Source organism: Burkholderia sp. Bp9015 (genome assembly GCF_003853505.1).
Taxonomy (GTDB): domain Bacteria; phylum Pseudomonadota; class Gammaproteobacteria; order Burkholderiales; family Burkholderiaceae; genus Burkholderia.
The window spans coordinates 1-54,068 of record NZ_QTPZ01000048.1; the positions used below are offsets into that span (position 1 = coordinate 1).

The 54,068-nt window shown below is 69.4% G+C and carries 44 protein-coding genes and 1 pseudogene; 19 read left to right on the forward strand and 26 right to left on the reverse strand.

The annotated features are described in order from the left end of the window. The coding region (locus DIE12_RS33840) for a TetR/AcrR family transcriptional regulator (protein ID WP_148092728.1) at positions 1-271 on the reverse strand (271 nt) is incomplete at its 3' end. A 362-nt stretch (positions 272-633) separates the two neighbouring features. On the opposite strand from DIE12_RS33840, the gene DIE12_RS33845 reads away from it, so the two are divergent. The 3 genes from DIE12_RS33845 to DIE12_RS33855 are packed head-to-tail and all read left to right on the forward strand — an operon-like array spanning position 634 to position 3,830. Further along, positions 634-1,365 (forward strand): YoaK family protein, encoded by a 732-nt coding sequence (locus DIE12_RS33845; RefSeq protein ID WP_044847097.1) that lies wholly within the window; start codon positions 634-636, stop codon positions 1,363-1,365. A 48-nt stretch (positions 1,366-1,413) separates the two neighbouring features. Continuing rightward, positions 1,414-2,355, forward strand: a complete 942-nt coding sequence (locus tag DIE12_RS33850; protein WP_124521135.1) for a glyoxalase — start codon at positions 1,414-1,416, stop codon at positions 2,353-2,355. 14 nt (positions 2,356-2,369) lie between these two features. Next, positions 2,370-3,830 (forward strand): alginate export family protein, encoded by a 1,461-nt coding sequence (locus DIE12_RS33855; protein ID WP_260427858.1) that lies wholly within the window; start codon positions 2,370-2,372, stop codon positions 3,828-3,830. A gap of 28 nt (positions 3,831-3,858) precedes the next feature. Here DIE12_RS33855 and DIE12_RS33860 read toward each other — a convergent pair whose 3' ends face one another. Then, positions 3,859-4,764, reverse strand: a complete 906-nt coding sequence (locus tag DIE12_RS33860; RefSeq protein WP_124521131.1) for a LysR family transcriptional regulator — start codon at positions 4,762-4,764, stop codon at positions 3,859-3,861. 104 nt (positions 4,765-4,868) lie between these two features. Between DIE12_RS33860 and DIE12_RS33865 the strand changes: the two genes are divergently transcribed. Together DIE12_RS33865 and DIE12_RS33870 are read left to right on the forward strand one after the other, a co-directional pair. Then, positions 4,869-5,510 carry a DsbA family oxidoreductase gene (locus DIE12_RS33865; RefSeq protein ID WP_124521129.1) on the forward strand — a complete coding sequence of 214 codons (642 nt, stop codon included), beginning with the start codon at positions 4,869-4,871 and terminating at the stop codon, positions 5,508-5,510. Between the two features lie 204 nt (positions 5,511-5,714). Further along, entirely contained in the window at positions 5,715-6,656 is a 942-nt protein-coding gene (locus DIE12_RS33870) for an MBL fold metallo-hydrolase (protein WP_124522893.1), read from the forward strand. Between the two features lie 22 nt (positions 6,657-6,678). Here DIE12_RS33870 and DIE12_RS33875 read toward each other — a convergent pair whose 3' ends face one another. Continuing rightward, positions 6,679-7,587, reverse strand: a complete 909-nt coding sequence (locus DIE12_RS33875) for an AraC family transcriptional regulator (protein ID WP_124522880.1) — start codon at positions 7,585-7,587, stop codon at positions 6,679-6,681. Between the two features lie 396 nt (positions 7,588-7,983). Between DIE12_RS33875 and DIE12_RS33880 the strand changes: the two genes are divergently transcribed. From DIE12_RS33880 to DIE12_RS33890, 3 genes are all read left to right on the forward strand, one after another. After that, positions 7,984-10,875: a winged helix-turn-helix domain-containing protein gene (locus DIE12_RS33880; RefSeq protein WP_124521127.1), complete on the forward strand. Its 2,892-nt coding sequence runs from the start codon at positions 7,984-7,986 to the stop codon at positions 10,873-10,875. A gap of 165 nt (positions 10,876-11,040) precedes the next feature. Further along, positions 11,041-12,933, forward strand: coding sequence for an amidohydrolase (locus DIE12_RS33885; RefSeq protein WP_124521125.1), 1,893 nt, complete (start codon positions 11,041-11,043; stop codon positions 12,931-12,933). Positions 12,934-13,012: 79 nt separating this feature from the next. Beyond that, positions 13,013-13,684, forward strand: a complete 672-nt coding sequence (locus tag DIE12_RS33890; RefSeq protein WP_124521123.1) for a phosphohydrolase — start codon at positions 13,013-13,015, stop codon at positions 13,682-13,684. 161 nt (positions 13,685-13,845) lie between these two features. Here the strand turns inward: DIE12_RS33890 and DIE12_RS33895 are convergent, their stop codons facing one another. From DIE12_RS33895 to DIE12_RS33965, 15 genes are all read right to left on the reverse strand, one after another. Then, the gene (locus tag DIE12_RS33895) at positions 13,846-14,958 is read right to left on the reverse strand and encodes an alkene reductase (RefSeq protein WP_124488028.1); all 1,113 of its coding nucleotides are present in this window, start codon (positions 14,956-14,958) and stop codon (positions 13,846-13,848) included. A 161-nt stretch (positions 14,959-15,119) separates the two neighbouring features. Next, positions 15,120-16,337: an MFS transporter gene (locus tag DIE12_RS33900; protein WP_044847102.1), complete on the reverse strand. Its 1,218-nt coding sequence runs from the start codon at positions 16,335-16,337 to the stop codon at positions 15,120-15,122. A 98-nt stretch (positions 16,338-16,435) separates the two neighbouring features. Beyond that, positions 16,436-16,777: a hypothetical protein gene (locus tag DIE12_RS33905; RefSeq protein WP_124522878.1), complete on the reverse strand. Its 342-nt coding sequence runs from the start codon at positions 16,775-16,777 to the stop codon at positions 16,436-16,438. Between the two features lie 141 nt (positions 16,778-16,918). Continuing rightward, on the reverse strand, positions 16,919-17,836 hold the full coding sequence (locus DIE12_RS33910) for a LysR family transcriptional regulator (protein WP_044847103.1): 918 nt from the start codon (positions 17,834-17,836) through the stop codon (positions 16,919-16,921). Between the two features lie 71 nt (positions 17,837-17,907). Further along, positions 17,908-20,169 (reverse strand): molybdopterin cofactor-binding domain-containing protein, encoded by a 2,262-nt coding sequence (locus DIE12_RS33915; RefSeq protein WP_124521118.1) that lies wholly within the window; start codon positions 20,167-20,169, stop codon positions 17,908-17,910. Continuing rightward, positions 20,169-20,669, reverse strand: coding sequence for a (2Fe-2S)-binding protein (locus DIE12_RS33920; RefSeq protein ID WP_124522876.1), 501 nt, complete (start codon positions 20,667-20,669; stop codon positions 20,169-20,171). The genes DIE12_RS33915 and DIE12_RS33920 overlap by 1 nt, the downstream gene beginning before the upstream one ends. Then, positions 20,666-21,949 carry a cytochrome c gene (locus DIE12_RS33925; protein WP_124521116.1) on the reverse strand — a complete coding sequence of 428 codons (1,284 nt, stop codon included), beginning with the start codon at positions 21,947-21,949 and terminating at the stop codon, positions 20,666-20,668. Before DIE12_RS33925 ends, DIE12_RS33920 begins: the two co-directional genes overlap by 4 nt. A 424-nt stretch (positions 21,950-22,373) precedes the next feature. Then, positions 22,374-23,072: a hydrolase gene (locus tag DIE12_RS33930; RefSeq protein ID WP_124521114.1), complete on the reverse strand. Its 699-nt coding sequence runs from the start codon at positions 23,070-23,072 to the stop codon at positions 22,374-22,376. A 206-nt stretch (positions 23,073-23,278) separates the two neighbouring features. Further along, entirely contained in the window at positions 23,279-24,403 is a 1,125-nt protein-coding gene (locus tag DIE12_RS33935; protein WP_124521112.1) for an FAD-dependent monooxygenase, read from the reverse strand. A gap of 161 nt (positions 24,404-24,564) precedes the next feature. Then, a complete protein-coding gene (locus DIE12_RS33940; protein WP_124521110.1) occupies positions 24,565-25,710 on the reverse strand; it encodes an amidohydrolase family protein in 1,146 nt (381 codons plus the stop codon). A 29-nt stretch (positions 25,711-25,739) separates the two neighbouring features. After that, positions 25,740-27,386, reverse strand: a complete 1,647-nt coding sequence (actP, locus tag DIE12_RS33945; RefSeq protein ID WP_124521108.1) for a cation/acetate symporter ActP — start codon at positions 27,384-27,386, stop codon at positions 25,740-25,742. Then, positions 27,383-27,742, reverse strand: coding sequence for a DUF485 domain-containing protein (locus DIE12_RS33950; protein ID WP_124521106.1), 360 nt, complete (start codon positions 27,740-27,742; stop codon positions 27,383-27,385). Before DIE12_RS33950 ends, actP begins: the two co-directional genes overlap by 4 nt. Before the next feature lie 94 nt (positions 27,743-27,836). After that, on the reverse strand, positions 27,837-29,063 hold the full coding sequence (locus tag DIE12_RS33955) for an FAD binding domain-containing protein (RefSeq protein WP_124521104.1): 1,227 nt from the start codon (positions 29,061-29,063) through the stop codon (positions 27,837-27,839). Position 29,064: 1 nt separating this feature from the next. Further along, positions 29,065-29,547: a VOC family protein gene (locus tag DIE12_RS33960; protein WP_124521102.1), complete on the reverse strand. Its 483-nt coding sequence runs from the start codon at positions 29,545-29,547 to the stop codon at positions 29,065-29,067. 134 nt (positions 29,548-29,681) lie between these two features. Further along, a complete protein-coding gene (locus tag DIE12_RS33965) occupies positions 29,682-29,954 on the reverse strand; it encodes a ubiquitin carboxyl-terminal hydrolase 14 (RefSeq protein ID WP_124521100.1) in 273 nt (90 codons plus the stop codon). A gap of 206 nt (positions 29,955-30,160) precedes the next feature. On the opposite strand from DIE12_RS33965, the gene DIE12_RS33970 reads away from it, so the two are divergent. Continuing rightward, a complete protein-coding gene (locus DIE12_RS33970) occupies positions 30,161-31,432 on the forward strand; it encodes an NAD(P)/FAD-dependent oxidoreductase (RefSeq protein WP_124522872.1) in 1,272 nt (423 codons plus the stop codon). Positions 31,433-31,472: 40 nt separating this feature from the next. Here DIE12_RS33970 and DIE12_RS33975 read toward each other — a convergent pair whose 3' ends face one another. After that, positions 31,473-36,557 (reverse strand): ATP-binding sensor histidine kinase, encoded by a 5,085-nt coding sequence (locus DIE12_RS33975; protein ID WP_185641011.1) that lies wholly within the window; start codon positions 36,555-36,557, stop codon positions 31,473-31,475. 356 nt (positions 36,558-36,913) lie between these two features. Here DIE12_RS33975 and DIE12_RS33980 point away from each other — a divergent pair, with 356 nt between their 5' ends. The 3 genes from DIE12_RS33980 to DIE12_RS33990 all read left to right on the forward strand — a co-directional run bounded on the left by DIE12_RS33980 (position 36,914) and on the right by DIE12_RS33990 (position 39,631). After that, a complete protein-coding gene (locus tag DIE12_RS33980) occupies positions 36,914-38,383 on the forward strand; it encodes a winged helix-turn-helix domain-containing protein (protein WP_185641010.1) in 1,470 nt (489 codons plus the stop codon). A gap of 101 nt (positions 38,384-38,484) precedes the next feature. Beyond that, on the forward strand, positions 38,485-38,856 hold the full coding sequence (locus DIE12_RS33985) for a response regulator transcription factor (RefSeq protein ID WP_124521092.1): 372 nt from the start codon (positions 38,485-38,487) through the stop codon (positions 38,854-38,856). A 118-nt stretch (positions 38,857-38,974) separates the two neighbouring features. Further along, entirely contained in the window at positions 38,975-39,631 is a 657-nt protein-coding gene (locus DIE12_RS33990; protein WP_260427857.1) for a response regulator transcription factor, read from the forward strand. Between the two features lie 107 nt (positions 39,632-39,738). Here DIE12_RS33990 and DIE12_RS33995 read toward each other — a convergent pair whose 3' ends face one another. The 3 genes from DIE12_RS33995 to DIE12_RS34005 form a co-directional block, all read right to left on the reverse strand. After that, complete coding sequence (locus tag DIE12_RS33995; protein WP_124521088.1) at positions 39,739-40,710, reverse strand: LysR family transcriptional regulator; 972 nt, start codon at positions 40,708-40,710, stop codon at positions 39,739-39,741. Between the two features lie 138 nt (positions 40,711-40,848). After that, on the reverse strand, positions 40,849-42,294 hold the full coding sequence (locus tag DIE12_RS34000) for an efflux transporter outer membrane subunit (protein ID WP_124521086.1): 1,446 nt from the start codon (positions 42,292-42,294) through the stop codon (positions 40,849-40,851). Continuing rightward, positions 42,291-43,319 carry an HlyD family secretion protein gene (locus tag DIE12_RS34005; protein ID WP_124488012.1) on the reverse strand — a complete coding sequence of 343 codons (1,029 nt, stop codon included), beginning with the start codon at positions 43,317-43,319 and terminating at the stop codon, positions 42,291-42,293. The genes DIE12_RS34000 and DIE12_RS34005 overlap by 4 nt, the downstream gene beginning before the upstream one ends. Before the next feature lie 83 nt (positions 43,320-43,402). Between DIE12_RS34005 and DIE12_RS34010 the strand changes: the two genes are divergently transcribed. Beyond that, positions 43,403-44,989 carry an MFS transporter gene (locus DIE12_RS34010; protein ID WP_124521084.1) on the forward strand — a complete coding sequence of 529 codons (1,587 nt, stop codon included), beginning with the start codon at positions 43,403-43,405 and terminating at the stop codon, positions 44,987-44,989. Positions 44,990-45,119: 130 nt separating this feature from the next. Here the strand turns inward: DIE12_RS34010 and DIE12_RS34015 are convergent, their stop codons facing one another. After that, entirely contained in the window at positions 45,120-45,941 is an 822-nt protein-coding gene (locus tag DIE12_RS34015) for an alpha/beta fold hydrolase (protein ID WP_185640873.1), read from the reverse strand. A gap of 549 nt (positions 45,942-46,490) precedes the next feature. On the opposite strand from DIE12_RS34015, the gene DIE12_RS34020 reads away from it, so the two are divergent. Further along, positions 46,491-46,916 carry a DUF3331 domain-containing protein gene (locus DIE12_RS34020; RefSeq protein ID WP_124521082.1) on the forward strand — a complete coding sequence of 142 codons (426 nt, stop codon included), beginning with the start codon at positions 46,491-46,493 and terminating at the stop codon, positions 46,914-46,916. A gap of 67 nt (positions 46,917-46,983) precedes the next feature. Further along, positions 46,984-47,805, forward strand: a complete 822-nt coding sequence (locus DIE12_RS34025; RefSeq protein WP_124521080.1) for an alpha/beta fold hydrolase — start codon at positions 46,984-46,986, stop codon at positions 47,803-47,805. 49 nt (positions 47,806-47,854) lie between these two features. On the opposite strand, the gene DIE12_RS34030 is transcribed toward DIE12_RS34025, so the two are convergent. Beyond that, complete coding sequence (locus DIE12_RS34030) at positions 47,855-48,100, reverse strand: hypothetical protein (RefSeq protein ID WP_124521078.1); 246 nt, start codon at positions 48,098-48,100, stop codon at positions 47,855-47,857. A 56-nt stretch (positions 48,101-48,156) separates the two neighbouring features. Here DIE12_RS34030 and DIE12_RS34035 point away from each other — a divergent pair, with 56 nt between their 5' ends. From DIE12_RS34035 to DIE12_RS34045, 3 genes are all read left to right on the forward strand, one after another. Next, complete coding sequence (locus DIE12_RS34035; RefSeq protein WP_124521076.1) at positions 48,157-48,579, forward strand: hypothetical protein; 423 nt, start codon at positions 48,157-48,159, stop codon at positions 48,577-48,579. Between the two features lie 192 nt (positions 48,580-48,771). Then, positions 48,772-50,577 carry a winged helix-turn-helix domain-containing protein gene (locus tag DIE12_RS34040; protein WP_124521276.1) on the forward strand — a complete coding sequence of 602 codons (1,806 nt, stop codon included), beginning with the start codon at positions 48,772-48,774 and terminating at the stop codon, positions 50,575-50,577. Positions 50,578-50,749: 172 nt separating this feature from the next. Next, the gene (locus DIE12_RS34045; protein ID WP_124522867.1) at positions 50,750-52,213 is read left to right on the forward strand and encodes a mechanosensitive ion channel family protein; all 1,464 of its coding nucleotides are present in this window, start codon (positions 50,750-50,752) and stop codon (positions 52,211-52,213) included. 48 nt (positions 52,214-52,261) lie between these two features. Here DIE12_RS34045 and DIE12_RS34050 read toward each other — a convergent pair whose 3' ends face one another. Together DIE12_RS34050 and DIE12_RS34055 are read right to left on the reverse strand one after the other, a co-directional pair. Beyond that, positions 52,262-53,170, reverse strand: a complete 909-nt coding sequence (locus DIE12_RS34050; protein WP_124521072.1) for a LysR family transcriptional regulator — start codon at positions 53,168-53,170, stop codon at positions 52,262-52,264. 222 nt (positions 53,171-53,392) lie between these two features. Next, positions 53,393-53,674, reverse strand: coding sequence for a XapX domain-containing protein (locus DIE12_RS34055; protein ID WP_044847129.1), 282 nt, complete (start codon positions 53,672-53,674; stop codon positions 53,393-53,395). Between the two features lie 197 nt (positions 53,675-53,871). On the opposite strand from DIE12_RS34055, the pseudogene DIE12_RS38830 reads away from it, so the two are divergent. Next, positions 53,872-54,068, forward strand: a pseudogene (locus DIE12_RS38830) (hypothetical protein); the annotation flags it as partial.

Consider the following 54,068-nt stretch of genomic DNA (forward strand, 5'->3'; position numbering starts at 1 on the left):
AGTTCCACGTGTAGATCTCGTCGTACACGCGATCGATCAGCGCTTCCTTGCTCGGGAAGTACCGGTACAAGAGCGGCTGGGTGACGCCGATTTGCCGCGCGAGTTCGCGCGTGCTGCCGGAAAAGCCGTGCGTCGCGAAGTGCTCGATCGCCTTCTCGACGATCTGCCGCTCGCGCGCTTCCGGCGCGAGCCGGCGGCCCGGCGTGACGGCGTTGCCGTCGGCGTCCGTCCCACGCTCGCGGGCCGGCGTGCTGCGTTTTCTTTCGGTCATGCATCGGCTCCTGATGGCGCGCTTAAGCTATCGATCGAAAAATAACACGATCGGACCGTGCGGGCCGATCGCTGCGCCGCGGTCGCTGCGATGCGGGAGCGTTTGCCTAAGCGTACCGCGTCGCGTCGACCCCGCAGTCCGGCCGGGCGCCCGGGCGGCATATTCAGGAAAATTCAGGGCCGCCGCCATGACATTAAGACGTTCCTTAACTAGTCTTGCTTCCGAACCGCCGTTGGGACCGGACGCCAGTCGGCGCCCCCGGGCCGTTCGGCGTAACCGGAGCGGAACATGCGTTATCTGAACTCGCCGGACGCAGGCAGCACGTGCGCCGGCGCAACCGTCGCCATCCAGGAACCCGGGCCATGCCGACGCAGCCGGTAACCGCGGCCGCGGCGCCCGACCACGTGCGCGGCGAGGACGTGTTTCTCGCGTCGATCGCCGGCTACGTCGACACGCTCGGCTTCGTCGCGCTGTTCGGCCTGTTCACCGCGCACGTCACCGGCAACTTCATCCTGATCGGCTCGGGGCTGGCCGGCGTCGGGCAAGGGCTCGTGATCAAGTGGCTCGCATTCCCGGCCTTCATCGCCGGCATCGTCGGCGCGCGCGTGCTCGACCACCGGATGCGTTCGCTCGGCCACGGCCCGCGCGCGCGTTCGCTGTATGCACTGCAGGCCGTGCTGCTGGCCGGGTTCATGCTGGCCGGCGTGATGGCGTCGCCGATCGCGGACGCCGACGCACCGCGCACGATCCTGTGCGGCCTGCTCGGCGCCGCGGCGATGGGCGTCCAGAACGCGCACGGCCGGCTGACGGCGCGCTCGGTCGTCGCCAACACGGTGATGACGGGCAACGTCACGCAGGCGGTGATCGATGCGTTCGACTGGCTCGTGCCGCTTGCCGCGCCGGCCGAACGCGAAGCCGCGCGCGTGCGGCTGCGGCGCACGCTGCCGCCGGTCGCGGGCTTCGCGCTCGGGGCCGGCGCGGGGGCTGCAGCCTATGTGTCCGCCGCGTTCTGGGCGCTGGCATTGCCGCTCGCGGCCTTGTGCTTCCTGGCCTATCGATCCGGCCGGCCCGACGACGGGCCGGCGTCACGCTGAATCCGCGCGCGGCGTATGGCCGCGCTTGTCATTTTCAAGGAGATTTCGATGATTGCACTGAAGTTGCGACAGGTATTGCGGATGATGGCCGCATCGACGGCCATGTTCGGCGCATTGCTGGCGAGCGTGCCGGCCCATGCGGACGAGACACGCCTGCTCGATACCTCGTCAGGGAAGGTGCCGGCCGTCGCGGTCGGCCCGCAATACGACACGACGCACGTGTGCGTCGCGCCGGAAGACTTCGACCGCTTCACCGACAGCTTCGTCGCGACGTTCGGCGGCAAGAAGTCGCAGCAGGGCGTGTTCCAGGTCACGCCGACGCCGAGCCAGACGATGTCGCAGCTCGTGCTGACGCCGTTCGGCACGATTTCGGTGTTCGGCTTCAAGACGCCGATCCCGTATCCGTTCTGCGAGGAGCGCACCGGCTACCTCGTCACCGACATGGACGTCGCGATGAAATCGGCACGCGCGCACGGCGCGGACGTGGTCGTCGACACGTTCCCCGATCCGATCGGCCGCGACGCGATCATCCGCTGGCCGGGCGGCGTGAACATGCAGTTGTACTGGCACACCCAGGCGCCGCACTACGACCCGCTGCAGACGGTGCCGGAAAACCGCGTGTACGTGTCGCCGGAAAGCGCGAGCAAGCTGGTGCACGACTTCGTCGCGTTCTCGCGCGGCAAGGTCGTGTCCGACGTGCGCAAGGCGCCGGGCATCGAGATCGGCCGGCCGAACGACACGTATCGCCGCATCCGCATCGAGTCGGGCTTCGGCAGGATGACCGTGCTGGCGACCGACGGCCGTCTGCCTTACCCGTTCGGGCGTGAGATGACCGGCTACGAAGTGCCGGACCTCGCCGCCACGCTGGAGAAGGCCAAGGCCGCCGGCGTGACCGTGCTGGTGCCGCCCTTCACGTCGGACGGGCGCGATGCGGCGCTCGTGCAGTTCCCGGGCGGCTACGTCGCCGAGATCCACGCGCGGTCGAAGTAATGGCGCATCGGGCGATGAGGCGAGCGTGGCGGGGCGTGCTGCCGGCCGCCGTGCTGGCGGGCGGCGTCGCGACATACGCCGGGACGGCGGCCGCCGCCGAGGACACCGTGGCGCCGGCGCCGACCTCGGCCTCGGCCTCGGCCGCCGGCACGACATGCACCGCGAAGCGGCCCGCGGTGCTGTTCAACCGCTGGCAGGAAGACTGGTCGGTGCTCGCGAATCCGTGCGTGCCGCGCAAGCCGCTCGACGGGCTGAAGTACATCCCGCTCGGCGGCGACCCGTCGACCTACCTGTCGCTCGGCGCGAACCTGCGCGAGCGTTTCGAGCTGAACAACGCGCCGCTGTTCGGGCTCGGCGCCGCGCACGACGACAACTACGTGATCCAGCGCGCGACGGTGCACGCGGACCTGCGCTATGCCGGGCATTTCCAGGCGTTCGTGCAGTTCGTCGATGCGCGGCCGTTTGGCAAGGACACGGTCGGTACGGTGGACAAGGATCAGCTCGACATCGAGCAGGCGTTCGTCGCGTATGTCGACCAATTGGGCGGCGGCACGTTCAAGGCGCGGATCGGCCGGCAGGAAATGGCGTACGACCTGCAGCGGTTCGTGTCGGTGCGGGACGGCCCGAACGTTCGTCAGGCATTCGACGCGCTGTGGGCGGATTACGAAATCGGCAACTGGCGGCTGATCGGCTACGTGACGCGTCCGGTGCAATATCGCAACGACGCGGTGTTCGACGACGTGTCGAATCGGCACCTGCGCTTCGACGGCGTGCGGGTCGAGCACAACGCCGTGGGCCCAGGCGAACTGTCGGCCTACTGGTCACGCTATACGCGCGACAACGCGCGCTATCTCGCCGGCGCCGGCACCGAGCGGCGCGACGTGTTCGACATGCGCTACGCGGGCAAGTCTTCCGGGTTCGACTGGGACGCCGAAGCGATGCTGCAGACCGGCCACATCGGCCAGGACACGATCGGCGCATGGGCCTTTGGCGCGCTCGGCGGCTACACGTTCGCGAAAGCGCCGGGCACGCCGCGCATCGGCATCCAGGTCGACGGCGCGTCGGGCGACAAGCATCCCGGCGACGGGCGCATGGGCACGTTCAATCCGCTGTTCCCGAACGGCTATTACTTCACGCTCGCCGGCTACACCGGCTACAGCAACCTGATTCACGTGAAGCCGTCGCTGACGTTCAAGCCGGCCAGCAACGTGACGGTGCTGACCGCGGTCGGTTTCCAGTGGCGCCAGACGACCGCCGATGCGATCTACGGGCAGGGGATGCAGGCGGTGCCCGGCACGGCCGGCAAGGGCGGCGCGCGCACGGGCATGTATGCGCAGGCGCGCGTCGACTGGCTCGTCAATGCGAACGTGGCGCTGGCGGTCGAGGCCGTGCATTTCCAGGTCGCCGATTCGATTCGCGCGCTCGGCGCGCGCAATGCCGACTACGTCGGCATGGAGGCGAAGTTCGGCTGGTAACGCGGCAAGCCGCGCCGCGTCGCGCGGCTCACGGCTGCGCGCGTGCGAGCGCCTCGACGAAATCGATGAACGCGGTGACGCGCTTCGAGCCGCGCTGATTCGGCAGGTACAGCGCGGTCACGACCGAGCGCGCCGCATCGGGCGTGACGTCGTACGTTTCGAACAGCCTGCGCAGGCGGCCCGACTGGACATCGGCATCGACGAGCCAGTCGGGCAGCAGCGCGATGCCGGCGCCGTCGAGCACGGCCTCGCGCAACACTTCACTGTGATTCGATTTCAGGCGCCCGGCGACCAGCACCCGCGTCGTGCCGTGCGCATCGGCGAACGACCACGCCTGCTGGTCGCCGCCGAAGTGAAAGCGCACGCACGCGTGATCGACCAGTTCGCCCGGCGTTGCCGGCGTGCCGTGCGCGTCGAGATAGTCGTGGCTCGCGACGACGTAGCGCTGGAACGTCGCGAGCTGCCGTGCGACGACCTCCGCGGAAGGCGCCGCTTCGCCGAGCCGGATCGCGACGTCGATCCGGCCGGCGACGAGATCGACGCGTTCGTCGGTGAGCTGCAGGTCGAGGTCGAGTTTCGGATGGCGCGCGAGGAAGGCCGCGACATGCGGCGCGATGCGTCGCACGCCGTACGCGACCGGCACCGACACGCGCAGCGGTCCGGACGGCTCGTCGCCGCGATCGGAGACAAGCGCGTCCGCTTCCGCGAGCTCCTCGAGCAGCCGCTTCGCGCGCGCGTAGTACATGGAGCCGGCATCGGACAGCGTGACCTGGCGCGTCGTGCGGTTCAGCAGCGCGGTGCCGAGCGATGCCTCGAGCGCATCCACCGCGCGCACGACCGACGAGGCCGCGAGATCGAGACGGCGTCCCGCGCTCGAGAAGCCGCCGGCTTCCGCCACTTCCACGAACGCGCGCAGCGCGGAGAATTTGTCCATGTCGTCGCCTTTGTGCATGCCGCAACGATCCGTTGCGCGCCGTTCGCATTCTATCGCCGGCCGGCAAGCGCTATCGTTGAAACTGCAATCAACAGGAGAGCGCAATGAATTCCGTCGAAGTCACGGTCACCTACGACCTCATCTGCCCGTGGTGCTGGATCGCCGAGCGCAGGCTCGCGGAGGCGATCGACGCAGCGGGGCTGACCGGTGACGTGAAGGTCAGGTTCGTGCCATTCGAATTGAACCCGGCGATGCCGGCCGCAGGCATCGATCGCAAGGCATACCGCAGCGCGAAATTCGGCAGCTGGGCGCGCTCGCAGGCACTCGACGCGCAGGTGGCCGAGGCCGGCCGCGCGGCGGGCCTGGTGTTCGATCACGCGCGGATCGCGCGTACGCCGAACACCCGGCTCGCGCACCGGCTCGTCTGGTTCGCGCAGCAGCGCGGCAGTGCGGCCGCGCTCGTCGATGCATTGTTCGCCGCTTACTTCCGCGACGGCCGCGACATCGGCGATGCGGACGTGCTCGTGGAGATCGCGGTGGGCGCCGGCTTGCCGGGCGACGCGGTGCGGGCGTTCCTCGCGTCCGGCGAGGGGCTCGACGCGGTGATCGCGCTCGAGGCCGACGCGGTGCGCGCAGGCATCGCGTCGGTGCCGTCGACGCGCATCGGATCCACCGTCATCAGCGGCGCGCAACCGGCCGCCGTGTTTCTCGAGGCGTTGCTCGCCGCGCATCACGCGGCCGCCTGACTTGCCGCCGCCGGGGCCGTCGCGCCCCGGTTTTCAGAACGTTTCATGTCCGGCTCAGGATTATTGCGCGGGCGGCCGGTACGCTCGACGTCGTGCGGATGTCGCTTGCCGGACCGGCAGGCGCCGCGCGACGTCGATACGCAACCGGGGAAATCGGACATGAACAGGCTCAACCGGCGCATGCATGCGCTGCGCGCGGGCGCCATGCTGCTCGTCGCATGGTGCGTCGGCCTTCTCGCATCGGCCGCGTTCGCCGCCGAGCCGGGCGGCGGCACTCAGCCGCCGGGCTTCTACCGGCAGAAGCTCGGCGACCTGACGATCGTCGCGCTGTCCGACGGCACGCATCCGTTTCCGGTCGATACGGTTTTTCGCGATGTGTCGAAGGACGAGATCCGGCGCGATCTCGATCGGGCCTTTCTCGAGCCGCCGGTGCAAGGGTCGATCAATGCGTTCCTGGTCGACACGGGATCGCGGCGGATTCTCGTCGATACGGGCGCCGGCGTGCTGTACGGCGACTGCTGCGGAAAGCTGCTCGGCAACCTGCGCGCGGCAGGCTACGCGCCCGCGCAGATCGACGAGGTGCTGCTCACGCACCTGCACAAGGATCATGTCGGCGGCATCGTGACGGACGGGCGGATGACCTTTCCGAACGCGGTCGTCCGGGTGAACGAGATCGAGGCGGATTACTGGCTCGACCCGGACCACAAGGCGCAGGCGCCGGCGTTCCTGGCGTCGTTTTTCGACGCGGCGGCCGCGTCGGTCGCGCCGTATGTCGCGGCCGGCCGTTTCAGGACGTTTCGTGGCGAAGCGACGCTCGCGCCCGGCGTCCGCGCGGTGCCGATGCCCGGCCATACGCCGGGCCATACGGCCTATCTGATCGAGAGCGGCGATGCGGGACTGCTCGCATGGGGCGACATCGTGCACGTCGCGGCGATCCAGTTGCAGGATCCGGATGCGACCGTCCAGTACGACAGCGATGCCGATGCGGCGCGCCGCACGCGGCGCGACGTGCTCCGGCGCGTGGCCGGCCGGCGCTATCTGGTCGGCGCCGCGCACATCGCGTTTCCCGGGCTCGGGCACTTGCGCAGGGACGGGGAGCGGTACGACTGGGTGCCGGTCAACTACGACGCGACGCCGCTGCGCTGACCGGATGACGTGCGCGACGGTGTCAGCGCGTCATGCCGCGCCGCCATGCGCCTGGCGGATGGCCGACGATGCGCGCGAAGATGCGGTTCAGGTGGCTCTGGTCGGCGAAACCGCAGACGGCCGCGATTTCCGCGAGCGTCATGTCGGTCGTCTCGATCAGCTGGCGGGCCCGGATCACGCGCTGCTCGAGCAGCCACTGATGCGGCGTGCGCCCCGTCGTGCGCGAGAACGCGCGGATGAAATAGCCGCGCGACAGATCGCATTCGCTCGCGACTTCCTCGATCGATACGCCGAGGTTCGCCTTTTCCATCAGCAGTTCCTTCGCGAGCGCCGTCTTGGCCGGCGACAGCAGGCCCTTGCGCTGCAGGTCGCGCGCCTGCGCATTGCCGTAGCGGCTGGCGAGATGCGCGCCGATCGCGACCCCCATCTGCTCGACGAACAGCGTGTTGAGCGCGCCCGGCACGTCGAGGCTGTCGGCGACCGCGTGCGCGAGATGGCCGAGCACCGGGTCCTGCACGTCGGGCGCGCAGGTCAGGCCGGCGATCGCCGTGCCGTCGTGTTCGCGGCCGAGGCGGTCGAGATAGCTGTGCGACAGCTCGATCAGCACGAAATCGAACTTGCCGTACAGGTCGGCGCGGAAATTCCGGGAAAAGTCGCGAATGTAGATCGAGTCGTGCTGGAACCGCCGCTCGGATTTGCCGGCGCCGCCATAGATCGTGCGCCGGTGGCCGTCGTTCAGCGACACGCCGATCAGGAAGCCGCGATCGCTGGCGGCCATCTCGATGCGCTCGAAGTGTTCATCGCGCATGCATTTGCGGTGGAGCGTCAGGCCGCCGACCGACCGGTCGATATCCTTGGACAACAGGCTCGACACGCATCCGAGCGTATCTTTCGGCACCGCCGCGGGCACTGCGGCGAAAGGATCTGACATGACGGAACGTCCTTCAATGGGGTACGGCATACGAGCAGTTTTACGTGCAAGTTTATACGGCACACACATCCGGCTCAGCATAACTTGAATAAATGTCCGCTTGCTGACGAAAAAATCGCCGTCCGGCCGAGCGCCGGCGCCGACGCTCGACCTGCTGGCGGAAGCGACAGGTCGAACGATATCGCCCCATTTATATCCGCGCGGCCCGCGTATCCGCCGCGGGCCGAGGCGGCGGGCGCCAGTGCATTTTCGTTCAAGATTTTTATTGATATGGCGTTTAGACTCGGGCCACTTTTTGAGACTTTGCGCCCGCCTGCCGTGCAGCCGGGCGCGGACTCCCGCCCCGGTGAACCGCGTGTTCACATGGCGGTCATCGTGGGGAACCTGGAGGCGGCCATGATCCAGATCGGGAATTTGTCGGTGGATTTCGAGCAGCGCGACATACGCGACCACGGTGCGTCGTTGCGTATCGGCGCGCGTGCGCTCGACATACTGGAAGTATTGCATCGCGCGAACGGCTCCCTCGTATCGAAGGACGACATCATGGACGCGGTGTGGCCGGGCCTGATCGTCGAGGAGAACCGGCTGCAGGTGCACGTCGCGACGTTGCGCAAGGCGCTCGGCCCGAACCGCGACCTGATCAAGACGGTGCCGGGCCGCGGCTACCTGCTGATCGCGCATCCGCCGGTCGCGCACGTGGTGGCGCCGCGCGCGTCCGAAGTTGCGCCCGAGGCGGCCGCGGCACCCCATCCGGTGCCGCTCGTCGGGCGTCAGACCGAGATCGGGCAGATCGTCGACATGCTCGAGCGGGCATCGGTCGTCACGCTGGTGGGCGCGGGCGGCATCGGCAAGACGAGCCTGGCCGAGCGCGTCGCGCATGAACTGCGCAGCCGCGCCGGCGAGCGCGTGCTGTTCGTGGAACTGGCGCGCGCGGCGACGCGCGACGACGTGCTGCGCGCGATCGGCGCGGAACTCGGGCTCGACGCGGATGGCGTGCCGGCCGTCGAACGGATCGGCGAGGCCTTCGCCGCGTCGCGCGGCCTGCTCGTGCTCGACAACGCGGAGCACGTCGTCGACCTGGCGGCCGACCTCGTCGAAACGCTGACGTCGCACGCCGCGCCGCTGCGCGTGCTCGTGACGAGCCGCGAGCCGCTGCATATCTCGGTCGAGGCCGTGTTTCGCGTGAGTCCGCTGGCGGTGCCGGACGCCGATGCGGGCGTCGACGAGATCGCGCGCCATTCGGCCGTCGAGCTGTTCCTCGCGCGGATTCGCGCGGCCACGCCCGATTGCGCGGTCGATGCGGCCGGCATGCGGCTGATCGGCGACATCTGCCGGCGCCTCGACGGGCTGCCGCTCGCGATCGAGCTGGCCGCCGCGCGGGTCGCGACGCTCGGGCTCGAGGTCGTCGCGGCGCGTCTCGACGACCGGCTGAACCTGCTGACGGGCGGGCTGCGCTCGGCGTTGCCGCGCCACCAGACGCTGCGCGCCACGTTCGACTGGAGCTACGTGCTGCTGGATGCGGCCGCGCGGTCGCTGTTTCGCCGGATGGCCTGCTTCGTCGGCCCGTTTACGTTCGATGCCGCGCGTGATGTCGCGATGGACCCGGGCATGCCGTCCGCCGAAATGATCGCGCTGCTCGGCGAGCTGGTCGCGAAGTCGCTGGTGACCGTCGAGTTCAACGGCGCGCAGGCGCGCTACCGGCTGACCGAATCGACCCGCGCGTACGCGCTCGAAAAACTGCACAACGAAGGCGAGTTCGACACGGTCGCCGCACGTCATGCGCGCTACGAACGCGAGCAGGCGGATGCCGCGATGGCGGCCCAGGCCCAGGCCGCGCATGCGGCCAACCTGGGTGCCGGCGCGGGCATCGCGCCGCTGCGCGAACTCGCGGTGGCCGGGCCGCCGGCCGCGGAAATCGACGCGCTGGCGCATGCGTTGCTCGAACCGGCGCGCATGCGCGAAAGTTCGATCCCGGCGAGGCGCGCGCTCGACACGCTCGATGCCGGCGCCTACGGCGCCGTCGACGCGGCACGCGAGATGCGCCTGCGCGCGGCCTACGCGGCGGCGCTGCTGCATACCGACGGCGATACGCACACGGCCGCCGCGACGTGGGACAGGACGCTCGGTCTCGCCGGCCGGATCGGCGACGAGGCGTTCGACGCGCGCGCGCTGGTCGGGCTGTGGAACACGATGCTGACGCGCTCCGACATTCATGAATCGCTGCGCTACGCGACGCGCTTCGAGCGGGCCGCGGAGCGGCGCGGCGACCGGCCGCAGCGGCTGCTGGCGGACGCGATGGTCGCGACCTCGCTGCATTACTTCGGCGAGCATGCGCAGGCGCGCGAGCGGCTGGAGGCGGCGACGGCCGAGCTGGCCGTCGCCGGCGAGCCGCCCTGTGCGCAGGCGGCGCTGGGCATCGACGTCGCGACGCTCGGCCGGACGATGCTGACGCGGCTCGTCTGGCTGCAGGGCGATGCGGAATATGCGATGCGGCTGGCCGCGCAGGCGGTCGAATCCGCGCGCCGCAGCGGCTCGGCGCCGGCATTGTGCGTCGTGCTCGGCGCCGCGGCCGTGCCGATGGCGTTGTCCTACGGCGATCATGACGCGATTTCCGATTATCTGGAGACGCTGCGCTCGACCGCCGATGCGCACGGCTTCGACATCTGGCGCAGCCATGCCGAGTGTCTCGCCGGGCAGTTCGACATGCAGGCCGGCCATCCCGGCGCCGGGCTCGCGCGGCTCGAGCCCGCGCTGCGGCGCATCGAAGCGAGCGGCTTCCGGCGCCTGCTCGCGCCGCTGGTCGTCGCCTACGCGGAAGGGTTGACGCGCACGGGCCGCGCGGCCGACGCGTGCACGAAGCTCGACGCGACGCTCGCGCGCTGCCGCGCGCACGGCGAGCATCTGTTCGTGCCGGAACTGCTGCGCGCGAGGGGGCTGGCGATGCTCGAACAGGCCCGCACCGCCGACCCGGATCTCGCGATCGCGTGCGAAGCCGACGGGCACCGTCATCTGCTGATGGCGATTCATGCGGCGAACGGCCAGGGTGCCGCGATGTGGGCGCTGCGCGCCACGCTGGACCTGGCCGATCACCTGATCGAGCGCGGGCGCACCGCGCAGGCGTCGTCGCTGGTGGCCGACCTGTCGGGGCATGTCGACCCGCAATCGCGGGCGTTCGACGTGCGCCGCCTGGCGCGCCTGCAGAACTTCGTTCGCCCGGAGACGGCTGCGCCGACGGGCCTGACGCGCAGGCGACGCGAGGCGGCGGATGCGATGCAGTCGGCGGCGTAACGGCGTGCCGGGCCCGCGCCGGGCGCCGTCGCGTCCGCGCGCCGCGGCGCGGCGGCCTGATCGTGCAATGTTCAAGGGGGAAGGGATGGTCGGTGTATCGTCAAACCGGGTGCATGCCGCGTGCGGCCGCATGCCGGCGTTCGGCGCGAGCAGGGGGGGCTGACGGTGCTCGACACGACGGCATTCGCCGAAGCGGCGGACCTCATCGTCTACAACGGCAAGATCGCGACGCAGGACGCGCGGCAGTCGTTCGTGACCGCGCTCGCGGTGAAGGACGGCCGGATCCTCGCGAGCGGCAGCGGCCGCGACGTGCTGCGCCATGCGCGCGACGGCACGCCGCGCATCGACCTGAACGGCCGCACCGTGATCCCGGGGCTGAACGATTCGCACCTGCACATGATCCGCGGCGGCCTGAACTTCAACCTCGAGCTGCGCTGGGACGGCGTGCCGACGCTGGCCGACGCGCTCGGCATGCTGCGTCGCCAGGTGCTGCGCACGCCCGCGCCGCACTGGGTGCGCGTGGTCGGCGGCTGGACCGAATTCCAGTTCGCGGAAAAGCGCGGGCCGACGGTGGCCGAGCTCAACGCGATCGCGCCCGACACGCCGGTCTTCATCCTGCACCTGGGCGACAGCGCGCTGCTGAACGCGGCCGCGCTGCGCGCGATCGGCTACGGCCGCGACACGTCCGATCCGCCCGGCGGCGAGATCCAGCGCGATCGCCTCGGCCGGCCGACCGGCATGCTGATCGCGCGCCCCGACATGGGCATCCTGCATGCGGTGCTCGAGCGCGCGCCGAAGCTCGGCCACGACGACCAGATCAATTCGACGCGGCATTTCATGCGCGAACTGAACCGTTTCGGCGTGACGAGCACGATCGACGCGGGTGGCGATTTCCAGGCCTATCCGGACGACTACGCGGCGGTCATGGCGCTCGCGAAGCGCGGCGAACTGACGGTGCGCATCGCGTACAGCCTGTTCGTGCAGCAGGCGGGGCGCGAGCTCGACGACTACGCGCGGTGGGTGACGCTGGCCAAGCCCGGCGACGGCGACGCGTTCCTGCGGATGAACGGCGCCGGCGAACTGCTGGTGTATTCCGCGGCCGATTTCGGCAATTTTCTCGAACCACGCCCCGACCTGCCCGACGCGCTCGAGGCGGAACTGGCCGCCGTGGTCCGGCTGCTGGTGCGGCACCGCTGGCCGTTCCGGCTGCACGCGACCTACGACGAATCGATCGGCCGCTTCCTGAACGTGCTGGAAGCCGTGAACCGCGAGCTGCCGTTCGACGGGCTGCGCTGGTTCTTCGATCATTGCGAGACGATCTCGGATGCGAACATCGCGCGCATCGCCGCGCTCGGCGGCGGCGTGACGGTCCAGCACCGGATGGCGTTCCAGGGGGAGTACTTCATCGCGCGCTACGGCGCGGAAGCGGCCGCGCGCACGCCGCCGATCCGCGCGATGCTGGCGGCCGGACTGCCGGTCGGCGCGGGTACCGATGCGACGCGCATCGCGAGCTACAACCCGTTCCTGTCGCTGTACTGGATGGTGTCCGGGCGCACCGTCGGCGGCACGGCGCTTTATCCCGAATGGAACCGGCTCGGCCGGATGGAAGCGCTGCGCCGCTATACGGTCGGCAGCGCGTGGTTTTCGAACGAAGACGATCGCAAGGGCGCGCTGGTGCCCGGCCAGTACGCGGATTTCGCCGTGCTGACGGACGACTACTTCACGATCGACGAGGCGCAGATCAAGACGCTCTCCTCGGTGCTGACCGTCGTCGGCGGCAAGGTCGTGCATGCGGACGACGAGTTCGCGCCGCTGGCGCCGCCGCCGTTGCCGGTCAGCCCCGCGTGGTCGCCGGTGGTCGAATTCGGCGGTTTCGGCCGGCGTCGTCCCGCGGCGGCGTCGCTGCGCGCGGCGGGCGGCGGCAGCGCGGATGCCGCCCGCGCGGACGCCGGTGCCGTGCGCGGCCCCGCGGTGCGTTTCGCGCGGCGCCTGCAGGTGGCTGCGCGGGAAGTCGTCGAGCAGTGCGAAGCATTCGGTTATCCCGGCGTCGCCTCGTAGGCGGCAGGTCGGCGGGCCGGTGCTTGCGGCCCGATGAACAGACAATTTTCCGCCCCGGCGCGGGGCAGAAGGAGACGAGATGAGTGGAGCGCCGACGTGCGCACCCGCCGATGACGAAGTCGCCGGCGTTCGCATTCCGCGGACGCCGATGGCGATCGAAGCGGCCGAAGCGGCGTGTGCATCGTTGCCGCCGGTGCTGACCGGTCACGCATGCCGGGTGTTCGTCCTGGCGTCGCTTGCCGCGCGCCGTGCCGGCGAGACGCTCGATGCCGATGCGCTGTACGTGGCCGCGATGTACGCGAACATGGGACTGAGCCCCGCCTATTGCCGCTCGAGCGCGCGCTACGAGGTCGACAGCGCCGATGCCGCGCACGCGTTCCTGCTGCGGCATCACACGTCGCAGCGCCAGTGCGACGACGTGTGGCGCGCGATCGCGCTGCATACGACGCCCGGTGTGGCCGCGCGCGTCTCGCCGCTGGCGTGCGCGCTGGCCGAGGCTGTGGCGGCGGACCTGATGGCGAGCGGCTTCGACGCGTATTCGGTGGACGAGCGTCGGGCGCTGCTCGCCGCGTATCCGCGCGAAGACGGGTTCGGCGACGCGTTCCTCGATGCGGTCGCACGTGGCGTCGCGCACCGGCCGGCGTCGACGTTCGGCACGTGGAGCGCCGATGTGCTCGAGCGTGCCGACCCGGATTTTCAGCGGCCGAATTTCTGCGGGCGCGTGCTGGGTGCGCGCTGGAAGGACGTTTGACGGCTTCGTTCCGGAGCCGGCGGCGCGAGCTTGCCGCGGCGGCAGCTTGGCCGCTGTTGCGGTGCCTGGGCGTTCAGGTGCTCAGGCGCTCGGACGTCCATGCGTCAAAGCGCCCAAACGCCCAAACGTTCAAACGTTCAAACGTTCAAACGTTCAAACGTTCAAACGTTCGCGCCCGCCGCGTCATGACGCGCATAGTCGACGTATCCCGCGCGGTCGCCGCCATACCAGCCGACCGGCTTCGGCGCGGCGAGCGGCGCCTTCGCCGCGATGCGCTCGACGAGGTCGGGGTTTGCGATGTAGGCGCGTGCGAACGCGACGAGATCGGCGTCGCCCGCATCGATCAGCGCATTCGCGGCTTCCGGCGCGATGCCGCCGTTGACGATCAGCGTGCCGCGGTACGCGTTGCGCGTGTTCGCGACGATGCGCGGCAGGTCGGGTTCGCCGCTCCAGCCGTTGGTGTCCGCCGCGTGTACATAGGCGACGCCGGCTTCGTCGAGCATGCGGCCGACGTACGCATACGTCGCATCCGGATCCGCGTCGCGCACGTTGTTGTACTTCGCGTACGGCGAGATGCGCACGCCCACCCGATCGAGCGGCAGCACGCCGCCGACCGCGTCGACGATTTCCTCGAGAAAGCGCGCGCGGTTCGGGAGCGAGCCGCCGTAGCGGTCGTCGCGGCGGTTCAGCGTCGACGACAGGAACTGGTGCGGCAGGTAGCCGTTGGCCGCGTGAATCTCGACGCCGTCGAAGCCGGCCGCCTTCGCGCGCAGCGCCGCCTGGCGGAATTCCTCGACCGTCGCGGCGACCTCGTCGGTCGTCATCGCGCGCGACGGCGTCGCGTGAATCTTCGTGTAGTAGCCGTTCTGCAACTGCGCCCACACCTGCAGCTGTTCGAGATCGTCGTTGACGCCGGACGGCGACAGCGGCGCTTCGCCGCCGAGCAGCGTCAGCGAGCTGACCCGGCCGCCGTGCCAGAGCTGCGCGAAGATGCGCCCGCCGTTCGCATGAACTGCGTCGGTGACCTGTTTCCAGCCGGCCGCCTGCTCGTCGGTGACGAGCCCGGGCGTCAGTTCGAACGCCGCGGAGGCCGGGCTGACGTTGGTCGCTTCGGTGACGATCAGGCCGGCGGATGCGCGCTGGGCGTAGTACTCGGCCATGAGCGCGGTCGGCTGGCCGCGCGAAGGCGCGCGAGAACGCGTCATCGGCCCCATCACGATACGGTTGGGAAGCGGCAGGCCGCGCAGATCGTAGTGGCTGAGCAGGGAAGACATGAAGGATTCCTCTTCAGTGGAGCAGGGCGCCGCCGCATGTCGTCCGGTTGCGGCCGGTGCGGCGGCTGGCGCTGCGGAAAATCGGAGATGACGTGCCGGCAGCATTCCGGTGCGCGAAGCGCCCGCTCGGGATTCGCGCGTGAACCGGTGCCGGCGCCGGTTCACGCCTGGGCGTGGCGTTGCGCGTGCGGGCGCCCGATCACGAGGTAGTGGGCGAGCGCGACGATCGGGAACGCGCCGGCGACGGCCGCGACGAGCGGCCAGCCGCCATGCTCGTACAGCGGGCTCGCGAGCGCGGAGCCGACGGCGCCGCCGACGAAGATGCTGGTCATGTACAGCGCGTTCAGGCGGTTGCGGCTCGCCGCATGCAGCGCGTAGATCTCGCGCTGGCCGAGCACCATGTTCATCTGCACCGCGAAGTCGAGCACGATGCCCGTGACGACGAGGCCGTACAGCCCGGCGCCATGGACCAGCGCGACTGCGTACGACAGCGCACCCGCGACCAGCGCGATCAGCGTTGCCCGCACCGTGTGCCCGGCATCCGCGAGGCGGCCGGCGACGGGCGCCGACGTCGCGCCGATCGCACCGACCAGCGCGAACAGGCCGATGGCCGATTGCGACAGGCCGTAGTGACGCGTGAGCTCGACCGGCACGGCGGTCCAGAACAGGCTGAACGACGCGAACATCAGGCCCTGGTAGAACGCGCGATGGCGCAGCACCGGCATCGTGCGGACCAGATGCAGCAGCGAGCCGATCAGTTCGAAATAGGTCGCGCGGTGATCGGGCTGGCGCGACGGGATCGTCAGCGCGAGCACGGCCGTCACGAGCGTCATCAGCACGGCGGCGGCCGCGAACACGAAGCGCCAGCCGAACGCGTCGGCCACCACGCTCGACAGCGGGCGCGCGAGCAGGATGCCGAGCAGCAGCCCGCTCATGATCGTGCCGACCACGCGGCCGCGCGAATGATCGGGCGCGAGGTGCGCGGCGAGCGGCACCAGGATCTGCACGGCGACCGAGCTGAAGCCGATCAGCAGCGAGATCGCGAGGAACGGCCCGGGCGTATGCACCATCGCCGCCGCCGCGAGGCTCGCGATCGACACGACGGCGGTCGTGATCATCAGCTTGCGGTTCTCGAGCAGGTCGCCGAGCGGCACGATGAAGAACAGGCCGAGCGCGTAGCCGATCTGCGTCAGCGACACGATGAGGCTCGCGGTTTCGCCCGACATGTGCAGGCTGGGTGCGATGAGTTCGGTGATCGGCTGCGCGTAGTACAGGTTCGCGACGATCGCGCCGCAACTGAACGCGAACAGCAGGATGAGGCCCTGCGTGAGCTTGGCCGCGTGCCCCTGGGGCGCGAGCGGGGTGGATTCTGCTGACATGGTCGACTCCTTCGAAAGAGATGTCGGGTGCCCGGTCGTCGGGCGGATGATGCGGTGTGGGTCGCGGCGAAACGGAAGCCGCCGCATTGCCGTCAAGATTATTGATCGATCGATAACAAGGGAATACGGCCGCCGCGCAATCGAGCATTGCGCGGCGCGCAAAGGGGGCGGATCGCGGGCGCGCAGGTGGACGCCGGTGGCGGCGAGCCTGGCCGACGCGAGCGCGCAGGCGGACGCCCGGGGGCGGCCAGATGGCCGCGCAACGGTTCGCCGTGCGTGTCGGGAAAGGTGGTCAGGCGGCGCAGTACCGCGACCGCGCCGCCCTGAGCGGGCGACGGCCGGTCGCGACGTTCGTGGACGGCGGCCTCGCGGCCGATGCAATTCAGCGTGACGGCGGCAGCCAGGCCCGCGATGGAGCCGCCGGCGATCGCGATCTTCATGATGGCCTCTCGTCGCGGGCCTCCGGCGCGGATATCGCGGATCGCGAAGCCCATGAAACCAGTCTGGATCGCGCGGGCTGAATTGTCCTAAAACGCCGCCTTAAATCACTTGATTCATGCGCTGCGCGATGCGGGTGGCCTTCAGCCTCGCTGGCCCTGCAGCGTCGGGATCTGCGCGAACAGGCCGGCGAGCCAGTCGACGAAGACCTTGAGCTTGACGGGCGTGTGCCGGTTGGGCGGATACAGGATCGAGATCGGCCGCGGCGGCGTGTTGAAATCGGTCAGCACCTCGCGCAGGCGTCCCGATTTCAGGTACGGCTCGACCAGGTACAGCGAGGTCTTGATCAGGCCGATCCCCGCGACGCCGCACGCGATGTAGGTGTCGGCGTCGTTGACCGCGACCGTGCCGCACATCTGGATGATGCGCGTTTCGCCGTCGACGACGTAGTCCCACGGCCGCGGCCGGCCCGTATCGGCCGACATGTGGCTGACCGCGATGTGCTGCGCGAGGTCGTCCACCGTGTCGGGTGCGCCGCAGCGCTCGAGATACGCGGGGGCCGCGCAGGTGCAGGTGGTGAGGCTGCCGATCCGTTTCGCGACCAGCCCCGAGTCGTCGAGCGCGCCGATGCGCACGACGCAATCGACCCCCTCGCCGACGAGGTCGATCTGCCGGTCCGTCACGCCGAGTTCGACCGAGATGCCCGGGTGGGCGGCGAGGAATTCGGGCAGCGCGGGCACCATGATCTGTTTCGCCATCGCCGGCGGCAGGTTCACCTTCAGGCGGCCGCGCGGCACGTTGCGCGCCTGCGAGACGGCCGCTTCCATGTCGTCGATCTCGCGCAGCACGCCGACGCAGCGTTCGTAATAGGCCTGCCCGTCCTCGGTCAGCGAGATGCGGCGCGTCGTGCGGTTCAGCAGCCGGCAGCCGAGATGCTGTTCGAGCGTGCTCAGCAGCGCGGACACGCGCGGCGTCGTGAGCCCGGTGGTGTCCGACGCGCGCGTGAAGCTGCCCGTCTCGACGATGCGCGTGAACACGCGCATCGAAAGCAAGGTATCCATCGTTCAGAAATCTCCAGCCTGTCGGGTTGCCGGCGCCGGTCCGTGCCGGCGCGGTCGGTTGTGAGGTGCGGCTATGCGTCGATCCGTTTCCTGAGCGAATCGCCGGCGAACGGCATTTCGCGCATGCGCTGGCCGGTCGCGTCGAAGATCGCGTTGGCCAGCGCGCCCGCGGTCGGCCCCATCGACGCCTCGGCCGCGCCGAGGAACGGCGCACCGGGGCGATTGATCAGATGCACCTTGATGCTTTGCGGGGCCGAGCCGAACCGCAGGATCGGATAGCTGCTCCAGTCGAAACTGCGAATGCGCTGCGTATCGTATTTCAGCGCCTCGTACAGTGTCCAGCTGGCGGCCTGCACGATGCCGCCCTCGATCTGGTTGCGGATGCCGTCCGGCGACACGACCTGGCCGGCGTCGACCGCGACTTCCGCGCGATCGAGCGTCACGTGGCCCGTCTCCGGCTCGACCGTGATCTCGATCGCGATCGCGACGTAGGCCATCAGGTTCTTGTACTTGCCGAACGCGAAGCCGACGCCGCGATTGCGCGCGCGCGGCGGCCGCGGCCAGCCGAACCGGGCCGCGGCGAGCTGGATCACCTGCCGCGCGCGTGGGTCCTGCATGTGGCGCAGGCGGAATTCGACCGGATCGACGCCGGCGGCGTGCGCGAGCTCGTCCATGAAGCTCTCGATGGCCCACACGTTGGTGTGCGCGCCGAGCGAGCGCATCGCGGAAGTCTGCAGCGGCATCGTCGGCGAGAAGTTGTTGACGATGTGCATGTTGGGCAGCGCGTAGAGCGGGATCGCGTTGCGATCGCCGCCGCCCTCGGGCTGCAGCATCGGCGTCGACGGCGCGGACACGAACGGCGGCTCGAGCATCCGCGCGGGCAGCAGCCGGCCGGCGTTGACGATGCGCTCGTTGTGCGAGCTGCTCCACAGCGCATAGTTCCAGTCGACGATGCGACCGCCCGCGTCGAGCGACGCGCTGAGCTCGGTGACCATCGCCGGCGTGAAGTGGTCCCACGTATGTTCCTGCTCGCGCATCCATTGCACGCGGATCGGCTTGCCGGGCATCGCCGCCGCGATCAGCGCCGCATGCGCGGCCGCATCGTCCGCGCCGTTGTGCCCGTAGCAGCCGGAACCCTCGGTGTGAATGCAGCGCACGCTCGCCTTCGGCAGCGACAGCATCTCGGCAAGGGCGTCGCGCAGCGGGTACACGCCCTGCGAGTGGGTCCACACCGTCAGCGTGCCGTTCTCGAGATGCGCGACCGAACACGACGGCCCGATCGAGCCGTGCAGCAGGTAGTTCTTCAGGAACGTGGCGGACAGCGTCTTCGTCGCAGGCGCGGTGGGCGCATGCGTGTTGGCGATTTCGATGCGCTGGGTCGCGATCCGCTTGAGCTCCGCGTGGACCGTCGCGCGATCGGGCAGCGTGCGGCCGCCCGACCAGCGGCAGCTTGCGGCCAGCGCGCGCTGCGCGACGACCGCCTGCCATTCGCCATGCGCGACGACCGCGAGCATGCTGCCGTTGCGCACGATCCGCACGACGCCCGGCAGCTTCAGGATCGCGGCTTCGTCGAACGACTGCAGCGCCGCGTCGTACACCGGCGGCATCACGACGCGCGCGTGCAGCATGCCCGGCAGTTCCATGTCCTGCACGTAGCTGACGCCGCCCGTGACCTTGTTCGGGATGTCGACGCGCGGCAGCGACGTGCCGATCACGGTGAACGTGGCCGGGGGCTTCAGCGGCGAGGTCGGCGTCGCGTTGCGGTGCAGGTCGACGGTGCGCACCGCGTCGCCGTAGCGCATCGTGCGGCCGTCCGGCGCCTTGATGACGGCATCGGCGACGGTGAGCGTGCGCGGATCGACGCCGAACTGCTTCGCCGCGCCGTCGACCAGCAGCCCGCGCACCTGCGCGGCGGCGTTCAGCAGCGCGGAGCCGCTGTCCGCCATCGTGTGGCTGCCGGCCGTCAGGCCCTCGTCCGGCGACGCGCCGGTGTCGGCGGTCAGGAACGTGATCAGCGAGGGCTTCATGTTCAGCTCCTCGGCGGCTACCTGCAGCAACGCGGTGCGCACGCCGGTGCCGAGCTCGACCTTGCCGGTAAACACGGTGACCTTGCCGTCGGGCGCGATCTTGATCCACGCGTCGAGCAGCGGGTTGGTCTTGAGGCTGCCGGCCAGCGTTTCGGTGGCCTTGGCGACGTGGACGGCGGCGCCTTCGTCCGCGATCACGACTTCGGCGGCCGCGCGCGCGGCCGGCGCGAGGCTGAACGCGACGAAGAGCGCGCCGGAGACCATGAAGTGCCGGCGGCCTTCGTCGATGTCGTCGGGTGCGTTCATCAGATTCCCTTGCTGATCATGACCGGCGCGGCGGACGGTTCCGGCTCCGGCAGGCCCGCGACCTGGCGCACGGCGGCCAGGATCCGCATGTGGGTGCCGCAACGGCACAGGTTCGGTTCCATGTGGGTGCGCAGCTCGCGTTCGGTCGGTTTCGGGTTGCGTTCGAGCAGCGCCTGCGCGCGCATGATCATGCCCGCGATGCAGTAGCCGCACTGCGCCGCCTGGTGGTCGATGAACGCCCGTTGAAGCTTGCCCGGATGGTCGGCCGTGCCGAGGCTTTCGACGGTTCTGACGCGGCGCTCGCCGAGCGCGGCGACCGGAATCAGGCACGAGAACATCGGCTTGTCGTCGACGATCACGGTACATGCGCCGCATTGTCCGAGGCCGCAGCCGAATTTCGCGCCGTGCAGGTGCAGGTCGTTGCGCAGCGCGTACAGCAGCGGCGTCGACGGATCGATGTCGAGCGTGTGCCGCACGCCGTTCACGGTGAGGGCGATCATGGTGCGCGGTCCTCCTTTCTGAGCTTCGCGGCTAGGGTGTCGATGCCGCTCCATGCGGGGCGATCGGAATACGTCTCGCGCAGGTAGGCGGCGAGATCCGCGATCTGCGCGTCGTCGTACTGGTCGAGGTAGGACGGCATGTAGTTCAGCGTGTCCTCGCCATGCCAGCCGATGCCGTTGAACATCATCTGGATCGCGTTGCGCGGCGTGTCGGCATGGATGGCCGTGCTGAACGCGAGCGTCGGCCGCTCGCCGATCGACTGCATCGGCGAGGCCGGCCCGTGACACTGCGCGCACGACGCCTGGAACAGCACCGCGCCGCGCTGCGCGGCCGGCGTCGTCGGGCCGTGTTCCACGGCGGCCGTCGTGGCGGGACGCGCGGCGGCCGGCTTCTGGATGGACAGGATGTACGCGGCGATCGCCTCGACGTCTTCCGCCGGCACCGTCGCGAGATCGCGCGTGACCGGCAGCATCGGTCCGGCAGCCGCGCCGTGCTCGCTCGCGCGGCCGGTGCGCAGGTACGTGACCAGTTGCGCTTGCGTCCACGGCCGGGCCGCGTTGCCGAGCGTGTTGAGCGGCGGCGCGTCCCAGCCGTCGACGATGCCGCCGTCGAACGCCTTGCCGGCCTGTTCGCCGCCGATCGCGTTCAGCGGCGAATGGCAGGACGCGCAGTGCCCGAGGCCGTCGACGAGCATCTTGCCGCGATTCCATTGCGCGGATTGCGACGGATCGGGCTGGTACGCGCCCTCGCGCAGGAACAGCACGTTCCAGAACGCGACCAGCGGCCGGAAGTTGAGCGGGAAGATCAGGTCGTTCGCCGGCGTCTTCGTCTGCACCGGTTCGCGCGTCATCAGGTACGCGTATGCGGCCTCGATGTCCTGGTCGGACATCCGCGTGAAATGGATGTACGGAAACGCCGGGTAGAGCGGATGGCCGTCGCGGGCGATGCCGCTGCGCAGCGCCCGCGCGAACGCGGCCTGCGACCAGCGGCCGATGCCCGTGTCGGCATCCGGCGTGATGTTGGTCGCGTAGATCGTGCCGAACGGCGTCGCGAGCGGCAGGCCGCCGGCGAACGGCTTGCCGTCCTTCGCGGTGTGGCACACGACGCAGTCGCCAAGCGCGACGACGCGTGCGCCCGCGCGCACGAGCTGCGGATCGAAAGACGTGCGCGCGGGCGGATCGACCGGCGCGATCGACGGCCGGACCATGATGCCGATCGCGACCGCGAGACCGACGACCGCGACAACCGCCGCGCCGAACCAGAGTCGTTTGTGCTTCATGCGTACTCCCGGCGAGCCGGTTCCGGCGTCATGCGGTCGGCGGGGCAACGGAGCGGACGCCGGCCGTGCGGTTCGCACGCCGCGGCGCGGATCCGCTTGCCGTGACAGGCGGGCCAGCGCGCGCGGCTTTGCCGGCGCGTGCCGGCGCAGGAAATTGCAGCAGGGGCCGCCGGGTGGCGACGGTGCATGGCCGACCGGTTCGGCCATGACAAGCCGGTCCGGCGGCAGCGATTCGCGGCGGAGATCATGTCGTCGCTCCAGGAGAGGTGTGTCGCGCACGCGGTCCGTGACCCGCTCGGCGACTGATGGGGGCAGTCTACGCTGGCGGCAGCGCCGTTTCCTGAAACCGCGCTGAAACGTTCTGAACGCAGGCGGCGGGCGGGTTCCGGGGCGCGGCCGCGATCGTCGGCCGTTTCGTCTGCCGTCATCTGCGCGCGATCGGTGCCGGCACCGGCGCAAGCATCGCGTGCGGTTCCTTCGTGCGCTGCGGCGCGTTGTGGACCATCGTGTATGCGTAGTCGACGCCCATCCCGTATGCGCCGGAATGTTCGCGCACGATGTTCATCACGGCATCGTAGGTTTCGTGCCGCGCCCAGTCGCGCTGCCATTCGAGCATCACCTGCTGCCAGGTGACCGGTACCACGCCGGCCTGGATCATGCGCTGCATCGCGTACTCGTGCGCTTCCTTCGACGTGCCGCCCGATGCGTCGGCGACCATGTAGATCTCGTATTCGCCTTCGTCCATCGCGCACAGCGCGAAGGTGAGATTGCACACCTCCGTCCACAGACCGGCCGCGACCACTTTCTTGCGACCGTTCTTCGCGAGTGCGTCGCGCACCTTCTGGTCGTCCCACGAGTTCATCGACGAACGTTCGAGGACGGGCTGGTTCGGAAAGACGTCGAGCAGTTCCGGGAACGCATAGCCGGAGAAGCTCTCGGTCTCGACCGTCGTTATCGTGGTCGGAATGTCGAAGGCCTTCGCGGCCTTCGCCAGCCCGACCGCGTTGTTCTTCAGCGTCTGCCGGTCGATCGACTGCACGCCCAGTGCCATCTGGGGCTGCAGGTCGATGAACAGCATCTGGCAGTTATGGGGCGTCAGGACATCAAGTTTAGGATTACGCATGATATTGGCCTCGCTGGTCGAATGGAATGCATGACGGCGCCGGAATCGGCTGCGCCGCGCCGGGTCGACGCAGCGGGTTCGCTGAATGAAATCGCGCGCCGACGTGTCAAGCTTAGGAGCGGGAATCGGTCGGCGGAAATAAAACGTTATGAATCGGTGCCGATGCGACGTGCGCGTGCCGACGCGCGAACCGCGCCGGCAGCGCGTCAGGGCGGCGTGCCGAGGCCGAACGAGGCGGCCAGTTGCGGCCCTTTCTCGAGCAACGAGATCACGTCCGCCCGTCGTCGTACCGACCATTGCGCGAGACGCTCGACGACATCGGACGCGTCGGCCGGCAGCGCCTGCGCGAGCGACACCGCATCGCCTGCCGCCTTCGACGTGCCGGAGGCCGTATGCGGGCGCACGGTGCACGCCGCATCGCCGATCAGCACGACGCGGCCGTCGACGAAGGCAGGGCTCAGCGCGTCGAAGATCGCCTGGTTGAACGGCGCGCGCGTGGCGAGCACCAGTTGCGACAGGGATGCCGGCAAGCGCGCTTGCGCCAGTTGCCGCAGCGTGCCGACGACCTCATCGGCCAGCATCCCCGGATGCACCGACGCGTGATGGACGTTGCCGTGACGATCGGTCAGGTGGCGGCGCAGCGCCGCGCGATCGGTTTCGTTGCGATACCACAACCAGTTGAAACGGCGCGTCCCCGGCGCGAGCGAGCCGTCGAGCGCGGGAATCAGGAAGGCCATGAACAGCTCGCCCGGCGCCTTGTGAAGGGTCATGTTCTCGACCAGCGGCGCGATCGCGGCAACGTCGAAATCGGCTTCGTCGACGATGCCGCGCCACGCGAGATAGCCCGCGAATGACGGCGCGTAGCCGGGAAACAGGTGCGTGCGCAGGGTCGAGCCCGACCCGTCGGCCGCAACCAGCACGTCCGCGCGAACGTGTTCGTCGCCCAGGTGCACGTCGACGCCCGTCGCGTCCTGCGTGAAGCCGCTGACCGTGCGGCCATAGCGGATGCGTCCGCGCGGCAGCGTGTCGCACAGCGACCGGTAGACGGCGTCCCACGACGAGAACGGCAGCATTTCGGGTTCGTCCCGCGTGACGCTGCCGTCGCGCTCGATCCAGCGACGCCGACGCGTCGGCACGCTGATCATCTGCCGGCAATGACGGCCATGCTGTTCGAGAAACGCCATCATGCGGCGCAGCACGGCCACGCCGCCGCCTTGGCCGCGCAGCGGAGACGGCGCGCGCTCGTAGACCGTCACGTCGTGCCCGATGCAATCGAGCGTCAGCGCGGCCGCGAGACCGGCGATCGAGCCGCCGGCAATGGCTATCTTCATCGTGCGTGGTTCCTTGTTAGAGAAGCGGCATGGTGGTCCGGCCGCGCGGCGACGTTTGCCGTGCCGTGCCGACGGCTCGCCGGATGATGGCATGTCGACCGGCGGGCTGCGCCGATCGTGCAAGCGTCGTCGCGCGAGCGCGACATGGCGGCCCGATCGCGCTAGATCCGCAGCAGTTTCCCCGCATTGCCGCCGAGTATCAGCGCGCGCTGGTCCGCGCTCAGGTCGAGCCGGTCGAGAAAGCGGACCGGCTGTTCGTAACCCATGTCGAAGCAGTAGTCGCTGCCGAGCACGAGCCGGTCGATGCCGACGTTCGCGATCAGGAAGTCCAGCACCGGCCCGGAGTGGGACACCGTGTCGTAGCTGAAGCGCCGCAGATAGCTGCTGGGCTTCTGCGCGAGCCGGCGCGTTTCGGGGCGCACGGTCCAGCCCGCGTCGAGGCGCCCCGCGACGATCGGCAACGCGCCGCCGGCATGCGGCAGCGTGAAGTGCAGGTTCGGATGACGGTCGAGCACGCCGCCCAGGATCAGGTGCGCGCCGGCGATCGCCGTGTCGAACGGATTGCCGAGCAGGTTGCTGAGGTAGAAATCGCCGAGCCGTGCGCCGCCGACCGTTTGCTGCGGATGCAGGAACACCGGCAGGTTCAGTTGCGCGATGCGCGCGAAGACGGGTGCGAACAGCGGGTCGTCGAGATCGCGATTGTCGATGTTGGTGCCCATGTACACGCCGCGCACGCCCGGCAACTGCGCGGCGCGCTCGAGTTCGTCGATCGCGTCGGTCGCGTTCAGCATCGGCAGCGTCGCGAGTACGACGAAGCGCGTCGGATGACGCTCGTAGACGCGCGACGCGGCCGAGTTCCAGTCGCGCGCGAGCTTCGCATTGAACGACCGGTCGGCCCAGTACGCCATCGGCACGCTGAGCGACAGCGCCTGGACGTCGACGCCGGACGCATCCATGTCCGTGAGCCGCGCATCGACGTCGATGAACTTCATCGGCAGCGGCCCGAGGCCGCCGGCGGGCGTGCGGAACGTGAACGACGCGTCGTCGCACGTGAACGACCCGCCGAAGCGCTTGCCTTCGCCGCCGACCAGATTGCAGAAGCTTTCCGGGTAGTAGTGCGCGTGGATGTCGATCGCGCGCGGCCGCTGCAGCGGCGCGGTGGCCGATGCGGCCGGCGTGCTCGCGGTTGCGGCAGCCGGTGCCGAACGGCCGGCCAAGGCCGTGCCGGCGAGCGCGGCGAACGTGCCGAGCAGGCGTCGCCGGGCCGGCGACGGGCAGCAGGTGCAGGTCAACGTGGGATGTCTCATGAGGATGTCGGCCCTTCGAATCGTGCGGCTCAGCCGCGTTGCGTGATGCCCGTTGTGGTGCCCATTTCGCACGCGACGAGCTGGGTGTCGAACTGCGCACGCTCGTGTCGCGCGCGGGCCGAGCGATCGGTGACGGAGAACAGGACGACGCCGGCGAACGCCGCCGCCATCGAGAACAGTGCCGGGTATTCGTACGGATAGACCGCATGCGCATGACCGAGCACCGTCACCCACACGGTCGGGCTCAGCACCGTGAGCGTGACGGCGGTGGCGAGCCCGAGCAGGCCGCCGAGCACGGCGCCGCGCGTCGTGAGCCCGCGCCAGTAGATCGAGAGCAGCAGCACCGGAAAGTTCGAGCTCGCCGCGATCGAGAACGTGAGGCTGACGATGAACGCGATGTTCTGCTTCTCGAACGCGATGCCGAGCAGGATCGCGAGCACGCCGAGCACGACGGTCGTCGCGCGCGCCACGCGCATTTCCTCCTGGTCGGATGCGCGTCCGCGGCGCAGCACGTTCGCGTAGAGATCGTGCGAGATCGCCGACGAGCCCGCGAGCGTGAGTCCGGCGACCACGGCGAGGATGGTCGAGAACGCGACTGCGCAGATGAAGCCGAGGAACACGTTGCCGCCCACCGCGTGCGCGAGGTGGATCGCCACCATGTTCGCGCCGCCCGTCACGGCGCCGGACGCGTCGTGGTAATGCGGGTCCGGCGCGACGAGCGCGATGGTGCCGAAGCCGATGATCACGATCAGCACGTAGCCGACGCCGACGATGCCGGTCGCATGGAGGATGCTCTTGCGGGCAGCCTTGACGTCGCCGACCGTGAAGAAGCGCATCAGGATGTGCGGAAGGCCCGCCGTGCCGAAGATCAGCGCGAGGCCGAGCGACACGGCGGAGACCGGATCGGAGACCAGGCCGCCCGGACGCAGGATCGCCGCATGCTTCGGATGCACGCTGACTGCCTGCGCGAACAGTGCGTCGAGGCTGAAGCCGAAACGGCCGAGCACCATGAACGCCATGAACGCCGCGCCGGCGAGCAGCAGCACGGCCTTGATGATCTGGATCCAGGTGGTCGCGAGCATCCCGCCGAAGAATACGTAGACGACCATCAGCACGCCGACGACGAGCACCGCGACCGTGTAGTCGAGACCGAACAGCAGCTCGACGAGCTTGCCCGCGCCGACCATCTGCGACACGAGATACAGCAGCACGATGACGATCGAGCTCGACGCCGCGAACGCGCGGATCGGCCGTTGCCGCAGGCGATAGGACACGACGTCGGCGAGCGTGTACTTGCCGAGGTTGCGCAGCGGCTCGGCGATCAGGAACAGGATGATCGGCCAGCTCGCGAGAAAGCCGACCGAATAGATCAGGCCGTCGTAGCCGCTCGTGAACACCAGCGCGGAAATGCCGAGCAGGGATGCCGCGGACATGTAGTCGCCGGCGATCGCCCAGCCGTTCTGGAACGCGGTGATCCGGCCGCCGGCCGCATAGTGGTCGGCCACGCTGTGGTTCTTGCGCGCGGCCCAGCGCGTGATGACGAGCGTCGATGCGACGAACAGCAGGAACATGCCGATCGCGACCGGGTTGTGCCCGTGTGCGATCGCCGCGGGGCCGGCCGCGAACGCCGGTGCCGTGCCGGCGGCGGCGATCGCGGCGAGAAGCAGGCGTTTCATGGCGTGTCTCCGTGACGAAGGGACGCGACGAGCGCGTCGTGGACCGAATTGGCCTGGAATACGTACAGCGCGACGAGCGCGAACGTGACGACGAACATGCCGAAGCCGACCGGGATGCCCCACGGCGTCGGCCGGCCCGGCACGATCGGCTGACCGAGCAGCGTCGGCGAAAACGCGAGCGTCAGGATGAACGCGAAATAGAGGGTGAGCATGACGACGGTCAGCGACCAGGCGAGCAGCCTTCTGCGCCTGACGAGCGCGCGAAAACGGGCGTCGCGCAGCAGCGGATGGGCGGCCTGCGCCGGCGAGTCATGCGCGGGCGCGGTGCCGGCGGTGGCCGGATGCGGGTGGTTCACGGTGTCTCCTCGATGGATCGGATGTCGCGGCCGGGCGTCGGGCGTCGCGCGTCTCGTGCGCGGCGCCCGCCCGTGCCCGGCTCGGAAATGCGGCTCAGAAATGCGGCGGCACCGCGGTTTCCCGCATCACGACTTCCGGCGTGCGATAGCGCTCGGCCATTTCGCGCTCGGTGTCGTTTTTCAGTTGTGCCTGCATGTACGCGCCGAGATGGCGCGCGTGCTGCACGATCGCGACGCCGAATGCGGTGCGCGTCTCGCTGTATTCGCACAGCGCGTCGAGCGTGTCGGCGCGCGTGGCGAGCGACGCGACGAGCGCGAGCGCATCGCCGGCCGCCTTCGTGACGCCCATTCCGCAGTGCGGCCGCGCGACGAATGCGGCGTCGCCGAGCAGCGCGATCCGGCCGAACGCCATGCGCGGCACTTCGAGGTCGTAGATCGGCTGGAACAGCGGCTGCGTCGCGCGTGCGACGACTTCGGCGAACTGCGGCGCGAGCAGCGCGTCGGCCGCGTCCTCGAGATCGGCGAGGACGTCGCGCCGGATCAGCGTCGGCGGAATGCCGCCGGCCCACAGCTTGCCGGTCTCGTCGGTCAGCAGGTTCGGCAGGTCGGTGTCTTCGCGCGTCGCGCGATACCAGACGAAGTTGTAGCGGCGCTCGCCGGGTTGCGTGCTGTTGCCCTGGCCGGCGACCGGGTAGCCGAGGATCTGTTCGTGCGGCGGCAAGCCGAACGCGAACTTGTCGAACAGGCTCGCGTGGGTCGCTTCCGACAGCGCGGCTTCGTCGACCAGCCCGCGCCATGCGACATAGCCCGCGTATTGCAACTGCGCGTCCGGCAGCAGCCGCTCGCGAATCGCGGAGCGGAACCCGTCGGCGGCAATGACGAGATCGGCATGCACGACCGAGCCGTCGGACAGCGTGATAGACGCGTGCTCCGGCCCGTCCGCGACGTCGGTCACGACGGCGCCCGCGTGATAGTGCTGATCGGGCAGCGCCGCACGCAGCACGTGGTACATCTTGCTCCACGCGGTGAGCGTCTGCGGCAAGCGCCGTTCCGATTCCACGGCGCCGTCCTGCGACAGCGTGATGCGCGACTCGACCTTGACGCCGATCGACGCGTCGATGCGCACGCCCGCGGCGAGCATCACGTCGAACAGTTCCGGATGCGTGACGATGCCGGCACCACGGCCCGACAGCGCCTCGGGCACCCGCTCGTAGACGTCCACGTCCCAGCCGTTGCGCAGCAGGAGGTTGGCTGCGAACAGCCCGCCCAGCGAGCCGCCGACGATGGCGGCCTTGCGTTTGCTTGCAGTGATGTTGTTCATGTCAGTCTCCGGTGGATGCGCCGGCCGATGCGGCCGCGTCGGGAAGCGCGAGGCCCTCGACCTCGGCGGCAGGGAAGTTGAGTTCGATCGTCACGCCGGACGGATCCTCGATGAAGACCTGGTGCAGACCGAGGCTCGGCACCGTGCGGTCGCGCCACGGGATGTTCTCGGCGCGCAGCGTGCGCCACGTCGCCTCGACGCCGGTCGCGAGGAACGCGATGTGGTCGACGGTGCCGGTGCCGGCGGCCGGCAGCGGCTTGTCGCCGAGATAGGCGGCAAGGCCGTCCGGATTGGACGGATCGACGCCGATGATGTGGACGATGCCGTAATCGGCTTCGTCGCCGCCCTTGTAGAGCCATGCGCCGGGAAAGTCGAACGGCGGACGATAGCCGCGTTTGAAGCCGAGCACGCGTTCATAGAACCGGCACGATTTCTCGAGATCGAGCGTGCGGATCGAGTAGTGCGCAAGTCTGGATACAGGCATGGGACACCTCGTGTTTATCAGTCGATAAGTTATCGTTCGATAAATTCTAGTGGAAAAGATCGGCAGGACAAAGCCGCGATCGAGCGGTGTTTACCCGCAGTGGAAATGGGTGCCGGATGCCGGCGCGCGATGCGCTACGACGCGATTTCGCCGGCCATGACTTCGTCCGCGTAGCACCATACCCAGCGCTCGCCCGGCTCGATCGAACGGGCGAGCGGATGGCCGGTTTCGTGGAAATGCCGGCTCGCGTGGCGATTCGGCGACGAGTCGCAACAACCGACTTGCCCGCAGCTCAGGCACAGGCGCAGATGCACCCACCGACTGCCGGACTTCACGCATTCCTCGCAGTAGTCCTTGTCGGTGTGCAGGACGCGCGCTTCGCCGAGGTGACTGCAGGTGGTAGTCATCTTTCGCTCCGATGCCGGCGCCGCAGAGCGCTCGCAGCGCGGCCGGCACGAAGCTGCAAGCGGAGGCGGACAGGATTCATTGTGGACGGTCGTGGCGCGAGCGGACCTTAATTCTTATTAAACGTCGCGGCGCGATGGCGACGACGACGTACAGTCGCAAGTGCGGCCGGGGTGCAATGTCGCGGTGCGGTCGCCGGGAGGGCTTCATGACGCAGTCTCAGCATGTCAGGGTAATCGGTTTGCCGAACAGCAGGGAAGCCTACGCAATTCGCGATTTCCTGAAGCGCGGCGTGGTCGAGTACGCGTGGTGCGAACTGACGTCCGACACCGACTGCGTGCGCGAGCTGGGCATCGCGCCGCTGCGCGACGTCCGGCTGCCGGTCGTCGTCTTTCCGGACGGTACGTGCATGTACCAGCCGACGCTGCCGGAGATCGCCGCCAAGCTCGGCTGGGTCGCGCGGCCGCGCTTCATCGAGTATGACCTGTCGATCTACGGTGCCGGCCCGGCGGGCCTGTCGGCTGCCGTCTACGCGGCATCGGAAGGGTTGCGGGCCGTCGTGATCGAGCGCGATGCGGTCGGCGGACAGGCGGGGACGAGTTCGCTGATCGAGAACTACATGGGATTCCCGGACGGCATACCCGGCGCCGAGCTGGCCGAGCGTGCGCGCCAGCAGGCGGTCAAGTTCGGCGTCGAGCTGCTGATGATGCGCGAGGGCGTGCATGCGACGTTCGTCGACGGCAAGATTCGCGTCGACCTGGCCGACGGCTCGATTCTGACCGCGCGCGCAAATATCTGCGCGACCGGCATCGAATACCGCAGCCTCGGTCTGCCGGACGAACAGCGCTTTCTCAACGCGGGCCTGTTCTATGGCGCGGGCTCGAGCGAGGCGCCGATGTGCGAGGGCAAGCACGTGTTCATCGTCGGCGGCGGAAATTCGGCCGGGCAGGCGGTGATGAACTTCGCACGGCACGCGCGTGAAGTCACGATGGTCGTGCGCGGCGCATCGCTCGCGGCAACGCTGTCGCGCTACCTGATCGACCGGATCGAGCGCATGCCGAACGTGACCGTCCGCTACGGCACGACCGTCGACGCGTTGCAGGGCGACGGCCGGCTCGAGGCGATCGTGCTGCGCACGGAAGACGGCGCGCGGGAAGTGCTGCCGGCCACGCACCTGTTCGTCTGCATCGGTGGTGCGCCGAACACCGAATGGGCGAGGGATACGAACATCATTCGCAACGAGAGCGGCTACCTGGTCACGGGCAGCGACCTCTGCGACTGTCCTGCATTCGGGCGCGTGTGGCCGCTCGAGCGCCGGCCCTACTATCTCGAAACGAGCGTGCCGGGTTCGTTCGCGGCGGGCGACGTCCGGTCGGGCTCGGTCAAGCGGGTGGCGTCGGCGGTCGGCGAAGGGGCGATGGCCGTGACCTTCGTCCACCGCTTCCTGAGCGAGGATGCGCAGCGGCAGGGCGCAGCCTGAGCCGTGCGGCGCTGGCGCCGCGATGCGTTGGCCGCCGGTATCAGCCGCGCGTCGACACCGGCAGCCGGAACGTCATCACGGTACCGTGCCCGTCGCGCGGCGCCGCTTCGAGCGTGCCGCCATGCGCCTCGATGATCGAGCGGCAGATCGCGAGTCCCATTCCCATGCCGTGCGATTTCGTCGTGAAGAACGGATCGAAGATCCGGTTGGCGATGTCCACAGCGATGCCGGCGCCGCGGTCGGCGATGCGGACGACCGCATGGCCGTCGCTGACCTGCGACGCGATTTCGAGTTCGCGCTGCGTGACGAGTCCGTCCATCGCGTCGAGTGCATTGGTGACGAGATTGAGGATCACCTGCTGGATCTGGGTGCGGTCGGCCATCACGCAGATGCCGTTGCAGTGCAGTTCGGTGCGCAGCACCACCTGCTTCGCGTCGATTTCCGTTTCGGTGAGACGCAGCATGTCGCGAATCAGGTCGTCGATCGCGACCGGCGCCAGCGCGGGCGGCGTTTGGCGCGCGAGCGATCGCAACGCGCGGACGATGTCGGCCGCGCGCACGCCGGATGCGCGGATGTCGTCCAGGCTCGCGAGCGCCTCGCCGAGATCGGGTTGCGGGCCGCGCAACCAGCGCATGCCCGCGCCGGCGCTCGACACGATGCTCGTCAGCGGCTGATTGATCTCGTGCGCGATCGATGCGGCGAGTTCGCCCATCACCGTCATGTGCGCGGTGCGCGCGAGCTCGGTGCGCGCGTGCCGCAGCGCGGCCTCGGTCTCGACCCGGCGCGCGTTCTCGTCGATCAGTTCTGCGTAAAGCCGCGCGGATTCGAGCGCGTTGGCCGCCTGCGGCGCGAGCACTTCCAGCATCGCGATGCGCCGCGGCGAGAACACGCCGTTGCTCAGCGCATTCTCGAGATACAGCACGCCGACCAGCGCGCCCTGTTTCAACAGCGGCAGGCAGAACAGCGAGCGCGTCGGGTGCGCGCGCAGGCTGTCGACGTGATCGGGAACGCCGTCGCGCTGCGCATTCTCGAGCACGATCGGCTTGCGCGTGCGCGCGACGGTGTTCAGGATCGACAGCGGCACATCCTGTTCGGTGGGTTCGCTGCGGGCGATATCGACGATCACGTCGCTGCCCGCGATGCGCGCCACCGCCTCGATGGTCAGCCGGTCGTGCCGGGTGAGCAGCAGCAGGCCATGGCGCGCGCCGGCATACACGAGCATGTTGCGCATCAGCGTCTGGATCAGGCGCCCGAGCACGATTTCTTCGGATAACGAATGGGCGGCGCGCATCGCGAGCGCGAAATCGAGATCTTCGCGCGCGGGCGCGGCCGGGCCGCCCGGCGACGGATCCATCACGAGGAACGGATGCTGCGCTTCCATCGCCCGCGTCTTGCCGGTCGCGCCCCAACGCCGGTAGCACGCATGGGCGAGCCGCAACTGATGACGGGCCTGGCCGCCGAGCCCGAGCGACGCGGCATGCTGCGCGGCCCGCTCGTGCGCGAGCGCCTGTTCGTGCACGAAGCCGTGTTCCGCCGCGAGGCTGGCCGACGTTTCGTATTGCTGCATCGCGACCACGTGCTCGCCGCGCACGCACGCGAACTCGGCATCGATCAGCGCGAGCTTGTTGAGAAACGTTCCGGGATTTCGCTCGCTCCACACCGCGAAGCGGGCGCGCTGGGGCGCGAAGCGTTCGAGCATGCGTTCGGGCGGCGTTGCGCCGTCGTCGCATGCGATCCCGGCCAGCACGCTGAACAGGTGGAAATCGGCAAGCATGATGTGCGCGGGCGTCGACCATGCACTCGACGTAGCCGCATCGAGCGATGCGCGCGCCGTCGCGGCGTCGCCGAAGATGAAGGCCGCCTGGCCGGCGAGCACGTCGGTCCAGAACGCCAGGACCGACATCGGGGTCCGCGATGACGCACGGGCACGCCAGCTGCCGATCAGCCGGTCCTGGCCGAACTGCAGCGCATCGATGAATTCGGATTGTGTGGAGACGAGGTCGGTGATGTCGTCGTAGTGCGCGCCACGCGCGATCTCCAGCAGCGGGTCGATTTCGGCGCGGATCGCGGGCAGCGCCTCGCCCATCGACAACAGATCGCTGACGATGTGATTGCAGCTGTAGCACATCCATCGCAGCTCGGCGCTCGCATTGCCCGCGGCTTTCGCATCGCGTGCGCGTTCGAGTGCGTAGGACAGCGGCTGGGTCCAGACGCTCACCTGGTCGAGCGCGATCAGCGTGGCGGAGCGATAGCGCTCGAAGCCGTGGCGATCGACCAGCGCGAGCGCGACCCTGGCGAATTCGAAGCCGTCTTCATACGCGCCGTGGTGCTCCGCGATGCTCACGCCGTACCACGCGAGCCCCTGCACCGACGCGGCGGTGACGCCGTGGCGCAGCGTCAGCCGCACCATCGTCGCGAAATGCAGCAGCATCAACCCGCCGCTCGGATAGAACATCGCGGCTTCGAGCGCGGTCAGCAGTGCCATCGTGGCTTCCACGCGCGTGTCGGTCATCACGGGCAGGTCGACCAGGTCGGCGATGTCGCGGCCGTCGAGCGCCGCGCGCACCGCATCGCAGGCCGCCGCGAGATCGGCCTCGACCGGCTCGGCGGGCAGTTCGACGCCGAGCAGCGCCAGCCCGGCCAGCGCGACGTCGATCGCTTGCCGGTAGTGCGCCTCCACCGTGAGCTGCGCGGCCTTCAGCCGATGCGCCTCGGCCCGGTCGGCGGGCGTGCGCGTACGTGCCATGAGCGTGTCGATCGCGTCGGACGCCTGTGCGGTTTCGCCGGTCGCGAGCAGCAGGCCGCTGCGCAGGATGCCGATCCGGCTGGCGAGGCCGTAGTGTTGCGACCAGGCATGCGGGCCGAGCAGCGATTGCGCCGACGCAAGAAACGACAACGCACGATCGCGCGCGGCGGCCGTGGCCGCGGCCTCCGCGGCGTCGGCGAGCGCACCCGCGTATGCGAGCGCGAGCGTGTCGTCGAGCGGCACGCCTTGCGCCAGTTCGATCTGGGCGGCGAGCGCCAGCAAGGAGTCGGGTGACGGCGGGTTCGCGCGCGCGAGCATCGCGGCGGCGATCCGGGCGTGGCGCAGCGCGCGCTCCGGGCGCCCCGTGAGTGCGTAGACGGCCTCGAGGATGCGGTCGTGAGCGAAGCGCCAGCGGTCGCCGGAGAGCGACACGAGACCCATCCGGCGCGCCGGGTCCAGCCAGAAGCGGAGTTCGGCCAGCGTTTTGTCGGCGGCCGCGCGCAACAGCGCTTCGTCGATGTCGATGCCGATACAGGCCATCAGCGCCAGCAGCGTTCTCGTTTCGTGCGGCAAGCGCTGCATCCGGACCGCGAGCAGGCTCACGACGTTCTCGGTCTCGTGGCGCGCCTCGATGTCGTCCGCATTCCATTGCCACGCTTGCCGCACCGGATCGTAGCCGAGCAGCTGCTCGTCGATCAGCGTGCGCAGCAGCTGCTGGATGTAGAACGGATTGCCGCCCGTCCTGCGATGAACGATGTCGCCGAGCCCGGACAAGCGGGCCGGCGCCTCGCCGAGCATGCCGGCGAGCATCCGCGTGACGTCGGGCGTATCGAGCGGTGCCAGCGTCAGCGACGCGACGCGGGCGCGATCGAGCTGCTCGCGCAGGTGCCGGAACGCCGGCGCGTCGTCATGCGGCGGCCCGCTCCGATAGCTGGCGACGATGCAGACATGGGCCGGCGGATCGAGCGCGATCGATGCGAGGAACGCGAGCGTCGCTTCGTCGGCCCACTGGATGTCGTCCAGTGTCATGACGAGCGGCTCGCCCGGCGCCGCGAACGCGCGGAATGCATTCACGACGATCTGGCACAGATGGAATTCGGGAATCGCATCGGTAGGGTCGAACGCGACGGGCTCGACGTCGAGCAGCCACCCGGTTTCCGGGAAGATCGCGGCAAGCAGGCTCGCCTGACGGCCTACGCAGTCGCGCAGCCGCGCGGCGATCGCCGCGATTTCGTCGTCGCGCCTGGCCAGCGCGCTGCCGAACAGCGCGCGCAACGCCTGCAGCACGGGCGCGTACGGCCGCGCGGGCTGGAACCGGTCGACCTTGGCCGACGTGCACCACCCGGTGCGCGACACGGCGCGCGCATGACGGACGAAGTGTTCGGCGAGCGCGGTCTTGCCGACGCCGGCCGGTCCGTCGATCAGGACGATGGCCGTTTCGCCGGTCTGCCTGACCGCGGCGAGGATCGCCTCGAGCCGATGAATTTCCGCGTCTCGGCCGACCGGCAGGTCGAGCGAATGCAGGCTGGCGAACGGATCGCGGCCGCCGAGCGCGAACGGCTCGACGCGGCCCGCTTCCCGCCAGTCGTGCGCGATCCGCTCGAGATCGTGCTGCACCGTTTCGCAGGACGGGTAGCGATCGGCCGGTTCCTTGGCGATCAGCTTCAGGATCAGGTCGTTCAGGATGGCCGGTACGTCGCCGCGAAACGCCGCCGGCGGCGACGGTTGGATGGCGACGTGCGCGTGGACCCACTCGGACGTCGACGCGGCCTTGTAAGGCATCGCGCCCGTCAGCAGGCGGAACAGCGTGATGCCGAATGCGTACAGGTCGGCACGCTCGTCGACGGAGGCGCCTTCCGATACTTCCGGTGCCGCGTATGCGGCGAACTCCGTGCGTATCGTGCCCGCCGCCGCATGGTTCGTGCCGCGATCCCGCGCATGCGCGAACGAGCGGAGCATGACCGTGCCGTCCGGTGCGACGACGAAACTGGCCGGCTGGAGATCGCCGTGCAGCCAGCCGCGCCGATGCAGTTCGCCGAGCGTGCGGGCGGCGCCGATCGCCGTTTCGAGAAAGGCGTCGAGCGGCAGCCGGCCGTCGGTCAGCGTGTCGAACGCACGCACGTCCAGGCGCGGATGAACGAGCACCGGGCCGTCGGCCGCGCGGATCAGCGCCACCGGCAAGAGCGCCCAGGCCGGGTCCAGGATCCCGTTCAACGCATGTTCCTGCTCGAACTGCCGGCAGCGCTGATCGAATTCCCAGCCGGTCTGGCACGCCGGCCACACGCGCCCCGTCGCGCGGTCGGTCAGGTCGAAGGTCAGGACGTCGCCCGAGCGCACCACGTTCGACAGGCGGGCACGCGCGAGCCATTCGGCATCCATTCGGTTCGTGTCGTCCGGGTTACGCAAGGGCTGATTCACGGTGGGGCGGCGGGCTGGGTGGAGGAGGGTGGAAGCGGCTCGCGATGCGGGATCGGCCGGGCTCGGTCGCGCGCGTTCGGGCCGCGACCCGTGCATTGTCCGACAGCCCGCGGGATTTTGCAGTACCTCTGCGCCCTCGCGCCCCGGCGGAAGTCGGGGCCGGACTTAAACCTATGGATAATATTCGCGGCGCCGGTTGCGACCTACGATACGGTCACGCCTCCCGGCATGCATCGGCATGGCCGGACGGGCAACCCAGGAGCGCGTCGCCTCGCGAGGCGGCGCGAGGTGGCAGGCAGCATAAGCGAGTGCGGATCATGTACACGTTCGGACGGGTGACGGTTTCCCTTGAATGCCGCGAAGTCTGTGTCGACGGGCAGCCCCGGTATATCGGCGCCCGGGCGTTCGAGATCCTCGAACTGCTGGTGAAGGCGGCCGGCCGGCTCGTGTCGAAGGACGAGATCATGCAGGCCGTGTGGCCGAACACGATCGTGGTCGAGAACAACATCCAGGTCCACGTCTCGACGCTGCGCAAGCTGTTCGGCGGCAAGCACGGGTGGATCCGGACCGAATCGGGCCGCGGCTACCGGCTCGCGCCGCCGGCCGACCATGCGCACGGCGATCGCCCGCCGCTCGCGTTCGACTCGGCCTGCAATGTCCGCGCGAGTGCTACGCCGCGCAAATGTCCGATGATTGGCCGGGAGCAGGAAGCGGCCGAGCTGCACGGGCTGCTCGATCGCGAGGCGCTCGTCACGCTGGTCGGCCCCGGCGGCGTCGGCAAGACGCATCTGGCGCTGGAGGTCGCGACGGCCTGGTCGGCGGCGCACGGGATCGAGATGGTCCGGGTCGACCTGGCCGGCCTGCGGGCCGACGCGACCCTGGCGTGCGCGGTGCTGGACGCGTTCGACCTGCCGGGCGGCCCGGGCGCGGGGCCCGCCGACGTCGTCCGGGCGATCGGCGAGCAGCGCGTCGTGCTCGTGTTCGACAACGCCGAGCAGTACGTCGACGAACTGGCCGACCTGAGCGAAGCGATCGCGGACGCGAACCCGGGCGCGATACTCGTCGTGACGAGCCGGGAGCCGTTGCGGGTGGCGGGCGAGCGGGTCTATCGCGTCGGGCCGCTGTCGTTGCCGCCGGCCGGCGCGAACGCCGACGACATCGTCGCGAGCGGCGCGGTCCGGATGTTCCTGGCGCGCGCGCGCGCGATGGGCACGGATCTTCCGGCGGACGCGAAGACGCTCGACGCGATCGCAACCCTCTGCCGCCGCCTGAGCGGCCTGCCGCTCGCGCTCGAGCTCGGCGCGGCCCGTGTCGCGTCGCTCGGCATCCAGGGGCTGGCGGCGGATCTCGACAAGTCGGTGCTGTCGCTGTCCGGCGGCCTGCGCACGGCGCACCCGCGCCAGCAGACGCTCAGGGCCACCATCGAGTGGAGCTATCGGCTGCTCGACGACATGGAGCGCACCGTGCTGTGCCGTCTCGCGGTGTTTCCGGATGCGTTCCGGCTCGACGCGGCCTGCGCGCTGGCCGCCTGCACCGAACTGGGTGCGGACGAGGTGCTGGACTGTCTCGTCAGCCTGGCGTCGAAATCGCTGCTGGTCGTTCATTCGGTCGGACTGTCGAAGCGCTACTCGCTGCTCGAGGTCGTGCGCGCGTATGCGCTCGAGAAACTGGCGGAATCGGGCGAAGCCGGGCGTCTCCACGCGCGCCGCGCGTCGTTTGCGGCCGACCCGCACGCGGACGCGCTGCAGCCGGCGCCGGCCGCGCCGGTCGCCGGATCGTGGGCGTGACAGCCGGGCTGCGCGGACCTGGCGCGCAGCGGCGGCGCCTGTCGATGCGGCATGAACCGCACGGCGCTCCCCTCGATTGACACCATTTAGGTTTTTATTTCATGGCCCTTGTTTGCATCATCGATGACGATGCGTCGGTCCGAAAGAGTCTTGCCAGCCTGCTGAAATCGGCGGGCCATACCGCATTGCCGTTTGAGTCGGGCGAGGAGTTTCTCGCGACCGGCCCGCTGGACGACGCGGCGTGCGTGCTGCTCGACCTGAAGATGAAAGGGATGGGCGGTCTCGACGTCCAGCGCCTGCTGGTGCAGCGCAACGCGGCGCTGCCGGTCATCCTGATGTCGGCGCACGGCGACGACGAGTCGGTCCGCCGGGCGCTCGCGCAAGGCGCGGTCGCGTTCCTGCGCAAGCCGTTTCCATCGGACGACCTGCTCGACCTGATCGATCAGGTCGCATCCGGCTCACCGCCCGCGTGAGCGGCGCGTCCGCCGTCATGCCGCGCGCGCCGGCGTGTCCGCCCAGACTTTTCTCGGTTTATCATTCGATAATGAAGCGGATGCCTACACGAGGAATGCGATGGCGAGCACGCCGAATATGACTTCTGATCGCAACCAGGGCGCGGGGGAACCCGCGCCGGTCGTCTATGTGGTCGACGACGACGAAACGCTGCGGCGCGCGCTGAGCGCGCTGTTGCGCTCGGCGGGATTTCGCGTCGAGACGTTCGCGACGTCGCGCGCGTTCCTCGCATTCGAGCGGCCCGACGTGCCGAGTTGCCTGATCCTCGACCTGCGCCTGGCCGGCGAGAGCGGGCTCGCCGTTCAGGAGGAAGCGGTGCGTGCGGGCCTGAACGTGCCGATCCTGTTCATGACGGGTTACGGCGACGTGGCCACCACCGTCAAGGCCATGAAGGGCGGCGCGCTCGATTTCCTGACGAAACCGTTCGACGACGACACGATGCTCGATGCCGTCGGCCGCGCGCTGGCCCGCGACGGCGAACGCCTCGCGCGCGAGCGTGAGCTGGATGCGGTGCGGCGGGCCTATGCGTCGTTGACGCCGCGCGAACGCGAAGTGATGAGCCAGGTGATCGCGGGCCTGATGAACAAGCAGATCGCGTCGAATCTCGGGCTGCAGGAAATCACGGTGAAGGTGCATCGTGCGCAGGTGATGAAGAAGATGCAGGTCCGCACGCTGCCGGATCTCGTGCGTCGGGCCCAGGCGCTCGGCGTTCGCCCGGTCGGCGCGGGCGGTTGAGCGGGGGGCGACAGAGCAGGCGCCTGAGCAGGCGCGCCGGCCCGTTCGACGCGACGGGATCGGCACGCACGTGCCGGCGCGGCGCCCGATGCCGCGAACGGCGACGTTCATGCGGCCACTTCGCGGTCGGCATCGGCGGCATGCGTGACCGCGCGTGCGTGGTGCCGGGTGGCCGGCCGCGGGTCGCGGCCGCCGTCGAACGCGGCGACGAGATGTTCGGCGAGCGTTCTGACGCGCGCGGGCAGGTTGCGGCGCGAGTGGTAGAGCAGCGATGCGTCGAGATCGCCGACCTGCCAGTCGGGCAGCAGGCGAACGAGTTCGCCGGCGCGCTCGAGCGGCCGCGCGAGATGTTCCGGCAGCACGGCGAAGCCCGCGCCGCGCGTCGTGGCGAGAATCAGCGTGTCGAGACAGTTCGAGCGAATCGCGCCGGCCAGCCGGATCGCGGCGGTCGCGCCCGTGCGCCGGTGCCGCAGCGGCCACATCGAAGCGCCGCTGCCCGGTTTGCCGCCGTGCGCGTCCGTGCGTTCGAGGGCCTGCGGATCGTCGGGTGCGCCGGCAGCGGCGCGAAACCGCGGGCTCGCGTACAGTCCCATCGCAATGCGTCCCAGGCGTCGCTCGACGCAGGTCACGCTCGACGTCCGTTCGGTGACGATCGACAGGTCCGCGGCGCCGCTGAACGCCGCGCTCGGATGATCGACCCAGTCGACGCGGTTACGCACGAGCGGATACCGCCGATTGAAATCGGCGAGTACCGGCACCAGCCGATCGGCGCCGAACAGGTTCGAGACCTCGATCGAGACGTCGCCCTGCACGTCGCTCGCATTGGTGTGACAGCACACGGAAAAATGCTCGTATTGCGCGAGCAACGCGATCGCCTGTTCGAGCACGTCGTGGCCGACGTGGGTCAGCGTCACCTTGCGCGTCGTGCGATGGAACAGCAGCACGCCGAGCGACGTTTCAAGGCACTGGATGGTGCGGCTGATGGACGGCACGCCGAGCCGCAGGGCGTCGGCGGCTTTCGTGAAGCTGCCTTGTTCGGCAACCGTCTTGAGAATCTCGAGCGCTTTCAGGCGATCCATGACACGTCCCGCTGCGGTGAGTGCGTATGGGAGCAATGTATGCGGCGCATCCGCGCGGAACAACACAAAAAACGTTAGTAAAGCTTAAGAGCGGCGTGAAAATGCTGAAGGCCGTTCGTGCGAAACCGGCACGCACGCTCAGTCCGATGCGGAACCGCCCGGCGCGTACGCATCGCCCGTCGCGGCCGACGCCGGCGGCGTCCATCCGCCGCCCAGCGCGCGCACCAGGCCGATCGTCGCGATCGCGAGCGACTGGCGGCTGTGAATCAGCTGGCGTTGCGCGCTCAGTGCATCGCGGTCCGCGTCGATCACCTCGAGATAGCTGACGTAGCCGTGCGCATAACGGCTCAGCGACAACCGCGCGGCCGCCTCGGTCGCGCGCGCCGCGCTGTCGTAGCGCGCGATCCGCTCCTTCTGCGCGGCGATGTCGTTGAGCGCATCCTGAACCTCGCGCAGCGCGCCGAGCGCGGTCGCGCGATAGTTCGCGTCGGCGAGGTCCGCGCCGGCCGTCGCGGCGGCCACCGCGGCGTCGCGCTTGCCGCCGTCGAACAGCGTTTCGGCGACGCTCGCGCCGAGCCCCCACAGCGAACTGTTGCGATCGAGAAACGTGCCGAGATCGCGGCTCGCGAAACCACCCTGCGCGGTCAGCGTCAACGTCGGCAGCCACGCGGTGCGGGCGACGCCGATCTCGAGCGACGCCGCGTCGGCACGGCGCGCGGCCGCGTAGACGTCGGGCCGTTGCGCGAGCAGCGCGGACGGCAGGCCGGGCGGCACGTCCGGCACGCGCACGAGCGATGCGGTGGGCGCGACGGCGAATGTGGTCGGCGACACGCCGGTCAGCACGGCGAGCGCGTCGACGAGGTTCTCGCGCAGCCGGCGGCTGTCCGCGAGATCGGCGCGTGCCGTATCGAGGTCGGCCGACGCGCGCAGCGCGTCGAGATCGCTCGCCGCGCCGGCCCGCACGCGCGCGGCGATCACGTCGAGCGCGGTGCGGCGCAGCTCGATCGCGCGCGCGAGCGTCGCGAGATCCTGTTCGACGAAATGGAGCGTCAGGTAGTCGGCCGCGACGTCGGTCGCCACGCGCAGGCGCACCGCCGCGCGATCCGCGTCCGCCTGCAGCACGTTCTGCCGGCCGATCTCGGCGTCGCCGCGCAGGCGGCCCCACAGATCGACTTCGTAGCTCGCGGTGAACGGCACCGACCAGTTGTGCATCGTGCGTTTCGGCAATGCGTTGTCGACCGTGCCCGACACGCGCGAGCGGCTGAACGACGGCGCGACACCGACGGTGGGCGCCAGCGCGGCTTCGCGCACGCCGAGCAGCGCCTGCGCCTGGTCGACGCGCGCCGCGGCGGCGCGGAGGTCGGGATTGCCGGCGAGCGCGGCGTCGACGAGCGTGACGAGCGGCGGCGCGCCGAACCATGCGGGCCACTCGGCGAGCGGCGCGGCGGGTGGGTTCGCCGCATCCGCATGGCGGAACGGGGCCGGTCCGACCGCTACGGGCGCAAGCGGCCGCGGCGCGATCGTGCATGCGCTCAGCAGGCAGGCGGCGAACACGGCGGCGAACGGGGCGGCGATGCGGATCATGGCTGCGCGCGCTCGGGTTGCAGCGTGACGACGACCGACAGGCCGGGCCGGATGCGCGGCTCGGTCACCGCTTGCCCGTCGAGCAGGATCTTCACGGGCACCCGCTGCGTGACCTTCGTGAAGTTGCCGGTCGCGTTGTCGGGCGGCAGCAGCGAAAACTGCCCGCCGGTCGCGGGCGACAGGCTGTCGACGTGGCCGCTGAAGGTCCGCTCCGGCAGCGCGTCGAAGCGCAATTGCACGGCGTCGCCGGTGCGCACGTGCCGCAGCTGGGTTTCGCGGAAGTTCGCGACCACCCACGGGTGCGGCTCGACGAGCGTGAGCAGCGCTTGGCCGGGCGCGACGTGCTCGCCGGTCTCGACGGTCTTCTTGCCGACATAACCGTCAGACGGCGCGACGACGGTCGTGTATTGCAACTGGAGTTCCGCGTCGCGCAATTCGGCGTCGTTCTGGTTCGACACGGCGGCCGCCGCCTGCCACGCGGCCTGCGCGCTGCGCCATTGCGCGTCGGCCGCGTCGATGCGCGCGCGGGCGGACTTGCGTGCCGCGTTGGCCGCATCGAATTCCTGCTGCGACAGCCCGCGCGGCGTTTCGCGGGTCAGCTCGCGGGCCCGCGCGTAATCGAGCTCGGCTTTCTCGGCATCCGCATGCGCCGACACGCGCGTCGCGTCGGCCTGCTCGACCAGCGCCTTCGCGCGGCTCGCATCGGCGTGGGCCTGCGCGACGCGCGCCCGCTGCAGCGCGACGCGCACGTCGAAATCGCGCGGGTCGAGCCGCACGAGCGGCTCGCCCGCATGCACGAACCGGTTGTCGTCCACCAGCACGCGCTCGACCGTGCCGGCCACGCGCGGCGAGATTACGTGCAGATGGCCGGTCACGTACGCGTCGTCGGTGCCGCGTTCGTGCGCATCGTATTCGTAGACCAGCAGCGCGACGAGCAGCAGCGCGCCGGCGGCGATCAGCACGACCGGCCACTTGCGCGAACGCGCGGCGGGAACGGACGGCGAGTCCGGCGGGTTCGGGGTCATGGTCGGGATACTCCATCGTACGGACGACTTTCTTCGTATCGCGCTATGCTTGCGCGAGCCTCATATGCGGGAGCCGCTCGACGATGAACACCACGTTCGCCCCCGGTGGCGCGACACCGGGGCCGGCCGCCGCGCCGGCCGCCGACATACCGACGTTTCGCTCGATCGCCGCGATCGCGTCCGTGCTGCTCGGCGCGATCATCGCGACGCTGACGTCGCGCATCACGTCGCTCGGCCTCGCCGACGTGCGCGGCGCGCTCGGCGTCGGGTTCGACGAAGGCGCGTGGATCAACACGGCGTTCACCGCGTCGCAGATGTTCGTCGGCCCGCTCGCGATCGCGGCGGCCTTCGTGTTCGGCACGCGCCGCGTGCTGCTGGCGGGCGCCTCGGTGTTTCTCGTCGTCGAAACCGTGCTGCCGCTGTGCACGAACTTCGGCACCTTCATCGCGTTCCAGAGCCTCGCCGGCTTCGCGTCCGGCGTGTTCGTGCCGCTGACCGTCGGGTTCGTCGTGCGCACGCTGCCGCCGCGGCTGATCCCGTTCGGCATCGCCGCGTATGCGATGAACCTCGAGATGTCGCTGAACCTGTCCGCGACGCTCGAAGGCTGGTACAGCGAACACCTGAGCTGGCGCTGGCTGTTCTGGCAGAACGCGCTGCTGACGGTGCCGTTCATCGTCTGCCTGTTGCTGTCGCTGTCGAACGAGCCGGTCAAGCGTTTCGTGTCGGGCATCGACACGCGCGGCATGCTGCTCGGTGCCGGCGGGTTCGCGTGCCTGTGCATCGCGCTCGACCAGGGCGAACGGCTGTTCTGGTTCCAGTCGCCGCTGATCGTCGCGCTGCTGTGCATCGGCATCCTGATGATTGCCGCATTCCTGATCCACGAACTCACGTCCCGGCAGGCCGGGCTCGATCTCGGCTACCTCGCGCTGCCCAACGTCGCGTTGCTGATCCTGCTCGTCGGTCTCGTGCGCTTCACCGTGCTCAACACGAGCTTCATTCCGTCGGTGTTTCTCGCGAGCACCTACGGGCTTCGCCCGCTGCAGATCGGCGATACGCTGCGCTGGATCGCGATTCCGCAACTGCTGTTCGCGCCGTGCGTCGCGTGGCTGCTGCAGCGCGTCGATCCGCGCCGGCTGATCGTGGCCGGTTTCCTGATGGTGGCAGTCGCGTTCGCGCTCGGCGCGCGTCTCACGCCCGCGTGGGCCGAGCCGGACTTCATCCCGTCGCAACTGCTCCAGGCGCTGGGGCAGACGATGGCGCTCACGTCGGTCATCTTCTTCTTCGGCAAGCATGTGACGGCCGAGCACGCGCTGACGTTCGGCGCCGTCGTGCAGACGACGCGCCTGCTGAGCGGGCAACTCGGCACGACGTCGATCGCGGTGATCCAGCGCATCATGGAGGCTACCCATTCGAATCTCGTCGGTCTGCATGTCACGCTGTCTGATCCGCAAACGCTCGCGCGGCTGCGGGCTGGCGCGGCGTCGCTCGTGTCGCACGGCGCCACCTTCGCCACGGGCGACCAGGCGACCTATGCGCTGCTCGACCGGGCGGTCCGGGTCCAGGCGACCACGCTCGCGCTCGCGGACAATTTCCGGGTCGCGATGGCGTTCGCCGTCGCGGGGGTGTTGATCGGCATCCTGCTCAGGCCGGCGCGCGCGCCGGCGCCATGAGCCCCCGGCATCGCGCAGCGACGATCTTAGCGATCGCGCTCCCCGCGACGGAATCGCGTCGGCCTGAAAATTCCTGAATCTTCCTGAAGGGCGCGCCGGCGCCAGGGCCGCGCGCGCCGTGCCGCAGCGCTTACGCCTTCAGGAACGCGAGCAGTTCGGCATTGATCAGGTCGGCGTTGACGACGCACATCCCGTGCGCGCCGCCGGGGATCACCTTCAGCTGCGCGTGCTTCACGATCTTCGCGGACAGGCGCGCCGAATCGTCGATCGGCACGATCTGGTCGTCGTCGCCGTGCAGGATCAGCGTCGGCACGTCGATCTTCTTCAGGTCCTCGGTGTAGTCGACCTCGGAGAATTCCCTGACGCACTGATACTGGCCGTACACGCCGCCCATCATGCCTTGCGCCCAGAACGCGTCGATCGTGCCTTGCGACACCTTGACGTTCGGCCGGTTGAAGCCGAAGAACGGCACCGCGAGATCCTTGTAGAACTGCGAACGGTTCTCGGCGACGTTCTTGCGGATGCCGTCGAACACGTCCATCGGCAGGCCGCCCGGATTCGACGCCGATTTCACCATCTGCGGCGGCACCGCGCCGATCAGCACGGCCTTCGCCACGCGCTTCGTGCCGTGCCGGCCGATGTAGTGCGCGACTTCGCCGCCGCCGGTGGAATGGCCGACGAGCGTGGCCTCGCGCAGGTCGAGCGCATTCATCAGCGCCGCCAGGTCGTCGGCGTACGTGTCCATGTCGTTGCCTTGCGACGGCTGGCTCGAGCGGCCGTGACCGCGCCGGTCGTGCGCGATCACGCGGTAACCGTGCTGCACGAGGAACAGCATCTGCGCGTCCCACGCATCGGCGCACAGCGGCCAGCCGTGCGAGAACACGACCGGACGGCCGCTGCCCCAGTCCTTGAAGTAAATCTGCGTACCGTCTTTGGTGGTGATCGTGTTCATCGCATGGGCTCCTTGATGGGCGGAAGCGGCGTGTTTGGGGGCGGCGGCGGCAGCGGCCGGCAGCGCGGCAGCGGCAACGGCGGTCGCGCCGGCCAGCAGCATGTCTCGGCGGCGCGCCGAGGGAATGGCGTCGTGATCTGCGGGACGCATGAGGACTCCTTGAACGTGCGGTGCAATGGTGCCGCGTTGGATTTGAAGGGTTTCGGATCTGCCCGCGAGCGGCGCTCGCGCGGGCGGCCGGCGCGTTCGCGTTCGCGCGCCGGCAGGCACGCAAGGGCACGAACGAACGCCGACAGGAGGCTATCCCGCGACCGCGCGGCGCGTACTGAAATCGTGCTGAATTGTCATGAACGCGGCCGCCGCGCGCCACGCGAGCGCGCCCGCCAGAAAAATTAAGCCCGGCGTAAAGACTCTTCAGCGGCGGCCCGTTATCGTCGGCATCAGGTCATCCCGTCGCGGGTCTTGCCGGTTCGCGGCGGCGGATGACGCATCGCGATGCGTGCGGGTGCGAGACATCCGGCCCGTCGCCACTTGCCCGGATACGCCGCCATGGACGCCTTCAATCGCTGGGAACACGTGATGACGCTGCTCGACCCGTCGGCCGCCGCGCGCCGCCACGCGCCGCCGCCACTTCGCGATCCGGACGCCGCGTGCCGTCGCCACCGCGACGAAGTGCCGGCCGCGTCGAGCGGCGGCATGCGCCGCCGGTGCGCGATCGTCGCGGCCGAGCGGCAGACCGATTCGTCGGTCCTGATATCGTGGAGCGATCCCACGCGCTTTCGCTACGACGAGCAGCGCTGGATCAGCGCCAAGTCGCGCGGTCTCGGACGCTGCGCGCTGACCGGCATCACGATCCGTGCCGGCGACGCGATCTACAAGCCGCAATGGCGCGGCGCGAAGCGCCCGGCGAACTATCGGGACGTGATCCTCACGTCCGAGCTGAACCGCTTCATCGCCAGGCTGTCGCGGTCATGACGCGGCACCCCGCGCGCCGTCCGTCGGCACCGGCCGGCGGCCGCCTGATCACCACCGAGGAATCCGCATGAGCACGTTCACGACACGCGACGGCGTTTCGATTTACTACAAGGACTGGGGCGCCGGCCGCCCGGTCGTGTTCATTCACGGCTGGCCGCTGAATGCGGACATGTGGGACGTCCAGATGCATCATCTCGCGTCGCACGGCATGCGCTGCATCGCCTACGACCGGCGCGGCTTCGGCCGCTCCGGCCAGCCGTGGACGGGTTACGACTACGACACGCTGGCCGACGATCTCGCGACGCTGATCGAAACGCTCGGGCTGCGCGACGTGACGCTCGTCGGCTTTTCGATGGGCGGCGGCGAGGTGGCGCGCTACATCGGCCGGCACGGTACGCGGCACATCGCGAAAGCCGTGCTGATCGGCGCGGTGACGCCGCTGGTCGCGCGCCGCGACGATCATCCCGACGGTGTCGACGTCGCCGTGTTCGACGGCATTCGCTCGGGCATCGTCGCGGATCGCGCGGCGTTCCTCGAAAACTTCTGGCCGCTGTTCACCGGTTCGAACCGGCCCGCGTCGACGATCTCGCGCGCGGCGCTCGACTGGACCACGTTCATGGCGTTGCAGGCCGGGTTGAAGGGCACGCTCGATTGCGTCGGGGCGTTTTCCGAAACCGATTTCAGGGCGGATCTCGACCGGTTCGACGTGCCGACGCTCGTGATTCACGGCGACGACGACCAGACGGTGCCGCTCGCGCTGACGGGCGCCGCGACCGCGAAGCGCGTGCCGCGCGCGACGCTGAGTGTCTACGAGGGCGGGCCGCACGCGCTGTATCTGACGCACGCGCAACGCCTGAACGACGAACTGCTGGCGTTCGTCCGCGCGTGATGCGGCGGCGGAGCGACGCGGCGCGGCGGACACGGCCGGCCGCTCGCGCTCACTCCGCCCATTTCGACCCGAGCACCAGGCCGCAGAAATTCGTCCGACGATAGTCCGGGTCGCAGCGCTCGAGCACGTCGGCGACGACGTTGCCGAACGCGATTTCGGGGCGATGCGCGGTGCCCGCGGCGTATGCCTCGAGGAACGACGCCTTGAAGCGTGGGCTCCGCCCGTGGCCACGCCTGCACGATCTCGTCGCGTTTTGGCGTGTTTTGGCGCGGCCCACTTCGTCGAAACGCAGCACAAAGAGATCCGCTTCGACCCCGCGCCGAGTAATGCCGTCGGTGGTGTCATGTACGGATGAATGCCGACAGCCGCGTGCAGCGCAATCGCGCGCCATACCGCGGCCCCGTCTTCGGCGGCGACGCCGTGTCCGCCGGGAAAGAGAAACGCGTGCGTGACGTTCGCGCCGTCGCTTTCGTCGCGCCGGCGCCTGTGCCGCTGGCCTTCCGTCGGCCCGATGCGATGGAACAACGCGGCGGCGTACAGCAATTCGGCATCGAATGCGATGCCGCGGCGCATACCGATGATCGATGCAAATGCGAACACGCGCATCGCATGCAGGAACAAAAGTTTTTTCCCGCAACCTCGGCGCAATTCATTCAAATCGCCACGGCAAGTGATTCGTGCAAAAGCAAATCAGGAATGGCGGCGCTTTTATCACACCAAACGGGTTCATTGGTGAATCGCTGTTTCGCCTGTTGCCGGCGCCGGAAGCCGTGATGCGCGGCGCTGGACGAGGTGCAGCGCGAATACCGGCCTGCGGCGGCCATTCGCGGTTGTCGTCGATTCAAAAAATTTGCTCTTTGGCTTCTAATAATTTGAATCAATGGATGCTTAAAATGCCGTAGCATCTGCATCACCGGTGTCATTTCCGACAGGGCATCGATGAATGGAAAGCGATTAAGAATTCAAATGATCCGGATTGGAACACTTCACGTTTTCCTCGACAGGCGTGAAATTCGCTCGAACGGCAAACTGCTGCGAATCGGCAGTCGCGCATTCGAAATTCTCGAACTCCTGATTCGGGCGAACGGTGCGTTGGTATCGAAAGACGAGATCATGCAGCGCGTGTGGCCGCACACGGTCGTGGAGGAAAACAACCTGCAGGTGCATGTCGCCGCGTTGCGCAAGGCGCTCGCCGACAACCGGAACCTGATCATCACGGTGCCGGGGCGCGGCTACCGGCTGGTCGGCGGGCAAGCGCAGGCACAGGCGCCGGCCGCGGCGCCCGTGCGTCCCGCGACATCGCGGCTGGCGCCCGCGCCGACCGCACTCATCGGCCGCGAGCAGACGGTCGCGGACGTCCTCGCGGCGCTCGACACCGCGCGCGTCGTGACGCTGGTCGGTGCGGGCGGCATCGGCAAGACGCGGGTGGCGCTCGAAGCGGCCATGCGGGCCGAAGCGCGCTTTCCGGATGGCGCCGCGTTCGTATCGCTGGCCACGGTGGCGTGCCCGCACTTCGTGCCCGACGCGCTGGCCGGCGCGTTCGGCCTCGTGCACCCGGCCGGGTCGCTGACGCTCGAAGCGGTGCTCGCCAGCGTCGCGCATCGGCGGATGTTGCTCGTGCTCGACAATTGCGAACACCTGCTCGATGCCGCCGCGCGGATCGCGACCGCGCTCACCGAGTCGGATGCCGGTTTGTGCGTCCTGGCGACCAGCCGCGAGGCGCTGCGGATCCAGGGCGAGCGGCTGTGTCCGGTTCCGCCGCTCGAGGTACCCGCCGAGGGCGCGGACGAACGCGAGACCGCGGGCGCGAGCGCGGTGCAGCTGTTCTCGGCGCGCGCCCGCGCCGCCGACCCGCGCTTTCCGCTCGACGAACGCTGCCTGGCGCTGATGGCGTCGGTCTGCCGGCGTCTCGACGGGCTGCCGCTCGCGATCGAGCTGGCCGCGGCCCGCGCAGCCGTGCTCGGCATCGACGTGCTGGCCGCGCATCTCGACGACCATTTCCGGCTGCTGACCGGCGGCTTTCGCACGGCGTTGCCGCGTCATCAGACACTGCAGGCGATGTACGACTGGAGCTACCGCCTGCTCGACGACGCGGAGCGCCTGCTGCTGCGCTGGCTCGGCGTGTTCCGCGACAGCTTCTCGATCGACGCGGTGCGCGACATCGTCGGAACGAAGGGGCTCGTCGACACGGCGCTGCTCGACGCGATCGCGGGCCTTGTGTCGAAATCGCTGCTGAGCCTCGAGAGCGCGCATGGCGCGCCGCGCTACCGGCTGTTGACGACGACGCGCGCGTACGCGCTGCAGCAGCTCGAGACCAACGGCGAATGCGCGGCCGCGGCGCTCGCGCACGCGCGCTACTTCCTGGCGCTGTTCCGGCGTGCGCCCGGTAGCGACGACGGGCAGCTCGCCGAATCGCGGCTCGACGTGATCCGGCGCGAACTCGGCAATCTGCGCGCGGCGCTCGACTGGGCGTTTTCGCCGAACGGCGACGCGCGGGTCGGCATCGCGCTGGCGGCGGTCGCGGTGCCCTGCCTGTTCGACCTGTCGCTCGTGGACGAGTGTCGCGAACGGGCGCGCGCGGCGCTCGACGCGATGCGCGATCTCGACGACACGCCCGCGTGCGCCGACGCGCGCGTGCGGCTGCTGGCCGCGTATGCGGCCGCGCTCGCGCACACGTCGGGGCCGACGCAGATCGCGCACGACGCATGGTCGGCGGTGCATGCGCTCGGATTCGAGGCGGGCGAGGCCGAACTGCCGCCGCGCGACGCGTAGCGCGGCGCGCCGACCGCGCATTCAGAACATTTCAGGCCGAACACAGGACCTGGCCGGCCGGCGCGTCTACATTGCATGCGCGGGGACTGTCCGCTCATCGCTGTCGCGACGCCACCGACTGCCGGCGCAGGGTCCCCGCCCGTCGCGAAGCACGCCCTCAGCCCATTCCAGCATGCCGAACCTGTCCGTCACGGTCGCTTACGGCGCGCCGATCGTTCTTGCCGACCTGATCGCCTGGCGGCTGCTCGGGCGCGGCCGTTCGACGACGAAAGCCGTGTGGCGCTGCGCATCGTTCGCAGCGTTGACCTACGTGCTGTTCTCGACCGGCGTGAGCCCGCTCGCGGTGCCGGCGTCGCCCGACCGGTTCGACCGGCTCGCGATCCAGGTGATCGGCGTCGCATGGTGGCTGCAGTGCGCGCTGGTGTTCAGCCTGATGCTCGATCATCTGCTGCTGCCGCGCGCATGGCGCAACCAGCGGCTGTTCCACGATATCGCCGCGGGCGCCGTGTTCGGTGCGGCCGCCGTCGCCGCGCTGGGCTACGTGCTGGGGCTGCCGCTCAGCGGCGTGGTCGCGACGTCGGGGGCGGTCGCCGTCATCCTCGGGCTCGCGGTCCAGAACACGCTGAACGACGTGTTCTCGGGCCTGGTGCTGAATACCACGCAGCCGTTTCGTCTCGGCGACACGGTGGCGATCGGCGCGCTGGAAGGGCGCGTCGTCGAAAGCAACTGGCGCGCGACCAAGCTGATCGACAGCCTCGGCAACCTGGTCGTCGTGCCGAACAGCGTCGCGGCCAAGGCGGCGATCGTCAACCTGAGCGAACCGGCGAACGTGTACGGCGTGACGCTGACGATCGAGCTCGACCCGCAAGCGCGGCCCGCCGTCGTCGTCGGTGCGCTCGCGCATGCCGCGGCCAGTTCGCTGGACGTGCTCGCCAGTCCGGCGCCGATCCCGGTCGTCAAGGCGTTCAGGACCAACTCGATCGAATACGAACTCGTCTGTTACGTCGACTCGCTTCAGAAAAAGATCGACGTCCGCAACCGGCTCTACGATCTGGCCCACCGGCATCTGGCTGCCGCGGACGTCGCGCTGCGCCCGCTGACGGGCGCACCGGCGGCACCCGGTCCGGCGTCGCGCGGGCAACGCCTGCTGCGCGCGGTCGAGCTGTTCAGGCAGCTCGACGACGCGGACCTGGCGATACTGGCCGATGCGCTCGCGTCTCGCGTGTTCAACAAGGGCGAGGTGATCTACGCGTCGAACTCCGACGCGCGCCTGCTGACGATCGTCGCGGCCGGCGTCGCGGCGGTGTTCGTGCCCGGCGCGACGGGCGACACGGAAGTCAGGCGGATGGCGCCCGGCGACGCGATCGGCCAGTCCGTCGTGCTCGCCGGTACGCAGCTGCATGCGAGCGTCTACGCGGTGACGGCCGTGACGGCCTATCAGCTGAGCAGTCGCGACCTGTCGCCGCTGCTCGCGCGGAAGCCCGAGCTGGGGCGGCTGATGTGCGAATCGCTCACCGAGCACATCGCGACCGAGGAGAAGATGCGGATGCCGCCGGCCGCGAGCGCGCATGCGTCGTTCAACCTGATCGAGTGGCTCGAGAAGGAGATGAAGCGCCTGCACGATTCGTTCGGCTGACGCGGCGGGCGGCGGGTAATGGCGGTCGCGGTCGCGAAGGGCGCGGGCTCAGGCGAGCGCGGTGAACCGGTCGACGAGATCCGGGCGGTCGAGTTGTTCGACCCACCAGTGCAGCGCGCGTCCGGCCTCGTCGCCGCGCCACGCGAGGTAGCACTGGGTCGTGTCGCGCATGCCGGTCACCTGGCGTGCGACCAGCTTGCCTTGCGCGATCGCGCGTGCCGCGATGCAGTCGGGGAGCGTGCCCACCGCGAGTCCTTCGCACTGCGCGGCCAGTTTGGCGGCGAGGGTGGGGACGGCGAGATACGGCTGCCCCGCGTCGATGGCGACCGAACGCGGCGGCAGCTCGCGGGACGTATCGGAGATCGCCGCGCCGCGATGGGCGACGACCGATGCCAGCGACAGCGGTTCCGGCAGCGCCGCGAGCGGGTGGGTGGGGGCGACGGCGAACACGTGCCTGAGCGTGCCGATCGGCCGTGCCACGATGTCCGGCAGCTCGGGCGGCTCGCCCGTGGCGCCGACGACGAGATCCGCGCGGCGCGAAATCAGTGCATCCCAGGTGCCGCCGAGCACTTCGGTGGACAGTCGCAGCCGCGTGTCCATCTCGAGACCGTAGAACGTGTGCACGTACGGCCACATCGCCTCGAACGGCAGGATCTCGTCGACACAGATCCGGACCTCGGTTTCCCAGCCCTGCTGCGCACGCTGCGCCTTGCGTTCGAGCTGTTCGGCGGCATGCAGCAGCCGGCGGCCCTCTTCGACGACCACGCGCCCCGCGTGCGTGAGTTTTGCGCGGCGTCCGCTACGGTCGAACAGCGCGACGTCGAGGTCGCTTTCGAGCTTTTGTACGAGGTAAGTCAGCGCGGACGGCACGCGGTGCAGCAGTTCGGCGGCTTCGGCGAACGTGCCGGTGCGGTCGATCGCGTCCAGTGCTTCGAGCGCTTCGAATGACAGCTTCATGGCGAATTCCACGGAGGGACGTCGGGCTGCCATGTTAGCGTCAAGCGCCGCTCGATCCAATACCGTTCAGGACGATCCATCGCGCGGCCGGGCGGCGGGACGCAACGGCATGGCGCGGGCCAGGCCGCGTGGCACCACCGTGATCGAAGGAACACGACGGCATGGCGATGCCCGCGGACGGGCATGGCTGCATCCGGTCAACGTGCGTGCGTCACGTCGGCGTCACGTCGGCGTCGAATCGCGGCGCGTCGCGGCGGTGTCGGGTGCGTGGGCACCGGGCAGCGCACCGAACATGTGCTGGCTGCACTTCGCATCGCGCCAGGCGGTGCCGAGCCGGATACCGCTGAACATCCGCCGCGCGACCGGCAGGATCTGTTCGCCGGCCAGGATGCCCAGCAGGCCGACGAGCGCGACGATCGGCGGCGCCGGCGACGGCACGCCGATCAGCGCATAGACGATACCGGCGAGGAGGCCGGCGAACAGCGAGGCGGTGTACGGTTTCATGGGATCCGGGTGAAATGGCGGCCGTGTAAAAAATACGGATAACTACCGATCTGGCGTCGCTTCGGCAGTCTGCGACCAGCCTATCAGGTCTTCGCGTTCACCATGGTTCGGTTCAACGAAATTCAGATCTTTTAAGCCTGAGCGTCGCGGCCCGCGCGAATCAGAATGATTAATTGGCGTGATCGGGAATTTGCGTATTGAATGATGCCGGCTGGCTGTCGAATCTCCCGGCACAGCGTATTGGCTGCCTCCCGCATGGGTCGGCGAGGCAGGCCGCATTTTTCTCCGCGTCAAAGGACATCACCGCCATGAGCAACCCGAAGCTTGAAGTACTCACTCCGCACAACAGCCAGCTGATCTTCATCGACCAGCAGCCGCAGATGGCGTTCGGCGT

Coding starts and splice junctions, on each gene's coding strand:
- DIE12_RS33910 (WP_044847103.1), bottom strand. CDS start 17,836: ATGGATACCTTGCTTTCGATGCGCGTGTTCACGCGCATCGTCGAGACG.
- DIE12_RS34015 (WP_185640873.1), bottom strand. CDS start 45,941: ATGAACACGATCACCACCAAAGACGGTACGCAGATTTACTTCAAGGAC.
- DIE12_RS33855 (WP_260427858.1), top strand. CDS start 2,370: ATGAGGCGAGCGTGGCGGGGCGTGCTGCCGGCCGCCGTGCTGGCGGGC.
- DIE12_RS33940 (WP_124521110.1), bottom strand. CDS start 25,710: ATGAGACATCCCACGTTGACCTGCACCTGCTGCCCGTCGCCGGCCCGG.
- DIE12_RS34055 (WP_044847129.1), bottom strand. CDS start 53,674: ATGAAACCGTACACCGCCTCGCTGTTCGCCGGCCTCCTCGCCGGTATC.
- DIE12_RS33955 (WP_124521104.1), bottom strand. CDS start 29,063: ATGAACAACATCACTGCAAGCAAACGCAAGGCCGCCATCGTCGGCGGC.
- DIE12_RS33870 (WP_124522893.1), top strand. CDS start 5,715: ATGCTGCTCGTCGCATGGTGCGTCGGCCTTCTCGCATCGGCCGCGTTC.
- DIE12_RS33915 (WP_124521118.1), bottom strand. CDS start 20,169: ATGAACGCACCCGACGACATCGACGAAGGCCGCCGGCACTTCATGGTC.
- DIE12_RS33925 (WP_124521116.1), bottom strand. CDS start 21,949: ATGAAGCACAAACGACTCTGGTTCGGCGCGGCGGTTGTCGCGGTCGTC.
- DIE12_RS33980 (WP_185641010.1), top strand. CDS start 36,914: ATGTACACGTTCGGACGGGTGACGGTTTCCCTTGAATGCCGCGAAGTC.
- DIE12_RS33850 (WP_124521135.1), top strand. CDS start 1,414: ATGATTGCACTGAAGTTGCGACAGGTATTGCGGATGATGGCCGCATCG.
- DIE12_RS33900 (WP_044847102.1), bottom strand. CDS start 16,337: ATGTCAGCAGAATCCACCCCGCTCGCGCCCCAGGGGCACGCGGCCAAG.
- DIE12_RS33930 (WP_124521114.1), bottom strand. CDS start 23,072: ATGCGTAATCCTAAACTTGATGTCCTGACGCCCCATAACTGCCAGATG.
- DIE12_RS33965 (WP_124521100.1), bottom strand. CDS start 29,954: ATGACTACCACCTGCAGTCACCTCGGCGAAGCGCGCGTCCTGCACACC.
- DIE12_RS34000 (WP_124521086.1), bottom strand. CDS start 42,294: ATGATCCGCATCGCCGCCCCGTTCGCCGCCGTGTTCGCCGCCTGCCTG.
- DIE12_RS34040 (WP_124521276.1), top strand. CDS start 48,772: ATGATCCGGATTGGAACACTTCACGTTTTCCTCGACAGGCGTGAAATT.
- actP (WP_124521108.1), bottom strand. CDS start 27,386: ATGAAACGCCTGCTTCTCGCCGCGATCGCCGCCGCCGGCACGGCACCG.
- DIE12_RS33985 (WP_124521092.1), top strand. CDS start 38,485: ATGGCCCTTGTTTGCATCATCGATGACGATGCGTCGGTCCGAAAGAGT.
- DIE12_RS33845 (WP_044847097.1), top strand. CDS start 634: ATGCCGACGCAGCCGGTAACCGCGGCCGCGGCGCCCGACCACGTGCGC.
- DIE12_RS33895 (WP_124488028.1), bottom strand. CDS start 14,958: ATGTCTTCCCTGCTCAGCCACTACGATCTGCGCGGCCTGCCGCTTCCC.
- DIE12_RS33990 (WP_260427857.1), top strand. CDS start 38,975: ATGACTTCTGATCGCAACCAGGGCGCGGGGGAACCCGCGCCGGTCGTC.
- DIE12_RS33960 (WP_124521102.1), bottom strand. CDS start 29,547: ATGCCTGTATCCAGACTTGCGCACTACTCGATCCGCACGCTCGATCTC.
- DIE12_RS33860 (WP_124521131.1), bottom strand. CDS start 4,764: ATGGACAAATTCTCCGCGCTGCGCGCGTTCGTGGAAGTGGCGGAAGCC.
- DIE12_RS34035 (WP_124521076.1), top strand. CDS start 48,157: ATGAATGCCGACAGCCGCGTGCAGCGCAATCGCGCGCCATACCGCGGC.
- DIE12_RS34045 (WP_124522867.1), top strand. CDS start 50,750: ATGCCGAACCTGTCCGTCACGGTCGCTTACGGCGCGCCGATCGTTCTT.
- DIE12_RS34025 (WP_124521080.1), top strand. CDS start 46,984: ATGAGCACGTTCACGACACGCGACGGCGTTTCGATTTACTACAAGGAC.
- DIE12_RS33880 (WP_124521127.1), top strand. CDS start 7,984: ATGATCCAGATCGGGAATTTGTCGGTGGATTTCGAGCAGCGCGACATA.
- DIE12_RS34050 (WP_124521072.1), bottom strand. CDS start 53,170: ATGAAGCTGTCATTCGAAGCGCTCGAAGCACTGGACGCGATCGACCGC.
- DIE12_RS33875 (WP_124522880.1), bottom strand. CDS start 7,587: ATGTCAGATCCTTTCGCCGCAGTGCCCGCGGCGGTGCCGAAAGATACG.
- DIE12_RS33920 (WP_124522876.1), bottom strand. CDS start 20,669: ATGATCGCCCTCACCGTGAACGGCGTGCGGCACACGCTCGACATCGAT.
- DIE12_RS33905 (WP_124522878.1), bottom strand. CDS start 16,777: ATGAAGATCGCGATCGCCGGCGGCTCCATCGCGGGCCTGGCTGCCGCC.
- DIE12_RS33890 (WP_124521123.1), top strand. CDS start 13,013: ATGAGTGGAGCGCCGACGTGCGCACCCGCCGATGACGAAGTCGCCGGC.
- DIE12_RS34005 (WP_124488012.1), bottom strand. CDS start 43,319: ATGACCCCGAACCCGCCGGACTCGCCGTCCGTTCCCGCCGCGCGTTCG.
- DIE12_RS34010 (WP_124521084.1), top strand. CDS start 43,403: ATGAACACCACGTTCGCCCCCGGTGGCGCGACACCGGGGCCGGCCGCC.
- DIE12_RS33935 (WP_124521112.1), bottom strand. CDS start 24,403: ATGAAGATAGCCATTGCCGGCGGCTCGATCGCCGGTCTCGCGGCCGCG.
- DIE12_RS33975 (WP_185641011.1), bottom strand. CDS start 36,557: ATGGATGCCGAATGGCTCGCGCGTGCCCGCCTGTCGAACGTGGTGCGC.
- DIE12_RS33865 (WP_124521129.1), top strand. CDS start 4,869: ATGAATTCCGTCGAAGTCACGGTCACCTACGACCTCATCTGCCCGTGG.
- DIE12_RS33970 (WP_124522872.1), top strand. CDS start 30,161: ATGACGCAGTCTCAGCATGTCAGGGTAATCGGTTTGCCGAACAGCAGG.
- DIE12_RS34020 (WP_124521082.1), top strand. CDS start 46,491: ATGGACGCCTTCAATCGCTGGGAACACGTGATGACGCTGCTCGACCCG.
- DIE12_RS33995 (WP_124521088.1), bottom strand. CDS start 40,710: ATGGATCGCCTGAAAGCGCTCGAGATTCTCAAGACGGTTGCCGAACAA.